The 57671-nt window shown below is 42.6% G+C and carries 42 protein-coding genes and 1 pseudogene (1 of these 43 running past the window's edge); 26 read left to right on the forward strand and 17 right to left on the reverse strand.

Annotation, left to right across the window (positions count from 1 at the left end):
• The first annotated feature begins 205 nt into the window (after positions 1 to 205).
• Positions 206 to 844, forward strand: a complete 639-nt coding sequence (locus ACED29_RS10455) for a Vat family streptogramin A O-acetyltransferase (RefSeq protein ID WP_371697620.1) — start codon at positions 206 to 208, stop codon at positions 842 to 844.
• Positions 845 to 1348: 504 nt separating this feature from the next.
• Here ACED29_RS10455 and ACED29_RS10460 read toward each other — a convergent pair.
• Positions 1349 to 2467, reverse strand: coding sequence for a peptidase C39 family protein (locus ACED29_RS10460; RefSeq protein WP_371697621.1), 1119 nt, complete (start codon positions 2465 to 2467; stop codon positions 1349 to 1351).
• A 50-nt stretch (positions 2468 to 2517) separates the two neighbouring features.
• Here ACED29_RS10460 and ACED29_RS10465 point away from each other — a divergent pair, with 50 nt between their 5' ends.
• Positions 2518 to 3969: a RimK family protein gene (locus ACED29_RS10465; protein ID WP_124016257.1), complete on the forward strand. Its 1452-nt coding sequence runs from the start codon at positions 2518 to 2520 to the stop codon at positions 3967 to 3969.
• A gap of 86 nt (positions 3970 to 4055) precedes the next feature.
• Here the strand turns inward: ACED29_RS10465 and ACED29_RS10470 are convergent, their stop codons facing one another.
• Complete coding sequence (locus tag ACED29_RS10470) at positions 4056 to 4946, reverse strand: GGDEF domain-containing protein (RefSeq protein WP_182698883.1); 891 nt, start codon at positions 4944 to 4946, stop codon at positions 4056 to 4058.
• Positions 4947 to 5108: 162 nt separating this feature from the next.
• On the opposite strand from ACED29_RS10470, the gene ACED29_RS10475 reads away from it, so the two are divergent.
• The 11 genes from ACED29_RS10475 (at position 5109) to mdoH (ending at position 22317) form a co-directional block, all read left to right on the forward strand.
• Positions 5109 to 7061, forward strand: a complete 1953-nt coding sequence (locus ACED29_RS10475) for a monovalent cation:proton antiporter family protein (RefSeq protein ID WP_124016255.1) — start codon at positions 5109 to 5111, stop codon at positions 7059 to 7061.
• 224 nt (positions 7062 to 7285) lie between these two features.
• Positions 7286 to 7822, forward strand: a complete 537-nt coding sequence (locus ACED29_RS10480) for a sigma-70 family RNA polymerase sigma factor (RefSeq protein ID WP_371697622.1) — start codon at positions 7286 to 7288, stop codon at positions 7820 to 7822.
• A complete protein-coding gene (locus ACED29_RS10485) occupies positions 7819 to 8532 on the forward strand; it encodes an anti-sigma factor domain-containing protein (RefSeq protein ID WP_371697623.1) in 714 nt (237 codons plus the stop codon). The genes ACED29_RS10480 and ACED29_RS10485 overlap by 4 nt, the downstream gene beginning before the upstream one ends.
• Before the next feature lie 458 nt (positions 8533 to 8990).
• Positions 8991 to 10577, forward strand: coding sequence for a DUF4331 domain-containing protein (locus tag ACED29_RS10490; RefSeq protein ID WP_182721912.1), 1587 nt, complete (start codon positions 8991 to 8993; stop codon positions 10575 to 10577).
• Between the two features lie 10 nt (positions 10578 to 10587).
• A complete protein-coding gene (locus ACED29_RS10495) occupies positions 10588 to 11130 on the forward strand; it encodes an Ig-like domain-containing protein (protein ID WP_371697624.1) in 543 nt (180 codons plus the stop codon).
• 141 nt (positions 11131 to 11271) lie between these two features.
• Entirely contained in the window at positions 11272 to 12420 is a 1149-nt protein-coding gene (locus ACED29_RS10500) for a tetratricopeptide repeat protein (protein WP_371697625.1), read from the forward strand.
• A gap of 10 nt (positions 12421 to 12430) precedes the next feature.
• Positions 12431 to 13555 (forward strand): HupE/UreJ family protein, encoded by a 1125-nt coding sequence (locus ACED29_RS10505; protein WP_310736371.1) that lies wholly within the window; start codon positions 12431 to 12433, stop codon positions 13553 to 13555.
• Positions 13556 to 14231: 676 nt separating this feature from the next.
• Positions 14232 to 17444, forward strand: a complete 3213-nt coding sequence (locus ACED29_RS10510; RefSeq protein WP_124016250.1) for a DEAD/DEAH box helicase — start codon at positions 14232 to 14234, stop codon at positions 17442 to 17444.
• Positions 17445 to 17471: 27 nt separating this feature from the next.
• Positions 17472 to 17840 carry a hypothetical protein gene (locus tag ACED29_RS10515; RefSeq protein WP_371697626.1) on the forward strand — a complete coding sequence of 123 codons (369 nt, stop codon included), beginning with the start codon at positions 17472 to 17474 and terminating at the stop codon, positions 17838 to 17840.
• A 749-nt stretch (positions 17841 to 18589) separates the two neighbouring features.
• On the forward strand, positions 18590 to 20182 hold the full coding sequence (locus tag ACED29_RS10520; RefSeq protein WP_182721908.1) for a glucan biosynthesis protein G: 1593 nt from the start codon (positions 18590 to 18592) through the stop codon (positions 20180 to 20182).
• Positions 20179 to 22317: a glucans biosynthesis glucosyltransferase MdoH gene (gene mdoH / locus ACED29_RS10525; RefSeq protein ID WP_371697627.1), complete on the forward strand. Its 2139-nt coding sequence runs from the start codon at positions 20179 to 20181 to the stop codon at positions 22315 to 22317. Before ACED29_RS10520 ends, mdoH begins: the two co-directional genes overlap by 4 nt.
• A gap of 132 nt (positions 22318 to 22449) precedes the next feature.
• Here the strand turns inward: mdoH and ACED29_RS10530 are convergent, their stop codons facing one another.
• Both ACED29_RS10530 and ACED29_RS10535 read right to left on the reverse strand, forming a co-directional pair.
• Positions 22450 to 23451 carry an NADH:flavin oxidoreductase gene (locus ACED29_RS10530; protein WP_182698878.1) on the reverse strand — a complete coding sequence of 334 codons (1002 nt, stop codon included), beginning with the start codon at positions 23449 to 23451 and terminating at the stop codon, positions 22450 to 22452.
• Between the two features lie 9 nt (positions 23452 to 23460).
• On the reverse strand, positions 23461 to 24075 hold the full coding sequence (locus ACED29_RS10535) for a LysE family translocator (protein ID WP_124016246.1): 615 nt from the start codon (positions 24073 to 24075) through the stop codon (positions 23461 to 23463).
• Positions 24076 to 24288: 213 nt separating this feature from the next.
• On the opposite strand from ACED29_RS10535, the gene ACED29_RS10540 reads away from it, so the two are divergent.
• Positions 24289 to 24774 carry a DTW domain-containing protein gene (locus ACED29_RS10540; RefSeq protein WP_124016245.1) on the forward strand — a complete coding sequence of 162 codons (486 nt, stop codon included), beginning with the start codon at positions 24289 to 24291 and terminating at the stop codon, positions 24772 to 24774.
• Between the two features lie 96 nt (positions 24775 to 24870).
• Positions 24871 to 26502 carry a methyl-accepting chemotaxis protein gene (locus ACED29_RS10545; protein WP_371697628.1) on the forward strand — a complete coding sequence of 544 codons (1632 nt, stop codon included), beginning with the start codon at positions 24871 to 24873 and terminating at the stop codon, positions 26500 to 26502.
• A 92-nt stretch (positions 26503 to 26594) separates the two neighbouring features.
• On the opposite strand, the gene ACED29_RS10550 is transcribed toward ACED29_RS10545, so the two are convergent.
• From ACED29_RS10550 to ACED29_RS10595, 10 genes are all read right to left on the reverse strand, one after another.
• Positions 26595 to 29255: a glycoside hydrolase family 3 C-terminal domain-containing protein gene (locus ACED29_RS10550; RefSeq protein ID WP_371697629.1), complete on the reverse strand. Its 2661-nt coding sequence runs from the start codon at positions 29253 to 29255 to the stop codon at positions 26595 to 26597.
• Between the two features lie 15 nt (positions 29256 to 29270).
• Positions 29271 to 29996 (reverse strand): DUF6445 family protein, encoded by a 726-nt coding sequence (locus ACED29_RS10555; protein WP_371697630.1) that lies wholly within the window; start codon positions 29994 to 29996, stop codon positions 29271 to 29273.
• A gap of 5 nt (positions 29997 to 30001) precedes the next feature.
• Positions 30002 to 31495 carry a tryptophan halogenase family protein gene (locus ACED29_RS10560; RefSeq protein WP_371697631.1) on the reverse strand — a complete coding sequence of 498 codons (1494 nt, stop codon included), beginning with the start codon at positions 31493 to 31495 and terminating at the stop codon, positions 30002 to 30004.
• A 37-nt stretch (positions 31496 to 31532) separates the two neighbouring features.
• Positions 31533 to 32591, reverse strand: a complete 1059-nt coding sequence (locus ACED29_RS10565; protein WP_371697632.1) for a cupin-like domain-containing protein — start codon at positions 32589 to 32591, stop codon at positions 31533 to 31535.
• Positions 32592 to 32597: 6 nt separating this feature from the next.
• On the reverse strand, positions 32598 to 33320 hold the full coding sequence (locus ACED29_RS10570) for a SapC family protein (protein WP_182741016.1): 723 nt from the start codon (positions 33318 to 33320) through the stop codon (positions 32598 to 32600).
• A gap of 121 nt (positions 33321 to 33441) precedes the next feature.
• Positions 33442 to 35037 carry a tryptophan halogenase family protein gene (locus ACED29_RS10575; protein WP_371697633.1) on the reverse strand — a complete coding sequence of 532 codons (1596 nt, stop codon included), beginning with the start codon at positions 35035 to 35037 and terminating at the stop codon, positions 33442 to 33444.
• Between the two features lie 365 nt (positions 35038 to 35402).
• Positions 35403 to 38342 carry a TonB-dependent receptor gene (locus ACED29_RS10580; RefSeq protein ID WP_371697634.1) on the reverse strand — a complete coding sequence of 980 codons (2940 nt, stop codon included), beginning with the start codon at positions 38340 to 38342 and terminating at the stop codon, positions 35403 to 35405.
• A gap of 925 nt (positions 38343 to 39267) precedes the next feature.
• The gene (locus tag ACED29_RS10585; protein ID WP_124016237.1) at positions 39268 to 40272 is read right to left on the reverse strand and encodes a LacI family DNA-binding transcriptional regulator; all 1005 of its coding nucleotides are present in this window, start codon (positions 40270 to 40272) and stop codon (positions 39268 to 39270) included.
• 55 nt (positions 40273 to 40327) lie between these two features.
• Positions 40328 to 41656: a glycoside-pentoside-hexuronide (GPH):cation symporter gene (locus tag ACED29_RS10590; RefSeq protein ID WP_371697635.1), complete on the reverse strand. Its 1329-nt coding sequence runs from the start codon at positions 41654 to 41656 to the stop codon at positions 40328 to 40330.
• A gap of 94 nt (positions 41657 to 41750) precedes the next feature.
• Positions 41751 to 43082, reverse strand: a complete 1332-nt coding sequence (locus ACED29_RS10595) for a GH1 family beta-glucosidase (RefSeq protein WP_371697636.1) — start codon at positions 43080 to 43082, stop codon at positions 41751 to 41753.
• A 383-nt stretch (positions 43083 to 43465) separates the two neighbouring features.
• Between ACED29_RS10595 and ACED29_RS10600 the strand changes: the two genes are divergently transcribed.
• The 7 genes and pseudogenes from ACED29_RS10600 to ACED29_RS10630 all read left to right on the forward strand — a co-directional run bounded on the left by ACED29_RS10600 (position 43466) and on the right by ACED29_RS10630 (position 51751).
• Positions 43466 to 44773: a sugar MFS transporter gene (locus ACED29_RS10600; RefSeq protein WP_371697637.1), complete on the forward strand. Its 1308-nt coding sequence runs from the start codon at positions 43466 to 43468 to the stop codon at positions 44771 to 44773.
• Between the two features lie 10 nt (positions 44774 to 44783).
• A complete protein-coding gene (locus ACED29_RS10605) occupies positions 44784 to 47405 on the forward strand; it encodes an exo 1,3/1,4-beta-D-glucan glucohydrolase (protein WP_371697638.1) in 2622 nt (873 codons plus the stop codon).
• 372 nt (positions 47406 to 47777) lie between these two features.
• Positions 47778 to 48578, forward strand: coding sequence for a 3'(2'),5'-bisphosphate nucleotidase CysQ (gene cysQ, locus ACED29_RS10610; RefSeq protein ID WP_371697639.1), 801 nt, complete (start codon positions 47778 to 47780; stop codon positions 48576 to 48578).
• Between the two features lie 72 nt (positions 48579 to 48650).
• The gene (mak, locus tag ACED29_RS10615; RefSeq protein WP_124016231.1) at positions 48651 to 49556 is read left to right on the forward strand and encodes a fructokinase; all 906 of its coding nucleotides are present in this window, start codon (positions 48651 to 48653) and stop codon (positions 49554 to 49556) included.
• A 216-nt stretch (positions 49557 to 49772) separates the two neighbouring features.
• Positions 49773 to 50537 carry a YdcF family protein gene (locus ACED29_RS10620; protein ID WP_371697640.1) on the forward strand — a complete coding sequence of 255 codons (765 nt, stop codon included), beginning with the start codon at positions 49773 to 49775 and terminating at the stop codon, positions 50535 to 50537.
• 65 nt (positions 50538 to 50602) lie between these two features.
• On the forward strand, positions 50603 to 51286 hold the full coding sequence (locus tag ACED29_RS10625; RefSeq protein WP_371697672.1) for a DUF2982 domain-containing protein: 684 nt from the start codon (positions 50603 to 50605) through the stop codon (positions 51284 to 51286).
• A gap of 39 nt (positions 51287 to 51325) precedes the next feature.
• A pseudogene (locus ACED29_RS10630) lies at positions 51326 to 51751 on the forward strand (GFA family protein).
• Here ACED29_RS10630 and ACED29_RS10635 read toward each other — a convergent pair.
• From ACED29_RS10635 to galE, 3 genes are all read right to left on the reverse strand, one after another.
• The gene (locus ACED29_RS10635; protein WP_124016228.1) at positions 51748 to 52107 is read right to left on the reverse strand and encodes a polymer-forming cytoskeletal protein; all 360 of its coding nucleotides are present in this window, start codon (positions 52105 to 52107) and stop codon (positions 51748 to 51750) included. The pseudogene ACED29_RS10630 and the gene ACED29_RS10635 sit on opposite strands and share 4 nt — an antisense overlap.
• A gap of 112 nt (positions 52108 to 52219) precedes the next feature.
• Positions 52220 to 52705, reverse strand: a complete 486-nt coding sequence (gene napF, locus ACED29_RS10640) for a ferredoxin-type protein NapF (RefSeq protein WP_273058769.1) — start codon at positions 52703 to 52705, stop codon at positions 52220 to 52222.
• A gap of 273 nt (positions 52706 to 52978) precedes the next feature.
• Complete coding sequence (galE, locus tag ACED29_RS10645) at positions 52979 to 54001, reverse strand: UDP-glucose 4-epimerase GalE (protein ID WP_182698863.1); 1023 nt, start codon at positions 53999 to 54001, stop codon at positions 52979 to 52981.
• Between the two features lie 295 nt (positions 54002 to 54296).
• Between galE and phhA the strand changes: the two genes are divergently transcribed.
• The 4 genes from phhA to ACED29_RS10665 form a co-directional block, all read left to right on the forward strand.
• Positions 54297 to 55094 (forward strand): phenylalanine 4-monooxygenase, encoded by a 798-nt coding sequence (gene phhA, locus ACED29_RS10650; protein WP_124016225.1) that lies wholly within the window; start codon positions 54297 to 54299, stop codon positions 55092 to 55094.
• 83 nt (positions 55095 to 55177) lie between these two features.
• Positions 55178 to 55519, forward strand: a complete 342-nt coding sequence (locus ACED29_RS10655; protein WP_124016224.1) for a 4a-hydroxytetrahydrobiopterin dehydratase — start codon at positions 55178 to 55180, stop codon at positions 55517 to 55519.
• Between the two features lie 161 nt (positions 55520 to 55680).
• Positions 55681 to 57219, forward strand: a complete 1539-nt coding sequence (tyrR, locus tag ACED29_RS10660) for a transcriptional regulator TyrR (protein ID WP_124016223.1) — start codon at positions 55681 to 55683, stop codon at positions 57217 to 57219.
• 236 nt (positions 57220 to 57455) lie between these two features.
• Positions 57456 to 57671 carry the 5' end (the start) of a fumarylacetoacetate hydrolase family protein gene (locus ACED29_RS10665; protein ID WP_124016222.1) on the forward strand. Its footprint extends 771 nt past the window's final position, so the window shows 216 of its 987 coding nt (coding positions 1–216); it begins with the start codon at positions 57456 to 57458; its stop codon lies off the right edge, out of view.

Consider the following 57671-nt stretch of genomic DNA (forward strand, 5'->3'; position numbering starts at 1 on the left):
ACCACAGTAGTATGGATGTGAGTTATTATAAAATCTCATTGAGCTTTCTCCTGTTGGTTTAGTCACCTTAAGCATACCGCTGATGCGGCTTGCTAGGGAGGAGGCTCAATGAGTATCAAGTTGCTGCACTCGGAAAAAATACTCGCTACGCTCCTAATTTTCCGGTGAGCAAGGCGTTAAAAGTCACAGACACAAAGGAGGTATTTTGAGAGGTCCGAGTCCTGAAGATAAGGAACCCATGAAGGGGTTTCCCCAAGTAGGATATTTGAAGAACTTCATTTCTTCTGAAAATATCATTGTTGGTGACTATACCTACTACGATGATCCTGAAGGTCCTGAGCGATTTGAGAGCAATGTGCTTTATCATTTTCCGTTTATTGGAGATAAGCTCTTAATAGGGAAATTTTGCGCCATCGCAAAAGACGTAAAATTCATCATGAATGGCGCTAATCATAAAATTTCTGGCTTTTCGACATACCCATTCCAAATATTTGGTAATGGCTGGGAGAAGGTAATGCCTAAAGAGGGTGAGTTACCCTACAAAGGCGATACAGAAGTTGGAAATGATGTTTGGATCGGCTACGAAGCTACAGTTATGCCGGGAGCCAAAATTGGCAATGGCGCAATAATAGCGAGTAAGTTGGTTGTGATATCCGATGTACCAGCATACAGCGTTGTTGGTGGCAACCCTGCTAAAGTCATTAAATATAGATTTGATGATAGTACAATTAGTGAGCTCTTAGAAATAGCCTGGTGGGATTGGAGCGCTGAAAAGATTACTGAAAATCTCGAAGCAATAGTTGGTTGTGACCTTATTGCACTTCGGAAAGTAAACTGCTTTTAACAAAGCATTGCAGCGGACAAACCGCTGAATGCGGCGTTAATCCATAGAAATTTTAATCCTAAACTTACGAATTAGATTTGGAAACCTAGCTCGTTTCTGTCCAAAAACGAGTTAGTTTTTTATGAAAATGCCTAAATTCAACTCTGAACTTGAGGCCGTTGAAGACTCCTTACAAAAGAATACGTGAGCTAGCCAAGGATGGCGAGCTAGCTTTCGAGGGGAAGGGATGCCCCATCGGAAGCGTTAGCATTTTCACTCTTTATTGTAAGATGGGCCGAAGCAGGCTGCAAACGAAGTCAAAAGCTAGAGCAATTTCCGTCGCAATTTTTTCGCTGCTGTTGTTTGGTTAAAAAGCGAAAATGTTGCCGGAACGGCAGGGGTGATCCAAGAGGGGGATTGCTGTTGATCCCCTTTTGGCCCGTGCAGGGTGGAACCTTGCGATCTCAATTCAAACGAAGTTTGCAAAGCCAGTTGTGGCCGCTTGCCATAAAAAGCTTAACCATCTTAAGCCAAAGATGACTTCACCACTAAACAAGACACCTGTTTCTGCTTCCCATACTGCATCACCTGTGCCAGCTCCGATTGGCTAATCGGTACATAAGCCGCATTAATCGCATCTTTCTGTGCTTCAACAAACGGATCGTGAATAAACATAAACTGTTCGTTGTAACCACTTAATACTACCCAATGTGGGCCTTTCTCGCCGTTAAATCGATAGGTGCTGATCATTAATAACACAGCATAACCGCTGTCAATCCAATGTCGAAGTTGAGTCAGGCTGGGTGATGCATTGCGGATCTGAATTCCTTGTGAGGCTAATTGCTGACAAAAGTCGTCATGCACTATGGTAATGACGGCTTTTTTATTGCTGTCACGAACGCTATCAATAAAGGGGACTGACGTTGACTGGCTGTACATCTCAATCTGTAATCCGCGCTTTATGGCTGCTAAAGCCAAACCATGCACACTGCAACCACCATGACCGCTGGTCATAAAAATAGTGGTGGCTTCGCGCCAAATACTCAACTCATCAACTCGGCTCGGATTATAGTGCGTTTTTACCGCACTCATGGCCATCATTAAGCAAGCGGCGCCACACGTAAAGGGTGTGGTTTGCACATACAAAGGCATCTTGATGACTTTGCTTGGCCCTGGCGGGTCTAAGCGTTTGTGCATGCGCACGCCATCAGCTAAGTCATCGTAATAATGCACTAATGTTTTGAGTACTTTATAACCCATTTTTAAATAAAGATTTTTGGCCGCGATGTTGTCGTTTCGCACTTCTAGGCGTAATGTAATGAAGCCGCGCTCGACCACGGTATGTTCACATTGTGTGACCAGTTCAAAGGCAATGTTGCGACCTCTAAATTCGCTCGCAACAGCAATAGAGTATAGCCTTGCTAGACGTGTGCCACGATGAAATAGCACCAATGCATAACCTGCAAGGGTGCCATCTATGTCGGCGACTAATAAGCTGTCCAGTGGCGAGTTTATAAAGCGTTTCATCTGCCGAGAGCTGATTTTATCACCACTAAAGGCATTGGATTCGATTTGGTTAAGCTGGGATAAATCGCTGGGAATAGCTTGACGAAGCAGCATGAGTTGGCTCGAGTTGGCAAACATGATAGTGACTTAATTTACGCGCTAAACCGCACAAGAGGCAATCGATATTTATGGCTCATTTTTTAATTGTCACCGACGATGTTAATGATTGGCGTCCCTATTTACCCAGTGACCATATGGTCACAGTGCATGATTATTTAGAAATGGGGGCGTTTTCCGAGCAAAGTGCCATGCAAGTGATTAACTTGTGTCGCAGTTATGATTATTTAAGCACAGGTTATTACTGTTCATTAATGGCTGAAGCACGCGGTCACCGGGTGATCCCGCGTGTGATGACCATTAATGATTTATCTCAGGACCGTTTTTTTAGTTTACCTCAAGCTGGTTTAGATAAGCTGCCTGATACTGTGACTGAAATATCCATGAAGCTCTATTTTGGCTATTGTGATAATCCGTCGCTTGACAAGCTTGCTCGCAAAATTTTTGAACGTTTTACCGTGCCGGTATTGCAAGTGAGTTTGTTAAAAATGTCAGGAAAGTGGCAAGTTGGCTCCATTGAGCCTGCGGCTTTTCAAGACTTAACCGAATCAGAACAAGATTTATTCGCTAAGTATTTAGAGGTGTTTTCACAAAAAGTATGGCGTTTACCTAAACCGTCGAAACGCTATCGTTATGAAATTGCCATGCTGGTGAATGAGCATGAGAAAATGCCACCATCAGATAAAGCGGCGCTGAAGTTATTTACTAAGTCGGCTAATCGTATCGGCATGGATTTAGTCCAAATTGGTTCTCACGATCTGGCGCGGTTAAGTGAGTTTGATGGCTTGTTTATTCGCTCTACCACTAATATCAGCAACTTTACTTATCGATTTGCGAAAGCGGCAGAGCAACTTGGCTTAGTGGTAATGGATGACCCTGAATCCATTATGAAGTGCACTAATAAGGTGTTTTTGACCGAGCTATTAAACAAACATAAAGTGCCAGTGCCTAAAAGTGTCATCTTTAAAGCCTCGGATAAAAACTGGGCCGATAATGTGATTAATACCATAGGATTACCGATTGTACTTAAAGTACCCGATGGGGCATTTTCCCTTGGGGTTGTTAAGGTGAACGACCGTGAAACCTTACTTGAACAAGCTGCGATTATCTTTGAGCACAGTGCGTTAATTTTAGCGCAAGCGTTTATGCCTACCGATTATGATTGGCGCATTGGCGTGCTAAATCGCCAACCTATTTATGCCTGTCGTTACTTTATGAGTCGTGGTCACTGGCAGATTTATCAACATCATCAAAGCGGCCGTGTCAGTAGTGGTGATTTTGACTGTATCGATTTAAAAATGGTGCCGCAAAATATTGTTGATGCGGCGGTTAAAGCATCAAACTTAATTGGTGCAGGTTTGTATGGTGTCGATTTAAAAGAAATTGACGGTAAGGCTTATGTCATTGAAGTGAATGACAATCCGAGTATTGATCATGGCGTAGAAGACTTGTTTTTAGGGGATTTAGTTTACGACAGGGTGATGACTGAATTTTTAAGGCGTATTCAGCTTCGCGGAATGTAATCACGATAGCATAGGGCATGGCAAAAAAGACCTGTTAAGGTCTTTTTTGGTTAATTAGTTGTGTACTGTATTACGCATTTGCGGCGTTATATTATGCTGTTTTCACAGACCCGAAAACAATTACGTCCGGCTGCTTTTGCTGCATACATGGCTTTATCCGCTCGCTCATATAAGTTTTCTGCTTGTTGCTGTGGTAATGATTGCGCAATGCCTAAACTGCATTGAATATTATATTCGGTCAGTTCAGAATGTTTTGGCATCATATCAATAATACGTTGGCAAATAATTGCCGCTGCATCTGCATTTCCTTGAGTAATAATCACAAACTCATCACCACCAATTCTGAAAGCTTGGTCCGTATTACGGATCGCTTCACTAATTAATGCTGCAAACCCTACTAAAACGTAATCACCGGCTTTATGGCCGTGTACGTCATTGAGTTGTTTAAACTTATCCAAATCTAATATCACTAATGATACCTGACCTTGTTTGCGATTCGCTCGGGCTAATGCAATATCAAGAGCTTGACGATAATAATATCGATTGCCTAAGTTAGTTAGCGCATCAAACATGGCTTGATTAGACATTGCTTGATATTTTAATGCATTATTAAACGGTTGAATGAGCATGTTTTCAAGCCGTTGTAATAATTTCTTCTGCGCCGAGTTGAGTGGCACAGACAACTGATAAGTGATAGCAAAGCTGTCATTGTTATCGTTAATAGTATGTTTTAATTCAATACCGTAATGACGTCCCCAAACAAATTTTTGTTTATCTAGGGTCAACTGCAGTCCTTTAATCGGCAAATGTTGTCCTAGGACTTTGCCAAAACAGGCAAAAACTGTCCGAGGATCTAAACTTCCATGTAGTTGTTGAATTACTTGAACAAGGTCTAGATCAGACTCCCGATTCAAGTAAGCGTCTGAACGGTACCAGTAATCATCAGGATAGAACTCTGTTGCTAGTGCGAAATCCATAGTATTTACTCCAGTACGTTACAACTAATTGTCAATTTATTAGCAAAAACCGTGCCTATGAAAATTTTTCTATAGTTATTAGTTGCTTGTTGTTTTACTGTAGTATTTAGAAAACGTTTTATTTCCCTTTCGACACTTTTTTGACGAGGAGCCAAAGCCATAATGGAACACAGCATTTTTATCCATATTTTGTCGATGCTTGTGATTGCGATTGTGGCGATTGCATTATTACGCCGTCTCGGCTTACCTGCCATTTTAGCTTATCTACTCACTGGGGTGGTCAGCGGTCCCAGTGGTTTCCATTGGTTTACCCAGTTACAAATGCAGTCTGTGGCTGAGTTAGGTGTCGTGCTATTGATGTTCACTTTAGGGCTGGAGTTTTCTGTGCCTAGATTGTGGGCCATGCGCCGCACAGTGTTTGGCTTGGGCAGCGCCCAAATGTTGATAACGGCTTTTGTGGCTGGCGGCATCGCCATGTTGGTTGGCCAGGATTTAGTGGCCGCAATAGTGATTGGTTCAGCCATTGCCTTGTCGTCAACGGCCATTGTATTAAAGTTGCTAAACGAACAAAACTGGTTAAGGCGCAGGCACGGCGAATTATCCGTCAGTGTGTTGTTATTTCAAGACTTAGCCGTAGTGCCGTTATTGATTTTAATGCCGCTGTTAGCCAAAGGCGATGTGGAAATGAGCTTCAACAGTATTATGTGGGAATTACTCACTGGTATTTTGGCTTTTGTCGGCTTAATGTCATTTGGTAAGTGGATATTGCCACGTATTTTCGATGAAGTGGCTCGCTCACGCTCAAATGAGTTATTTGTATTATCTACCTTAGTTGTGGCCTTAGTGACGGGCGCGTTTACTCAATGGCTTGGACTGTCAATGGCATTAGGGGCGTTTATTGCTGGTATGCTACTGGGCGAAAGTCAGTATCGACGTCAGTTAGAGGCTGATATTAGGCCGTTTCGTGATTTATTAATGGGCCTGTTTTTTATCTCAATCGGCATGCTACTGGATTTTAATCTGGTGATGCAATATTGGTGGCAAGTGCTGTTAATTTTAGTCGCAGTGGTACTGACTAAAATTTTGATCGTGCATGGTTTACTCAAGCTTGTAGGCGAAAATACTAAGGTATCACTCAGTACGGCAATCAGTTTAGGTCAAGTGGGTGAATTTAGTTTTGTGTTATTGGCATTGGCGGTGAATTATCAATTGCTCAATAACGAAGTCAGCACAGTATTAGTTGCTGTGGCAGTGATCTCTATGTCTATGGCACCTTGGTTGATCCGCCATAGCCTTGATATCGCTAAAAAGGTTAGCGGTAACAAGTTAGCAGCTAAATCTGAGCCTATTGAGGTTGTTTTACCTCATTCTGATGAAAGTGACGTGGTGCTTATTTTAGGTTATGGCCGAGTAGGGCAAACAATAGCGCGCTTTTTGAAAAAAGAAGCCGTGCCATACATGGTACTCGATTTAGACCCCACCCGCGTGTCAGAGGCCAGAGCGGCGGGCGAGAACATTCATTTTGGTGATGCTTGCAGAATGGCACTGTTAAAGAAGATGGGCATCCGTGATGCCAGTTTAGTGGTGGTGACATTTTGTGAGCCACGCCAGTCTGAAGAGTGTTTAGCCGTAGCACGCAAGCTTGCTCCTGATGTAAAAATACTCGTGCGTACCCGCGATGATGCTAACTTGCATGAGCTTAAAGAAGCCGGCGCAACCCAAGTGATTCCTGAATCCCTTGAAGGCAGTTTGATGCTGGTTTCGCAAGTCTTGTTTAAATGTGGAGTACCATTAGCGCGTATTATTAAGCGTTTAGAATCAGAGCGACGTAACCATTACCAATATTTACACGGTTTTTTTTCGGGCACCGAAACTGATTTCACTCTGGATTTACTCCATGCAGTATCACTGGCGTCAAGAGCCAGTGCTGTGGGGAAAACCGTTGCTGATATTCCATGGCAAGCATTAGACGTTGAACTTAGAGCTGTGCGTCGTAAAGGGGAGGAGATTAATCCTCCGCCACCAGAGTGGGTGTTAAGGCGTAATGATATTTTAATGCTGGTGGGTAAACCGCGCAGTATCGAAAAAGCTGAAGAGTACTTGCTGCAGGGATAGTGGTTCCCTGTTTGCATCACTTTTCTGGAGTATAACTCTTCTATTTCATCAATTTTCCCAATCATAGGATCAGTATATTAAAGGGCGCTGAGCGTTTTTTTATCAAACTTGCATCCAATTAGCAGGCTGTAACGTATACACTCTGAAGGGCTTTTTTTATTCTATATATGCAGTAACAGCCCGTATTAACGACATCGAATCATTACCGGGAAGCGTGGCATATTATGGATCAAGACACATTACTTAACTTACTGAGTGCCAGTGCGGATGGAGATAAACAAGCTTTTGCTGATTTATACCAGTCGACTAGCAGTCAATTATTTGCGGTTAGTTTGAAAATGCTCGGTCGACGGGAGCTGGCTGAAGAGGTGCTGCAAGAAGCCTACGTAAAAATTTGGCATAACGCGACCGAATATCAACATGGCAAGGGGTCGGTACTCACTTGGATGATCAGCATAGTGCGTTACCGAGCATTAGACATGCTGCGTTATCAAAAAGTCAGAAAAGAAGATCCGCTTGAAGACGGCCAAGAAGCGATTTTTGATGAGCCCAGCAATGACGACGGTCCGCAAGTGCATAAAAATCAACTCGATCAATGTATGAGCGAGCTTGAACCGCAACAAAAACAAGCGATTCATTTAGCGTACTACAATGGTTTATCGCATCATGAAGTGGTTGGGCATCTAGACTTACCTTTGGGCACGATTAAGAGTTGGATCCGCCGTGGTTTACAGCAATTACAGAGGTGTTTATCGTTATGAATTATCATGATCCTCAATTAAAAGATGCCTTGGCTGCAGAATATGTGCTGGGCACATTGCGTGGCCAAGCTAGACGTCGGTTTCAAAAATTAATGATGCAAATACCTAGCCTGCGTGAAAGCACTTGGTTATGGGAGCAACATTTGCATGGTATGAACCAGTTATTACCTCCGGTAAAGCCTGATGATCATGTGTGGCAAAATATTCGTCATACGCTGGGTTTTGTTGACAATTTGAGCCACACTCCAGCACCAGAGACACCCAATGTCGTGCCTTTAACAACTCGCCATCGCGTCTGGAAAGGCCTGGCCTCCATGGCAACAGCCGCAGCCATTATTATGGCGGTTATCCTGGTGAATAACCAACCTGTGCCCGTGGCGGCGCCGCAACAAGTTGCCGTTGTGCAAAGTGCGCAAGCTAAAGCATTATGGCTTATTGAAGTCACGGCCAATACTATTGAAGTTCGCTCTACCAGTAACCTAAAACCTTTGCCGAACAAAGATTATGAGTTGTGGATGGTGGCGAAAGGTGTTGAAAACCCCATCTCATTGGGCTTGTTACCTAAATCGGGTAAGCTGAGTTTAGCGAAAAGTAGTCAGTTTGATGATGTCGATATTGTTGCTTTAGCGGTCAGTTTAGAGCCTTTAAACGGTTCACCGAATGGCATGCCTACTGAAGTGTTGTATACCGCAGAGCTGGCAATTTTATAATCCATTAATGAGTCTGTGAATGCGGGATAACAATGATGTGTAAATGCTTATTCACGCAACAATAAGCTGAAGCATAAATCGAGACGGCCAAAGGAGATATCCTTGGCCGTTTTTTTATGGGGAAAGATTTTATTATCGCGAAATTATCACTAAATTATCACTCTAGCAGGAATTGATCATGACGAACCGTGACGGGGTGAATGTACTCAGGTTTACTGAGTATCAAGCTGCAGTATTGATGCAAAATCGATAAGGTTTCAGATGATTATCAACAAATATTCAAAAATCATCAAAATAATTCAAATTAAGCATAGGTTTATAATCTTTATAATTCAGTATCTTAGTGTTAATTTATTTTTGTTTTAAAATTAATGCAACAATAATGGCTAAATTCTGCATCCAAAATGGAACCTGAGCCGTTTACTTACATGACTCTACTACACAACAAGGAAATGGTCATGAAAGTACTAAAAATATCCCTAATCGCCAGTATGGTATGCAGCACTTTGTTAGGCGCTAATGCATTTGCCTCAAGTCACCGAGAAGCACCGAATATCACGCGTTTTCCGACATTAGATTCTACCGATTTTTATGCATTTAACAGTTATGAAGCAGGACGTGAAGACTACGTCACCCTTATCGCTAACTATATTCCATTGCAAGACGCCTACGGCGGACCTAACTATTATGCGATGGATCCTGCTGCGGTATACAGCATTCATATCGATAACGACGGTGATGCAGTAGAAGATTTAACCTTTCAATTTAACTTTACCAATGAGCTTGCCAATAATAATCAAGGTATTGCGTTAACGGTTGGTCCAGCTGGTAATCAACGCAGTGTGTCAGTCCCGCTAAAAAATATTGGTGGCATTACAGCAGCAGATCAAAGTGCGGCAAACTTTAGCGAGTCGTATCAGTTAACACTTGTTAAAGGACCACAAAATAGCGGTAGTGCAACAGTGTTGAGCAATACTGCTGGCGGGATGTTCCATAAACCTCTGGATTATATTGGTAATAAAAGTTTCGGTGATAGCAGCGCTTATGCAAGCTATGCTGGACAATTCATTTACGAATTTAACCTCGACGGTTGTGCCAGTCCTGGTAAGGTGTTTGTCGGTCAACGTAAAGACCCTTTCGTGGTTAACTTAGGCAAAACTTTTGACTTAGTAAACTATGTACCAGTGGAAGGTGATAGTGCTCCGGGTGCTGGTGATCAAGGCGGTTTTCCAGGTGGTATTACCCAATCAGCCGATAATGATGACTTAATGGATAAAAATGTTACAGCCATTTCAATTGAAGTGCCAAAGACATGTTTAACCACTCAAGGTAACGGCACTATCGGTGCATGGACTACCGCCAGTTTACCGCAAGCGCGTATTTTAAATCCAAATGCAAAAGTAGGTAAAACTGAAGTTAACGGTGGGGCATTAACTCAAGTCTCTCGTCTAGGTAATCCGCTGGTGAACGAGTTAGTGATTGGCCTAAAAGACAAAGACACCTTTTCGACTTCACAGCCAAAAGATGATACTCAGTTTGCTGATTATGTCACCCACCCAAGCTTACCTGAATTGCTCAATATTTTGTTTAAAGATGCAGTTAATCAAACTTTAGGCACAAATATTGAGACATTAGCACCAACCAATTTCCCTCGTAATGATCTCGTTACTGCATTTCTAACAGGCTTTGCCGGTGTTAACCAACTTGAAACGGTGACGCCATCAGAAATGTTGCGTCTTAATACTGGTATTCCAGCAAAACCTCGCGATATGCAGTCCGCTTTTGGTGTTGCAGGCGATGATTTAGCTGGTTTCCCTAATGGTCGTCGTCCTGGTGATGATGTCGTTGATATTGCCCTGCGCGTGGTCATGGGACGTTTATGTTACCCGATCCCAGTTAATGGAACAGATACTGATTTAGGCCTTTGTACTAGTGATGATGCCAGTGTTGGTACTGTGCCATTTACAGATGGCGCACCGGTTGATGCGACTATGATGATGGATCACTTCCCCTATTTAGCGACGCCACTTTCTGGCTCAAAATAAGGAACACAAGATGAATACTTCAATTCGATATGCGACTCGCCAGCTTATTAACGCTATGGCTAAGCCAGTGGTATTAGTCAGTGTGATCAGCGCAGGATTATTAGCTGGGTGTAACTCAGATGATGATCCAATGGCAATGGTTAAAAACAGTGCGCCTATGGTAAGTGGTTTGATGTTGTCTACTGTGACTGAAACTGCGGTAACCGATCAAGTAGCTGCCACCGACAAGGACGGCGATACCCTGACGTTTACGCTAGTGAATCAACCCACGCTGGGATCGCTGAGCTTAATGGCAAATGGTGAGTTTACCTATACTCCGGCAAATGAAGTCACTGGCATGGACAGTTTTACCTTGGCTGTGAGCGATGGCGTAAATGATCCTGTTACTGCGCTGGTAAGCATTACTATTGATGCTGAGCAAGTGATGTTTTCAAGTTTAAGTCGTCAGGCATTTTCACAACCAAGCCAAGCAGCACCTTTGCGTGTTAATGGCCGTGTGGTTGACAACGATGTATCAACGACTGATTTTTACGATGACTTATTACTCGAATAATAGTGCGTTTGTTATTAGCTCAGGTAACAATATAAATAGGACAATATACCCTGCTATTGCAGCGATTAATCATCTTATTAACAGGGGGTTAGTGGTGTATTACAGGGTATAAATGACCAAGGATGGCATTTTGGAGGCGTTATGCAAGTGACAACAGGGCGGTTAACACAAATGATAAAGTACCGACACTCTATGGTTAATATGGGCATGTTTGCCAGCCTATGCTTATTGTTCATCGGTAATAGCCTTGCGGCGCCCTATACACCTAAGGATAACAACGAAGTTGTTGCAACTTGGAAGGTGTTTAATGATACCGATCAACAGATGAGTTTAGATGACATCAGTGATTTTATTGAACAAGGACAATATCCAGGTGAGGCGGATTACCGTTATGGCCGCGCAAAAGCTTGGTTACAAACCAAGATGGCTAATGCCAGTCCCAATGCGCAAACCTATTACTTATATGCTCGGGTATTACAACATCAGCATCAATTCGATCGGGCATTAAAAGCGTTAGATCGCGCTATTGAATTAAAGCCAACCGCGGTTAACAGTTGGTTATTAAAAGCCAATATTCATCTGGTACAGGGGGATATTGTTGCAGCAAGACAAGCGTGTTTAACGTTAATCGGTAAAGCCGATATTTTATTGATTTCTACCTGTGCTCTAGAGGTCGCTAGCCAAAATGGCAAACTGGCCGAAAGCTATCAAGAATTGGCTCGTTTGTATCGCTTGTATCAGCCGGCGAATGAACCAGAAAAAACTTGGCTTGTGCAAATTCTTGCAGATATGGCATTAAAGCAAGATTTAGCAGAAGCAGCATTAGGCTATTTAGATCAGGCGAACATGGATAATGCGCCAGTCAGTTTATTAGCCTTATGGTCAGATGTGCAGTTGTCACTTAATCAGCATCAAGTCGTGTACGACAAACTGTCTAACGTCATTGAGCAACATCCTGTGCAGGATGATGCATTACTGTTGCGCCTTGCCATAGCGGAAAAACACCTTGGCAATACTGTAAAATGGCAATGGGCTTTTGCTCAACGCGTGACACTGCGCGAGCAAAGACATGACAGCTTGCATGCATCCGATTTAGCACAATATTACTTAAAGGTTGATGTACAGCCCAAAAAAGCACTTTACTGGGCTAAAATAAACTGGCAGGTAGCACGTCAAACTAATGACAGAATGCTATTAGAGCAAGCTAAGGCATTGTTCAGTCAGGCTAAAAATGATAAAAAGTCAGTACAAGCTAGTGGCAATCTTACTGTCGACAATTTAGCAGGCTAAGGATAAATCAGTGAAAGCATTAACAGGATTTTTTTCGATGATAAAAGGCGGTTTATTATTGCTACTGTTGCTGTTCAGTCATGTCAGTTTTGGCCATCAAATGAGCACCAGTTATTTGGCTGTTAACTTGGATAAGCAAGGGCAAGTTGACGGGACTTGGCAAGTGCGCCTTTTCGATATCAACCAAATCGTTTCTATTGATGACAATCAAGATGGCCAACTTACTTGGGCAGAGTTACAAGCTCATCAAGTGGCGGTGATGGATTATTTACGCGCATCATTAATGATCAGTAGGCAACAAGATTGTCCGCTCAGTTTTAATCCAATCCAGCAAATTGATCAGCATTTTAGTGAAGGGTATTTGGTTAGTTCATTTAACGCTGCCTGCGATAGCTCTGGCCCGTTATCGATAAATTATAATGCTTTTTTTAATATCGACTCCGATCATAAAGCTATCACGACAATTATCACGTCCGATCATCAATATGCTCGTGTGATCAGCAATGATAACCGCATAATATTGATTAACTTAGGTGAAAGTCAGGTGAGTGACACATTTACTGAATATGTGTATCAAGGGATTATTCATATTTGGAAGGGCACTGACCATGTTCTATTTCTGCTGGCGTTATTATTAACCTGCGTATTAGTGCGTGAGCAGAGAAAATGGAATCCGATAGACAATCCTAAGCAAATATTTAAAGACACTGCATGGATTATTACCGCGTTTACACTAGCGCATTCTGTGACATTAACGGCCACAGCATTAGGGATACTCAATTTTAGTAGCCATTGGGTTGAGCTGGGTATTGCATTATCGGTATTGTTTGCCGCACTAAATAATGTTTGGCCGATTGTGTTGCGATTAGGCTGGATTACCTTTGCATTTGGTTTATTGCACGGTATGGGGTTCGCGGGAGTATTAGGTGAACTTGGACTGCCAGAGAATCAAAAACTATTAGCGATTTTAGCTTTTAATGTTGGCGTTGAAATTGGCCAACTGGCGATTCTAGCTCTAGTGCTGCCGTTGTTAATCTTTTTACGCCACACAAACTGGTATCGAAACTGGGGCATGCAGCTTGGATCTATCGCGATTGGCTTGATGGCGATTCAGTGGTCGGTAGAACGTTTCTAATATTGCTTTAATAACAAGTCGCCAGCGCTTATCTGTGGCGACTTGTTATTAAGATTACACTCTCGGCAATGGATTAAACTGCGTGGCGTTAGCGCTTACTGGTATTGGTTATACAGAAATGCGCCAACATGACTGTCGGTCACTAGCCTTTAGCCGACATACTTAAGCAGCAGTGTTAACCCAGTAGCATTGGACTAAGCCCAATGTCTTTCAACCATATCTCTAAGTACTATCCCTTAGCAACAATAGGCACACTCTATGGCTATCTTTTAATCGCCACAACCTTATAGCCAATACTGATGGTTCATATTGATTGGCGATACGTTACCCGTTAAAAAACCTCTAGGTTATTGCTCGTCTCAATTGCCGTTTAATGGCACAGTATTATAACAATGGTCGCATAAAACCAGTTTGCCACTGGTTTTGCTCATTTGTCGCAAACATAAGTAAAACTTTTTTACGGGTTAATTCGTATGATGATTCGGTTTGCTGCTGTATCTGTGTATTGATAGCAACGCTGAGTGCGTAATCTCAATAATATAGTGTGTTTGAACGAGTTTTTTGTCCGAAACACCAGCTAAGCCTAGATATTGCCCGCTTTCTTCCATAGAATGGCAAGTTAACTTTTTTATCAGCAGCCAGTGTTTATTTTGCTGCGGTTTTATTAGGTATATTGATGTCGGCGAAACTGTTTAATCTTCCCATTAAGCTTTCATTAGAGATGATTGCGAAACTGTTTTCGGCCACGCAAATTCAAAAAGCGCAAAACTATTTGATCCAAGGCCGGGTACTCGAAGTTACTGCCAGCAGTAACAACCATGATATTGAGGCCTATGTAGAGGGATCTGCTGCCGAGCCTTATCGTCAAGAAATTACCCTAGTCAACGTTAATCACAAAATTGTGATGCGATCTCATTGTACTTGTCCGGTCAGAACCAATTGTAAACACGTTGCTGCAGCTATGCTGGCACTGGTGGATAAAAAACCGGTTGAAGAACAGCGCATTCATCAATGGTTACGCCAACTTGATGAACAAAAAACGGTAGCAGAATTTGAAGATGAAGAGGAAGAAAAAGACCGCATTATCTATGTGTTATCTAATGATCCTCACGGCATATTTGTCGAATTCAAACGCAGTAAATTAAATAAAAAAGATCAATATAATAAAGGCAGTAAGCTGGCATTAGCCGATATTCGTTATAGCATGCCTTGGTGGATAGATCCTGAAGATAAACAAATTATTAGCTTGCTATTATCATCTAATAATCAAGGCTCAAAAATTTATATCGATGGCGAAATTTCATTTTTAGCCCTGACAAAAATGCTTGCCGCCGAAGTGTGTTTTTGGGAAGAAAATCGCACTCCATTGACCTGGGCCAAAGCCATTACCCCAGAGTTTATCTGGTGTGAGATAGATAAAAAACATACTCAAATGCAAATGCGCATGCCTGGGCTTGAAAATTGGGAGTTTATTGCCACCGAGCCCCCTTTGTATGTGGAACTAGACTATTTGCATTTAGGCCGAATAGACACAGATTTACCTGTGAAAAAACTCAGTTTGTTACAGCATATGCCGCCGGTGCCATTGGCTCAAGTTGATGCGATTAGCCATAAAATGCTGCAACATTTTTCACCTAAAACCGTGCCTGTTCCAAGCGAGATTGATTTTTGCGAGATAACCGCGGAACTGGTTACACGTTTAACCTTTACGCGTGAGTTTTTCAGCAGCAGTCAGATCATGCAACCGGTTATTCGAGTCGATCATTGTTATGGTGAAATTACTTTCAATGCCTCGACTAAGCCAGAACGGATTAGCTTAGTTAAAAAGGATCAGGTGCAATATCAAGTGCATCGACAGGTAGATCATGAATTAGCTGCGCTGCAATCATTAACCGATATTGGCTTAGTGACGCTTGAGCCCGATCCAGTCTTAGTTAGTTCACATAAACCCTATTATGTCAGTGTCGGTTTATTACCTGAGTCTATTTTTGAATGGTCTGAGTTGACCAGTGATGGTCTTGATGCGTTAAGTGCATTGGGCATGGACATTCACTTTGATGATGATTTTGACTTACAAATTACTGATGCACAACTTGATGTCGACTTGGTTGACGATGATGAGTCGGGTTGGTTTTCGTTATCACTCAGTGCCGACATTGATGGGCAGAGTGTACCGTTATTGGCTTTAGTTGCTCGTTGGTTACAACAAAATGGTGAACCAGCAGATGACGATGAATTGCTGTTACCTGGTCCTAATGGCGGCTTTATTAAAATTAAAGCCAAAACCATTAAGCCACTGATCAGCATTATCCAAGAGTTATTTAACCGCCATTCTGGTGATGTAATTGCAATACCTCGTAACCGTGCACATATTTTAAATGATTTGTCTGCTAGCGATGTGCGTTTGCTTAATGGCGAGCGAGTGCGCAACTTAGCCACGAAACTGGCTGAGTTTAAAGGGGTTGTTCCGGTTGAATTACCCAATGGTTTACATGCGACATTACGTGATTACCAAAAACAGGGTTTTGATTGGTTGTGTTTCCTCAAGGAATATCAACTGGGCGGCATTTTAGCCGATGACATGGGCCTTGGTAAAACAGTTCAAGCTTTGGCATTTCTACTCAAAGCTAAACAAGAAGCGACTGAACATCGCACCAGTTTAATTGTCTGCCCGACCAGTTTAGTTGGTAACTGGTTAAAAGAAGCCAACAAGTTTGCACCATCGCTTAATGTCGTGGTGATCCACGGTAATAAACGCCAACCATTATTAGACCAAATTAACCAGTTTGATGTGGTCGTGACCACTTATCCTTTAATGTTGCGTGATGAAGCGATTTACTGTGAATATGTGTTTGAACACATTATTTTGGATGAAGCACAACAGATTAAAAATGCCCAAGCCAAAGTTACTCAAGTCATTAAAACCCTCAAAGGCAAGTTCCGCTTGTGCTTATCAGGTACGCCACTTGAAAATCATTTAGGCGAATTAAAATCGTTGATGGATTTTTGTTTACCAGGTCTATTAGGTCAGCATACTTACTTTAATAAACAGTTTCGAGGTCCGATTGAAAAGCAGGCTGATGTCGAAAAATCCTTGTTACTGAGCCAGCGTATTGCGCCCTTTATGCTGCGACGCACTAAACAGGAAGTGGTATCTGAGTTACCTGAAAAAACGGTGATTATCCAAACCTTGGAGCTTGAAAAAGACCAACGTAATTTATATGAATCTATCCGCTTAGTGATGGAGAAAAAATTGCGTGAGTTGTTTGCTAAAAAAGGCGTATCGAGCAGCCATATTGAGTTTTTAGATGCGTTACTCAAGCTTCGCCAAGCCTGTTGCGACCCTCGTTTAGTTAAGCTTGAACAAGCTCAGCAAGTAAAAGATAACGCTAAAATGACTTGGCTTATCCAAAACCTGCCTGACATGATTGAAGATGGCCGTAAAATTCTTATCTTTAGCCAATTTACTGGCATGTTAGCGCTGATTGAAGATGAGTTAAAACGCTTGGCGATTACTTACAGTAAGCTGACAGGGCAAACACGCGACCGTCAAACCCAGATTGATGCGTTTCAAGAAGGCGGCAACTCAGTGTTTTTGATCAGTTTAAAAGCTGGTGGCACCGGGCTTAATTTAACCACTGCGGATACCGTTATTCACTTTGATCCTTGGTGGAACCCAGCCGCAGAAAGGCAAGCAACTGATCGTGCCCATCGTATTGGTCAGTTAAATCCGGTCTTTGTGTATAAGCTGATTGCCCAAGGGACTGTTGAAGAGAAAATTCAAGAAATGCAGCAGCATAAGCAAGGTTTAGCGGACAGTATTTTATCGGATGGCACTCAAGGTCCATGGCAGGGCAGTGCCAATGATTTATTGGCTCTATTGAGTTAACTCACGGTGAAGTTAATTGAATAACATATGGTTAATGAGGTAACGTCATTGCCAGCAGTGTACTTTAAACGAGGTTCGTCGCAGCCAAGACAACGGCGCTCAAATCGGGCGACACCTGTTCAACATATGGCGTATTTTGAGCAAGTGTTTGCCGAGCTTCGGCTTCATCCTGAAAAAATAGCGATTGTGAGACACAATATTGCTGAGTTTCAGGCTCAGCCATACTTGAAGAAAGGTCTGCATACGGCAATCGACAGATTGTTGTTAGTGTTTGAAGATGATGACGACATTGAACGTTTGTATCGACAAGTGATGAGTGATGATATTGGTCAGAGGGTAAGGCGTTATCCGCTTATTTTTAAAGGTATTATCTCAATATCGTCAGACCTGATTTAAGTGCATTTTGCCTATGTCCATATCATGTTTGCTCTAATCGATATGGGCGTTAACTCATGCTTAAAAGTAGCCTTAGATTAACGCCCTGATCAGCACGCTGTGATCCAATGACCGTTTATTTTGTCACTCCTTTTGGCTTTATTGAGCCATGATCCCAAAGCCATCACTTCAACTCTGTTCCTCTCAGCTTACTCATTTTATTAGGTCAATTTATTTACCTGGAACACTTATAGCATAGTCGATTGCATTTGCCTGATGGCATATTACAGATAATCGCGATTGCTGGTGGAAAGACGGGCTTTATCGTTAAGCCAAATACCGTTGGAGTATTAAAGATGATTCATATTGTAGGGGAAATACATAAAACGATTAAGTTTTTCTGCTATTAATAACTAGAAGCTCTACTATTAATAAATAGAAGTTTATGTTCAAACGACTTGGTTTCACTCTCTTGCAAAGCTGAGCCCATGTTGTCGTGATAAACCCAGTACAAACAAGGAACCTTAAATCGGGATAATATCGGATATCAAGTCGTCCTTTGTCCTGACATTGTGATGAGTAAAACCCATATTCAAATTTGGCTCGTTTATCCCATTGCTTAACCCAATCTGAGGTTAAGCCGATATCAATGATCTTCGATTAACGCCTACCTCGATCAACATTATTTCCGATTAATAGCAGAGGGTCAGTTCAGTTACTAGTGCGATATTGTGATGTTATTTTGTGAATGCTCAATTAAGGAGTTTTATATGTTAAGGACTTTGAATCTGTTTTGCGATTCACCGGTTAAACAAAGGATTTATGACCAATTGTCTGTCAAAGGTTTTCTTAACCTTGTCGTATTTGTGTTACTCGTCTCATGGACAAACCTTGTTAACGCTCAGACAACAATACCCAAAACGGATGGTAAGGCCTTCTCCCATGACACAGTCGTCGAGATTGCACGTAAATTGTCGCAGAAACCTTTTATTGAACCTAAACAAGCCCCTGAAGCGCTGACTAAAATAGATTATTCCACCTATCGCCAAATTAATTTCCAGCAAGATGCCGCTATTTGGGGCAATGCACCCACACCTTTTTCTATACAACTATTTGCGCCTGGCTATATCTATAAACAGTTAGTCGACATTGATGTGGTCGAAAACGGTAAATCATTTCCGGTTGCCGTGTCTGAATCATCATTTAGAGTGCCAGATGAGTCAATTGGTCAGTTACTGCAACAAGTCGGCAAATATGCCGGCTTTCGTCTGCATTACCCCATTAATCGCGATGATTATAAAGATGAGTTCTTAGTGTTTCAGGGGGCCAGTTATTTTCGGGGAGTATCTAAAGGGCAAGCTTATGGTTTGTCGACCCGTGGACTAGCCATTAATGTTGCCGATCCTAAAGGCGAAGAATATCCGCTGTTTAAAAAATTCTGGATCGAACGTCCATCAAGCCACCAAAAGGCGATAGTGGTTCATGCGTTGCTAGACAGTGTTAGTGTAACCGGCGCCTATCGTTTTGCGATTTACCCTGGCGATCCAACTCGAATGGGGGTCGATGTAATGCTTTTCCCAAGGCGAGATGTGCAAAATGTGGGTCTGGCGCCGTTAACATCAATGTTTATGCATGGCGGTATAGACCGTGCTGACACAGCAGATTACCGTCCAGCGGTGCATGACTCTGAAGGCTTGCTGATGGAGAAAGGTAATCGTGAGAAAATTTGGCGACCACTGAATAATCCACGGGGATTGCAGGTGAGTTCTTTCATGGACGAAAATCCTAAGGGCTTTGGTCTGATGCAGCCACATCGACAAGTTGATTACTATCAAGATCTTGAAGCCAAATATCATCAACGTCCATCTGCCTGGGTTGAACCAACAGGTGATTGGGGTAAAGGCAGAGTAGAACTGGTTGAGATCCCATCGGATTCGGAGGCCAATGACAATATTGTTGCTTATTGGAAACCAGAAAATGGATTGAAAAAAGATCAGCCATTTGCATATTCATACCAACTCACTTGGGTAGATAATATTCCCAAAACTGAGGGCAAAGTTAAAGTCGTTCGAACGGCTGGTGGTCGTAAGTTATTTACCGATAAAAACGAGATCGTTATCGATTATAGCCATCTTAGTGCAAATGATGTTAGCAACATTAGCGTTGATGCGAGTATCAGTAGTGGCGCGATTTTAGAGGCCCGTATTGAGCCCAATCCTAATGTTGATGGTGCAAGAGTGTTTGTTACTTTTGATCCAGAAGATGCCGATGTAGCTGAATTGCGTGTACAGCTGAGGAATAACGATAAACCGCTTGGCATGACGTGGTTGTATCGATTTACGTCGGAGGACTGGCCATTATGATACAACAAGATAATGCTTTGTCGGCGGCAATGACCGAAAAAAATCATCGTAAACGAGCCTTGCCTGACGAATCGCCATTGGTTATGAATCGTCATGAAGTTTCTGAGGCTGGTCATCGATTGAATTCCAGTCAACAGACTATGTTGTTTAGACTTCGCACGTTTGTTGCCCAATTATTTGTGTTTATGGTCACTGCGGGCTTATCTACTTACGGTATAAGGGAAATGTATTTGGTGCTAAACACCAATAACATTACCAATTTACAGATAGTCTTTTTAGTGTTGTTTAGTATTAACTTTCTTTGGGTTGCTTTTGCTTTCTCGCAGGCCTTATTGGGTTTTCTATTGCATCTCAAGCCGCGGTTAGTAAAAGAGAGCGAAATAGACCCCAGCTTTAAAACGGCTATTTTACTGCCGATTTATAATGAAGATCCGCTGCGCATTAGGGCTACAATTGAAGCCATGAGTGCAGATCTCATTGCTACAGCGCCAGGCAAGTATGCTTTCTTCATTCTCAGTGATACTAATCGAGCTAATGCTTGGATTGCTGAAGAGGCTACCTTTTTAGCACTTATCAATAAATATCAACCAGAGTGTCCAGTGTATTATCGTCGTCGTCACCAAAACAGTGAACGTAAAGCCGGTAACATCGGTGACTGGGTGCAACGTTGGGGCGGTGATTATGAAGCCATGATAGTGCTTGATGCTGACAGCATCATGAGCGCAAAGTCGATGGTGACACTGTCACGTCGTTTGGCCGCTGCGCCTGGTGTCGGCCTTATTCAAACCTTGCCGACACTTGTTTTCGCCAATACCCTATACAGCAGGCTACAACAGTTTGCTAATCAATGTTTTGGTCCCATCTATGCTGCGGGCTTGTCAGCCTGGCATGGTTTGTCTTCAAATTTTTGGGGACACAATGCCATCATTCGCACTAGAGCCTTTGCTGAAGCCTGTCATTTGCCTATTCTGCCCGGTAAAGCACCTTTTGGCGGCCATGTATTAAGTCATGATTTTATTGAAGCGGCGCTGCTGCGCCGTGCGGGGTGGGGGGTACGTTTTGATACCGATATTGAGGCTTCATTTGAAGAAGCCCCTCCTTCGTTACTTGATGTGATGATCCGCGATCGACGCTGGTGTCAGGGCAACTTACAGCATTCGGCATTTATGTTCGCCCGAGGGTTTTCCTTGCCAACCCGGTTGCATCTTTTGTCTGGGGTCATGTCTTACCTAAGTGCCATTTTTTGGTTAGCGTTAATTATGGTGGGGCTGGCGATTGCCGTTCAGGCGGCTTTTATTCGCCCTGAGTATTTTGCTAATCCATCGCTGTTTCCAACCTGGCCAGTGTTTGACTCTGAGCGCGCGTTAAGTCTGTTTGTGGTTTCAATGGCAATTGTATTGGCCCCCAAAGCCTTTGGCTGGTTTGCTGCGATGATTAATATTCCTCGGTGCTTAAGATTTGGTGGCCCAATCTTGTTAACCTTGAGTACCTTATTCGAAATGGTAATGTCTGCTCTGTATGCGCCAATTCTGATGGTGTCGCAGTTTGGCGTGGTGTTATCTATATTTCGAGGTAAAGACAGCGGCTGGATGCCCCAATCAAGAGATGACGGCGCATTGAGCTGGATACCAGTGATGCGTGCACATCTTGGCCATACTGTGTTTGGTGTTGTACTTGCTTTGACTGCAATGTTGCTAAGTAAGGAATTGTTTTACTGGTTATTACCGATCACCATAGGGTTAATGTTATCGATCCCACTTTCATGGTTGAGCGGCGGCGCGCGGCGCACGAAATGGATTAAAACCATTGGGTTACTGCGAGCGCCAGAAGAAAAGAAGCCAGTTCACATTCTGGTTGAATTGAAAGCCAACCTAGCTAAAATGCCACATCTACAACACATGCATCCGTTCAGTCGACTGGTGAATAATCCACAGTTATTTACATGGCACCTTGCTCAGTTACCTGACTTAGATGAGCAAAAACCGTTGTTTTATGCTCCGAGGATCATTGCCGAGTGGAAATTGGAGCATGCTGAAAGCTTATCGCAATTGGAATCATGGTTAGAACCGGCAGAAGTCATCGCCTTACTCAGCAAAGCGGATTATCTACAAAAGCTGCAAACAATCGGCAAGTAATGTCTGTCCTAGAATTAAAAAGGCCCGAATAACGCGTTATTCGGGCCTTTTTTACTACTCAAGCTTAGACTATAGATGATGATTTCATATCGGCTACTATGACGTTGAGCCATGATGGACTTTACATCATGATTAATTGTTAACCATCACACGTGTTGCAAAATCAGTTGGCCCTGCCAAAATGGCGCGGCCAACTGCCACCAGATCTACTTGCTTGTTCGTTAAAATGGTCTCAATGTAATCAAGGGTTTCAATGCCGCCAACACCAATGACCGCAGCAGCAGTTTTACCTGTTAATGGCGCAGCATCGGCAACTAAAAAGCCTTCGCCGCGGATATCTTTAGGTCTGTTCCAACCGCCAATGCCTGACGACACATTGAGTATTTCCACGCCCGCATCAACTAACCACTGGCTCACTTGGCCCATATCGCTGTGGGATAGGCCTCCTGGGTAACCATCTTGACCGGGAATACGGGTCATTATGGCTAATCTAGGCGCGGCTTGTTTTATCTGACTGACCATCTCTAGCAAGATTCTGGCACGATTTTTAACACTGCCACCGTATTGGTCTGTACGTTGATTGGTTAGCGGCGATAACCACTGATTGATACCATAACCATGAGCACAATGGATTTCGACTAAATCAAATCCCGCTTTGTCGGCACGAATAGCGCTATTGACGAAGTCTTGCTGCCATATTGCGATATCATCCTGTGTCATGGCGCGCGGTGTGGGTAATACACGATCGTATGCTGGCACTACAATGCCAGAAGGACCCATAATATCGGTGCTAATAGCAGCACTGTCTTTGCCGCCGCAATGGGTAATCTGTAAGCCTGTTTTAACATCCATTTGGTGTAATAGCTTGGCAATTTGACTCAGTCCAGGTAAACAGGCGTCATCATGGGCGCCAAGCTGATTTGCTTCGCTGCGACCAGCTAGATTGACATGGCTATACTCTACCATCACTAAGCCCGCACCAGATTGTGCTAAGCCTTGATAATGGCTAAAGGTTTTCTCGGTGGCTAAACCATTATTGTCTGCCGTTTGGGATGCCATTGGAGGTACCACAACACGATTTTTTAAGGTTAATCCATTGACTAATGTAAGGGGAGTAAAGCGTACTGCGCTCATTGCAACATCCTAAATATTTAACACGATCAATATGCCAGCAATCAACATAATACTGCCTGCGGTTCGATTGATTATGGTGACCGCATTGGGTGAGGTAAATACATGCTTTGCACTAGAGGCTAAATAAGCATAAGTCAGATTAACAGAACCAAAAGCCAGGGTTGCAGTAGCCAGTATGATAATAACATCGGTCACATCTACTTGGTTCATCGGCACAAAGGCAGGGAAGAAACTGACGTAAAATATTAAGGCTTTAGGATTGCCTAGCGCAATTGCTGTGCCGGTGATGATATTTTTAAGCTGACTGACCTTGGGCGTGGTGGCTAACTGAACACCCTTTGCTGTGTTTCGCAGCATACTGATGCCAAGCCAGCATAAATACAGCGCACTAGCGTATTTTATTAGCTCAAATGTTGGCCCCATGGCGTTAGCTATTGCCGATAACCCAAACAGTGCTAATAGGATATAAATAAAATCCCCCAGCAATACACCAAAGGTAATGGCAGTACCATGATTAAATCCATTCGAAAATGATCGCGATACCACCGCAAATACAGCCGGACCTGGCACTATGGCTAAAATGAGCATAGTGAAAAACAGCGCGATAACTTGTTGTAATAGCATTATCTCAGTTCAACTCATATTAAGGGACAGGATAACTTAGCAAAATATTTTTGCGATTATAGCGTAAAGTGATGCAGGTAATGAACAGGTTAACGCTAAAGTATCCATCTAATTTTTATTGATTTTTTTATCTCACTTAGGTTTATTCTATCGTTTTTGCATCTGTGTTACATTGCGAAATTAAATTAATCATTTGTTCAGTTGAGTATTGTTGTGAATATTATTTTGTTAACTCATCCTCGCGAAATGTTGCGAGCCAATAATACGGGCAAGTTAGTGTCTCAGGTGTTAGGCGAGCGCGCTCGTGTGGTTGAGTGGCACCGTAAACAGCCTGATGCTGAATTATTACGTTTGATTGCAGCTGGTAAGGTGGGGTTGGTTTTCCCCAGTGATGATAAAAATATTTCGCAAAAAGTATGCGAGATATCTCAAAGACTATTATATTTAGTGCTTATCGATGCAACTTGGCAAGAAGCTCGCAAGATGTTTAATCAAAGTCCATATCTCAAAGCACTACCTAAAGTGTTATTAATTAATTCGCCCAAGTCGATATACCCACTGAGGCGAAACCAAATAGAAGGAGGATTATGTACGGCAGAATGTGTTATACATTTATTGACCGAGTCGGAAAACATAATCGAAGCACAGCAGTTAAGTGAGTTATTGATGACATTTATTGACACTAAGGCCGGTGTTTGAATGGGGAATAAGCGTTAGCCATTATAGATTGATAAATTTGTTGTTTAATCACAAATAATAAAAATACCTAAATTACAACATTCATCGGAGGTTGCTATGTTTAGCACTATTCGCGCTAAATTCTCATTGATATTCATTATATTTGCAGTAGCTTTAGCCATTATGGCCATTACTAATGCCACTCAGAGTCAAAATCAACTAGAGCAGATCCATGAGCTCAGTCGTCAATTTAATCCTGCTATTTCAAGCATTATCAATGGTGATCGCGATTTATATCAAGCTCATTTAAGTGAAGTTCTTTTGATTAGTAGTGAACTAAGTGCGCAGCAAAGAGATGATCAAATCAGTAATTGGCAAGAGAATGCCGATCAAGCTAAGCAGCGAGTTGCCGAATTTAGCCGTCTGTTAACACTTTACCCAGATGTGGTAAGTGGGCTCAACGGCTTTGATACTCAATATGACAAATGGTTTACGGCCTCGTCGTCGGTAATCAGTGCAGTTAAAGCGGGAGACTATTCCACTGCAAAACAACGTTATAAGGACGTGTCTTTATCTGAGTTTTCAAGATTGCGTGATATTTATAATACGGCCGGCGAGCGTGCCGATGAGCAAGTTAAATTAATCGACCAAAATAATACTCAAACAGCAAAAAATCAGCTAACAATATTATTTACAGTGTCTGGCATTCTGATTATTTTGACTATCTTCTTGGCTTATTACGGCCCTAAAGTGGTGGTGGATAGAATTAATGATGTGAACGATCGTATCACTGATATTAGTCGAGGTGATGGTGATTTAACCCGTCGATTAATCATTAGGCAACATGATGAAATTGGCGAGCTGGCCACAACATTTAATCATTTTATTGATCATTTACAGCAAATGATTATCGCTATCGATAAACAGTCTAATGAGGTTAATACCAGTATTGGACAGCTAGCGGGCAATGCTGCAACTGCCAGCCAAATTAGCCAAGAACAGCATTATTCAGTGGATAGTATTGTTACCGCCGTCAATCAAATGAGCTCAGCGGTTCGTGAAGTGGCTAAAAATGCATTGGATACCGCATCTGAAATTAATAATGTGAATGATCAGACGGTTGAAGGTAAACGCATTCTGTCGTTGTCTATCGATAATATTCAACAACTGTCGACGTCTGTTCAAAATGCTGTGGTGGTTATTCAAGCCTTGTCGACTAATTCGTCACAAATTGCGTCGGTTCTTGATGTGATCCGCGGTATTGCAGAGCAAACTAACTTGCTGGCGTTAAATGCGGCAATTGAAGCGGCTCGCGCTGGTGAGCAAGGCCGTGGATTTGCGGTGGTTGCTGATGAGGTACGAACCTTGGCCAGCCGAACAGAACGGTCAATTCAAGATATTCAGAATATGATTGAGCAGCTGCAACGTGGTGTTAACGATGCCGTTCATACCATTGAAGCGGGTGCGAGTTTAACCGCGACTACGGTCGAGTTATCTTCACAAACACGAATTTCCCTTGATTTAATTTTGCAAGCCACAGCCAAAGTGACCGATATGTCGACACATACCGCCGCGGCCACTGAACAACAAACCCATGTAACCGAGGAGATTAATCGTAATCTAACTGAGTTATCTGATAAAACCCGTCATTGCAATGATGTGATTGCTGAAAACCAACAAATTGCGCTAAAAACAGCTTCAGTGTGTCAATCATTACGCTCAGAAGTGGCTCGATTTAAGGTTGTTTAACACGAGATTGAATTGAGAATGTAACGTTATAAAAATGGCTTAATGTTGATTACATTAAGCCATTTTTCGTTAGATCTTTTGAACATAATGATTTATTTTACTTGCTGATACTCAAAGGTTTTACGTAAGCGTATGTCTGCAACCGATGCGCCAATCATCACTTCAAATGTGCCAAATTCTGCTAGCCAATCATTGGTGTTAACGTCCCAAAATGATAAATCACGTTGAGTTAAGGTAAAGCTAGCTGTTTTAGTTTCGCCAGCTTTTAACCACAGTTTATCAAAACCTTTTAGCTCTTTAATGGGGCGTGGGACGCTGGCTTTGACATCGTGTAAATACAGTTGAGCCACTTCTGCACCATCGACTTTACTGGTGTTAGTAATATCGACTTTGACTGTGATGGTGTCGTCGCCTGCAATACTCGCACTTGATAGGCTAATGTTTTGGTAACTAAATTTGCTGTAAGACAAACCATGACCAAAAGCAAACAAAGGCTTAATTTTTTGTTGCTCAAACCAGCGATAACCAATAAACACACCTTCGGAATATAATGACTCAGTTGCATTGTAATCATTTAACGCAATAGGTGCGGTATCGATGAGTTTTTTAGGCAAGGTTATCGGCATTTTACCGCTAGGATTAGTATCCCCAAATAACATGTCGGCATAGGCGTTGCCTGCTTCCATACCACCATACCAGCCCCACACAAGCGTACTTGCGCTATCGGCCCATGGCATTTCAACCGCCGAACCGCCAATCATAAACACGATTGTGTTGGGATTCGCTTTCAGCAGCTTGGCAATAACCTCATCTTGCTGACCGGGTAAGATCATGTCTGGACGATCAATTGATTCTCGGTCATCGGCATGGCTTAAGCCTGCAAAATAAAATACTGCATCAGCCTTCTTCGCCGCGGCTAAATATTCTTTTTCGCTATTGTACAAGCTGTTGGGTGTTTCCCAGCCCAAGGTGGCTTGTTGGTCGCCCTGATAGCGTAAGCTAACTGCATAGGTTTCGCCTGCTGTTAACTTTATTGCTTTAGTGATGATGCTATCTGACTGTGCCGTGGTTGAGGTTAATAAAGGTTTATCATTGATAAATAGAGCAATGTTTCCGTCTGCTTTGATATTAAAGCTATGGCTGCCGCTTTCGATTGGTTTAAGGTTGGCTTTTATCTCCACAAATTGACGTTGGCCTTTTGCATCAAACTGCGGATCGGCAATCCAAGATTCACTGGCAAGCTTGGTCATTGCTTTATCACTATAATAGTTAATTTGCCAAGACGGGGTGCCAGTCCAATGACGAGTAGTGAGATAGTCATTAGGAATAGGCATAAACTTGCTGCTGGCAGCTCGCATTAGGGTAATATCAACCTTGTTACCTAGTTTGGCTTTTAATCCCTCTAGCGGGCTAATTTCATATAAGGTTTTAACCTCGGATGAACCTCCACCAAAGCCATGACGCTTGTCGGCATTGGGGCCTAAGACTAATACTCGTTTAAGTTTGTTGGCGTTCAATGGCAGGATATTGCTGTCATTTTTGAGTAGCACTATACCATTGGCTGCAATAGTGCGAGCATCATCACGATGTGCCTGAGTATTACGCTCGCCCGATAGGCGCTGCTTATCCATCATGCCGATACTGAGTTCTAATCGTAAAATACGACGAACTTTGTCATCTAACACCGCTACTGGGATTTTGCCTGCATTAATCATTTCCAGTAATGGCTTGGCAAAAAAGTAGTCGTCAAAATCAGCGACATCGGTGCCCATCTCAATATCAAGACCGTTCATTGCAGCATCATAAGTGTTTATGTCGACATTCCAGTCAGTTAATAACACCCCTTGAAAACCCCATTCGCCTTTTAATATTGTATTAACTAAATGTGCGCTTTGGTTGGCATTCGTGCCGCGAAACTCGTTATATGAGCCCATAATAGAATGGACATTGGCTTGTTTTACTGCCGCTTCAAATGCAGGTAAATACACTTCACGAAGTGTGCGTTCATCAGGTTTGGCATTCACTCCAGTGCGGTTGAGCTCTTGAGTATTTAACGCATAATGTTTTACGGTTGCACCGACATCATTAGCTTGAATCGCAAGCACTTCAGGTACCACTAGACTGGCAACTAAAAATGGGTCTTCTCCCATGTATTCAAAGTTACGCCCATACAATGGCAATCTTGCTAGGTTAACACCAGGACCGAGAATAAGGTCTTTATTACGATGACGCGCCTCTGCACCTAAAATATTGCCGTGCAGGCTGGCCATGTTTGGGTCCCAGCTGGCGGCTACTGCGGTTAATGGGGGTAAATAAGTGGAATAATCGTTAGTCCAGCCAGCAGGTGCCCATGAATTTCGGTCAATTTCATAACGCACGCCGTGTGGGCCGTCAGACATCCACATTTCATGTATTCCTAAACGTTCAATGGCTGGGATGTGAAACTTGCCCGCAGCATGTACTAATGACACTTTTTCAGCCAATGTAAGCTGCGGTAATAAGCGGTTAACCTCGTCTTCGACTTGGCTGATACGATCGCCAATACGCAACTTCTCGCTATCGGACAATACTGTTAATGCATGCAGTGTTTCAGGCGTAATATTAGGGTGTTCGGCAAGCGCTGCTGGACTGATGGTGACAAAACTGCACATCAACAGGGCGCTATAAAGAGGGCTTAAGGTGGTGCTAGACGCACTGTTTTGTGGCTTATTTTTATGGCGAATAGGCATTATTATCCCAAGAGGATTAACCATAACGTGTTCCTTATGTTATTGAAAATTTATAAAAATATTAGTGGTGAGCCGACCTGAACTAGGATTTGCATCAATGTCAGTTTGTGGGTTTACTATGGTTGAATGTAATAAGTTACCGGGGTAAATCACTAGGCGATTTGGGCGATATTCAATTTGATGATACAAGCTGTAATGCTCGTCGCTGGCAACAAAGTAACTGGCTGGTGTTTGGGTTTTTCTGTCGAGAAACGGCTGCGCTTTGGTAAAATAGTCTTCGATATTTTCCGCCGTTATCCGCTCCAGATCGGTGAGGTTATGCCTAAAAAAGCCTGTGTTGCCATGTGGACCATCGTTAAGATAATGCAAAATGGCAAAGTAATGCGGGTTTGTCGCATCGAAGTGAGGCAAACATTGCAGTGGAGCCAAGGTTTCTGGCTGTTTGTCGATTAATGAATAGACATATTGCTGCGGCTTTAATCGTAATGATGCTGGAATGCGATAAACGTCGTAGATCAGTTTGTACAGCGCATTGAGAACCTCGATAACATATTGCTTGGGCAATGATGTACGACATCCTGGGTAGTATGAGCCTTTATCTTGACGGAATGTGCTGTCATTGACCGCAATAGCGATCAACTGAGCGATATCTTCAGCAAAATTATCAATCACAATCACAGGTGTTTGTTGTTGGCCAATCAATTGCACCTGCGGTGCAATATGATTGACCTTGATAATGGGCTTGGTTGTTGCTGATACAGACATCAGGATTAGCCCTGCATCGCCGTTGATTTACAATAATGCTGCACAAAATCATGGTGTACAGGCAAGGTATCAACTTTGCGTTTTACGGTGGCTTTAATACTGTTTAAAAAGCTCTGTAATTCAGCATCGTCCATCATGTCGACAATTGGATGGTACTCTCTAGGTTGTAGACCTTGGCCCATCATAACTTGGATCCATGAGCTCTCACCAAACAGCTCACTGCCGTATTTGTAGACTTTGCCTGATTGGCTAAACATGTCGATACGATGTTGTAATGACGTTGGGATCGGCATGTTTTTGCAATAACGCCAAAAGCGGCTGTCTTCACGGTCAGTGACTTTGTAATGCAAAATAATAAAGTCGCGAATGTTGTCTAATTCAATCTTGGTTTGTTGATTAAATTCATCAATGTCGGCTTGAATTATCCCTTGAGATGGGAACAATTGCAGCAAGCGGACAATGCTTCGTTGGATCATATGAATGCTGGTTGACTCTAACGGCTCTAAAAATCCCGCCGATAAGCCAATGGCAATACAGTTTTTATTCCAATGTTGACGACGCGTACCGGTTTTGAACTTAATGACTCTAGGCTTATTGATTGGTTGGCCTTCAATATTGTTGAGTAACAGTTCGGTGGCATCGGCATCAGAGAGGTACTTGCTGCAAAATACTAAGCCATTACCAGTACGAGTTTGCAACGGAATGCGCCATTGCCAGCCAGATTCACGGGCAATTGAACGTGTGTAAGGTATGGGGTTTTGCACTGCTTCGGTTTGTACGGCAATAGCACTGTCGCACGGTAACCAATGACTCCAGTCTTCAAAACCAGAGTTTAAGGTTTGCTCAATGAGTAAGGCTTTAAAACCAGTACAATCGATAAATAAATCACCTTCGATGAACTCACCATTTTCAAGTTGTAATGCGCGAATATTGCCCGTGTCTTCATGTTGCAAAACATCGGCTATCTTGCCTTCAATGCGCCTCATTCCATGTTGCTCAGCAAATTTTCGCAGAAACTTGGCGTAAAGACTGGAGTCCATGTGGTAAGCATGGTTGTAATCTTGATTTGGCAGCACAGCAAAACGGCCTTGGCGAGCGGCTAAATGTTCGGTGCAGTAATCACCAATTTCGCTGACCATGTTTTTTTGTTGGCCTTTAAGCCAAAAGTGCTGAAAACCACAGGCCCAGCAGTCTTTGCCTAAAAAGCCAAATGAATGCAAATAGTCTTTATTAACATCATGCCAGTTTTCAAATTGGATGCCGAGTTTAAAGGTGGCATTGGTAGCAGCCATCACATCTTGCTCTTTTAACCCCAGTAAACGATGAAAGATATGCAGGGTAGGGATGGTAGCTTCACCGACACCAATAGTGCCGATTTCATCTGATTCGACTAAGACAATATCAAGATTTTTGCCCAATAGTTTGCTGAAGGCGGCAGCGGCCATCCAGCCAGCGGTACCACCACCGGCAATCACTACTTTTTTGACTGTTTTATTCATCTTGAGCGTCCTGTTTGATGTCTTGCTGTTCGCAGCATTATCGTTTTAATTTGTTGATTAAATCTGCGCGTAACTTACGGGCATTGAGTTCATCTAATGGCTTAGTTAACATGCCTTTAGCTTGATCTGGTATATGGCTGTCATCAATATCGTCGTGGTTAAAAATGTAATGTTCAAAAAGCGCTTTCCACGCTTGGCGTTGTGCTTTAGGTAATGATCGAAGGCTTAGCATGCTGTGAAGCAGGGCATTGTTGGGTCTGCCTAAATAGCCTGGTGTGTCGCGCCACCAATGGGTGATGAGTACGTTAAAGTCGTCAACTCCGCGCACGTGATGCCACCACATGCTGGGAATAAACAACACATCACCCGGATTCAGTTGTGCGGTCAATGATGCCGCAAGTGCTTGCTTAAACTTAGGAAAACGCTCGAAGTCCGGTTCTGCAAAATCGACCATGCTGATGTCTTGTCCACCTGGAGCGAATTCCATTGGGCCGACATATAAATTGCTGATTTGCTCAGGCGGAAATAAGGTGAAAGTGCGTTTCCCCACAGCGTTACACGCGAGGTTGAGTGGAAAATCAAAATGCGCTGCTACCTTGGTTTGGTTACCAAGCCAAATACTCGTCAATGGTTGCGTTGGCGATAAATCTAAACTGTTTTGTTCATCCAGCCCCGGCAGACATTGGTGTATGTCTGTTGAGCCCATGTAGATCCCCGCAGGTGCTTGGCTGGCATTTTCTTGTTTTAAGCGGCTTAATAATTGGTTGAAATCCAGGCGACCTGCTTGGTAATTAAAGCCATTAACCTCTTGATTGTAAAATACCCGTCCATGTTGCTCGTGGGGTAGATAATATGCGGTCACCGCCGAGCCTTGATAAAATTGACACAGATAATCCATTGCCTTGTCTGCTGACTCAAGACCCGCTTGGACTAAAGGCCAGTGATGGCATAGGCCTTTAAATACCATAGGCTTATCTGCATGCTCAATATGAGCGAGCACTTGCTCTAAGGTCCAACCGCTTACGCTGTCGACAGCTTGTGTCGAGTGAGCTTGTATCGGCTCTGATAGGTTTGGATTTGTATTGTGGCTCACCATTATCGATTAACCTTGAGCATTTTTAAGGTTAAGTAGCTCGCGAACTTTGCTTTGCGATGCCAGAGCCATATAAATGGCTTGTAAATAACCTTGCTGATGCAAAGTGCCTAGCACTTCTGCAGGTAACGCGGCTAGGGTGTTTTCATTAATGGTATAAAAACCAATCATTTGATGTTTTTGGCCATTGTCTAGTTCGAGGTCTAAGGTAAACGATTCCAGTAACTCATGCTCAATTAATACGTCGATAAAACGATTACTGTCACTGAGCCCATGATGAATCGCTTCAAGCATTTCACCGACTTCATCTAATAAAGGCGTGTTACCACCATAAGGAAAAAACAGCGCTTCACCGTCATTATGGCTTACTCTTGGGTGGTCTAAATCGATGTGAATAACCCGTTGCTGACGCTCAATGCCATCTTCTTGAACGGTTTGTTGTCCTATCAAAAACGGCTGGCGACGCACACTCAGAGGAATATAAGATGCATTCCAACCAGCGTCAGATAAAAACAGATTCTCATTTTGCTTAAAACCAAATAATGCCACCGCATAAAACTGGCCAGTGGTAGCGTCTTTATGAAAGAAAATAGGGTAATGAGCTTGAATGCTACGAAATTCTTGCGGAAAGGTTAAGCCGAACCAAAGGTTATCGCCTAACGCACTAGAACGGGTAGTGATAACCTTGAGGTCTTTATGATCGATGCTATTTAGTAATACATGTTGGCTCATTTTGATGTCCTATCTTGTTCGTTCAAATACGTTATGTAGTTATGATTATTGTAGGTGATCTTAGTTAGTCGTTTGATATTAGCTGTCTGCCATCCTAGCAACCCATCTGAGTTAATCTAGATTACAGCTTAGCAAATCCATACTGCACGACTTTGGCTAGCAAATCGCGATTGCTCAGTAAGCTTTTACTTAATACTTGAGTGCGCTGCTGATTATCATTAAACAGTTGCTGTGCCTGTTGTTGCATTGATGGTTTTACATGGCTGGGTAATTGAGTATTAAAACCCATGCCATAGAGCACATATTGAAAACTGGCAGCCGGAAATAAGGCTTCTTTATAGCTAATATCGTGTTGGTTTGGCACTTGATAGCGCCATAATTCAAGTTGCGCTTGCAGACTATCGGGTATTGATTGCTTATCGCGATGATCGCGCCAATAGCTGTCAACTTCACGTTGACTTATTACATAGTGCAGCTTTAAAAAGTCGATAATTTGTTGCCAGTGCAGTTGATAGCGCTGGTTAACCCTTGCCGCAATCGTATCCATCACTTGGCGATTGGAGGGGAGTTGTTGGGCTAGGGTAGCTGCTGTCCATTCAATTAACGCTAATGCTGAGGCTTCTAGCGGTTCGATAAATCCTGCAGCCATGCCAATGGCAATACAGTTATTTTGCCAGCATTTGGCTCTATAGCCTGGATTGAACGATAATTTTCGTGGCGTTAGTTTGTTGGCCGTGGCGCTATCAAGCCCTAAATAAGTTAATAGGCTTTGCTCGGCGTCAGCATCATTAGTATGGCTTGATGAATACACATACCCCACGCCCTTGCGAGTCGGCAAGCCTATGTCCCAAATCCAGCCATTTTGCTGAGCCGTTGAATGAGTACAAGATGCGATAGGGCTGTCTGCTTGTTCATAAGGTACCTGTACAGCAAGGGCGCTATCATTAAATAACACTGACTTTTGAGATAAAAATGGTACTTGTAAATGCTCACCTAATAACAGTGATTTAGTGCCAGTACAGTCGATAAATAATTGTCCGTGGATTTCACCATGTGCTGCAGTGATCACTTTGGCTATATCACCATTATCATGATTAATAATATGACTGACATGATCACGAATATGAGTAACGCCAAGCTTTTGGGTGCAATGTTCGCTTAACATCTGGCTAAATTTGCCAGCATTAAGGTGGTAGCCGTAATTATTTTGAAAATGATATTGCGCTGATGCAATGGTTTTGGGCGCTAATCCAAGTTGAGTCAACACTGCTTGACTACTGACCGCCTCAGCAAAGCTGACTTGATCTGCATGGGGCAACCAAAATGGGCATAAGTCGAGTTCTTGGTGACCGTGAGGTAGGCTAAAAGGGTGTAAATAGCTGTTTGACTGAGTCGGCGCTTTGCTGTCGGCATCTTTGCTTGGGTCATTGCGCCAATCAATAAATCTTGAACCTTGCTTAAAGCTTGCGTCACAGCAGCGAATAAACTGGTTTTCATCAATGCCGATTTTGCTTAAAGTTGAACGCATCGAAGGCCAAGTGCCTTCTCCTACGCCAATGGTGGCAACATCTGGTGATTCAATAAGGGTAATGTTGAGCTTAGGAGAGTGGGCCAGGACACCTTTGTCGACATTATGCTCTGCAGCCAGTAATCCAGCGGTTATCCAACCGGCTGTACCGCCACCAACAATGACTATTTGGGTGATTGGTTTATGCATTATCTCTACCTACGCCTTTGGCACTATTGTTATTATTAAGTTGTTATCAATATTTTTATTGAAGATTTTATTATGTTGAAGTCTCATCATAAGTAGAATTTAGAAAAATGTAACCACTTAATACGTATTGGTTATTCATCTTCTCTTAGCAATGTTTTTAGTTCTTATAAGCAGCATAAAAATAGTAACGTCCTTGTTACTCAATATGTTGCAATAAAAAGAGGTGACAAATTACGTGCACCTCAACGACCTAAAAGGGAAACTTATATGGATAACACCTAACACTGAGCGTGTTAGGCACCATAGTATAAGGTTAAATCATTGAGCTAAGTGGTGCTTAGCTCAATATTGCTAACGTTATTCACTTAGAAGGTATAACGAGCACCTAAGCTATAACGTGCGCCGGTTTCAGTCAGGTTTAACACTTGCTCTTCAGCACGGCCGTGAACACGGACGTACTCTTCTGTAATGTTAAGTCCTTCGAAAAACACGGTTAAGCCTTCAACTGATTCGATATCATAACTAACAGACAAATCGATTTGTGAGTAGGCTTCAGTATACTTAGGGTTTGGCCCAGTATCCTGACCACGTGAGTTTAAGAACTCATCACGCCAGTTATAAGCAACACGAGCTTGGAAACCATAGTTTTCATAAACTAAGACTGCGTTAGCGGTATCACTAATGCCGATAAGTGCTGATTGGTCTGCTAATGAGTAGTTGTTGTAGGCTTCATCACTATTAACCAAGGTATAATTGGCTATGACACCAAAACCCGTTTCACCGAAGAAATGTTGCGCAGCAAATTCCCAGCCATCGATCACCGACTTACGTGGGCTGTTTGACGGGGTATCGATATTGAAGGTCAATAGCTCATCATTATTTGCAGCACTACCGGCGATAGTTTGTTTAGCAACATCTACCGCAGCATTGTCAGCATAGTTTGCGAAAATATAATCACGAACAGCCCCAGCTTCGGTTGTACCCTTTACTGCCACTGCAGCTTTATATAAATCGCCAGATGCTGGGTTATAAATACCGTTAGTCGTTTTAACAATACCATTGCTAATGAAGTTTGCAGTATCCTTGCGGAAATAACCTACAGACACATAGCTTGACGGTGCGTAATACCACTCTGCCGAGAAGTCGATATTTTCCGATTCTAATGGTAATAGTGTCGGGTTACCTGCAGATCCACCACCATTAGTTCGGTTTGCGAGAGTTGCTAATACCGTACCGCCTTGGATATCTGTGTAGTTAGGGCGCCCAATGGTTTCGCTATAAGCTGCACGTAAGATCACATCTTCAACCACTTCAATATTGAAGTTGAAACTAGGAAGTAAGTAGTCGTAATCACCCGATTTAGTTTCAAATACTTGTTCACCTGTGGCAGCAAGTGCTATTTCAGTTTCTGCAATCCAAAGTGCACCATCATAGCCCGCAACTGCAGCTGTTGATGTCACGTCAGTTTTTTCATAACGCAAACCAAAGTGAACATCATATGGCATGCCGGCAATTTCGTTGTCGTAGTTGTACTGGACGTAAACAGCTTGTGACTCTTCTTCAGTATAACGGTCTGTTTGAGCCGCATAATTAGTAGAAGGACAGAAACCATTACCACAATCACCACTAACAGAAGAGGTGTAATTAGCTGCTGAGAAGTCACGAACAGCAGCAAAGTCCCACATGAAGATGGTATTTAAAATGTCAAAGTTGCCATCAGCGAGTGAGAAGTCACCACCATTGGCATCAAATTTGTCAGTAATCGTATCGGCTGGGAACCATGATTCGTCGAAATCACCAGCAGAACCTACACCACCCCAATCGTTACGTTGTACGTCAACTTGCTGAGAGTGATTGTTGACCTTAGTAAGCTCAACACCAAAGTCGATACTACCTGCGTCTTCAAACAAGTACTCGCCATCAAACTGATACTGATCAATTTCAGATTTGTTGCGTGCATTAGAGAAGTTGGAGCCAGTAAGTAACATGTCTGCAGGAGTCACAGCATTACCACCACCAACCGCAAGCACTGGTAAATCACCGCTAAAGTCAGTAGCCGCGCTGGTACGTATAAATGCAGCGGTACTTAAATTGTTGCTAGAACCATAAATGTTATTGGGTTTAAATTCGGCCGTTGAGTTATGTGCATCGAAAGTCAGTTTTAAATTATCTGTCGCTTGCCATTCAATGTTAAAGCCTAATGAGCCACTCTCGTTACGAACACCAAAATCGCCAGCTGCCATCGACAAGTCTACAGGTGAGCCGTAAGTTTCAGAATAAATGAGCGGTGATGCGACTGGGCCGTCACTCCACACGTTTTCAGATGGTACAAAGTTAAACCAAGCTGATACATCATGAGATTGAGTGTCGATATCGTTACGCATGTAGGTATAGTCTAGGCTGGTGACTATGCTATCTACTGGGCTGTACTGTAAAACTAACTGGCCATTGGTACGAGTACGTTGTTGCTCTTCAAAACGATAAACGGTTGTCTGCGGCACTGAGTAAATATCATCATCACCAGGACGGTTTACTTGAGTGTCGTCTTTAGCGACACCGCCCCATTGACTATTGTTGTCATCTGTACCAGCAAAACTACGCCAGCCTGTACCAACTTGCGCTTGTTGGTTACCGCTTTCGCGTTCTTGATAACTGGCCGATAGCGAAATACCAAATTTGTCGTCAGCAAAAGTATTTGAATATAAACCGGACAATTCTGGTGTCATTGAGCCTTTATCTGTTGATTTATCATCAACAGCTTTTACCCCAAATGTAGCTTTCAATCCAGGAGAGCTAAATGGTTTGTGAGTCAAAATATTGATAGTAGAACCGATACCACCAGTGGAGTTTGACGCTGAGCTCGTTTTATATACTTCAACACCGCTAATACTTTCAGATGCGATATTGGCAAAATCAAATGAGCGCGAGCCAGTCGTTACTGGCATTTGACGACCATTGAGGGTGATCAAGTTGTAGTCTGGGCCAAAACCACGCACGGACACTTTACTGCCTTCACCGTTAGAACGGTCAATTGATACACCAGTAATACGTTGTAATGATTCTGCTAGGTTTGTATCTGGAAACTTACCAATGTCTTCAGCAGAAATAGAGTCGACGACACCACTTGATGAACGTTTAACGTCCATTGATTTAATTAAACTGCCACGAATACCTGTAACTTGTAGTACTTCAATATTCTCATCACCAGCTTCATCAGCTGCGTAGGCAGGTAACATACTGCTTACACCAAGCACTAGCGATAAACTGGTCGCTAGCTTGGTTTTTGTAAATTTTGTTGTTTTCATCTAGGAAATCCCCATTGACTAGATTTTGCTTCTCTCAATATTGCGGGTTAGGCGCAAATCGTTTTTTTAATTCTCCATCAACGCTGTAGTCATTATTTATAATGGTTATGTTATAAAACAGCTAATGTAAGCGCTTACATAAAACTAGTGTAAATTGTGACCGCCGTCAACAAAAACAAGTTTTAAATATTACATTTCATTAACCATAATAAGAAGCTATTCAAGGTTTGTTTTATTAGTTATTGTTTAGTAAGCTTTTTATTTTTTATGAACATTTCAAATAAAAATGTAAGCGCTTTCTTTTGTTGGTTGAATTGTTACCACTTAGGTTGGGTTTTATCCGTTGTTGAGAACAAGTAAGGTTATTCTAGACTAACTTTCTAGCGAGTTAATATTTTGTTGCATGTTGCGACAGTGAATTGATGTGGTTGTTGCTTATGGTGTTAGGGTTTATTTCAGTGTTATCGATAACCAAAGTATGAGTCATTAAGATGCATGTGAATGTCCCACGGGGCTGGAGACAAAATATTATCCAAAGGTAAACTGATTAATCATTGCTCGGCTGATAGCTTGGATAGGTCGATTGAAATCTCACTATTGCGGTATTTTATGGCCATGCTTATTATCTCGTTACTCATAAGGTGCGTTTATGCGTGGTTAAGTTGTTAGTCTATAGCGCATATTGCATTATTTTTTTGCGAGCAGATGGTTGATGGCACGTCACCGTGAGATAGTCAGTATCAGTACTTTTTAATCGCTACGAGATACTATCACCTCTGCATAAGGTAGTGTTGACTCACTCGTGACCGATTACTGACTTGGGGCAGCCGCTTATGGGAAGAGGGACTTACCATCTGGCTTTTTTGGATGTCTGTTATCGACATTGCAGCAGGATAGGTTAACCGCTAAATGGTTCGGTTGGCTCTTACTGATTGATTGCTCTAGCTGATTCACGCACAAATAGCTCTGGTGTAAACGAGCTTTCAACTAAGACGGCTTTATCGTTATAAACTTGTTGTAATACCCAGAGGGCTGCCATTTTACCCATTTCGTGAATAGGGTTGTTAACGGTTGATAATTTCGGTGAGATGTACTGTGGAAATGGAATATTATCGTAACCAATAAATGAAATATCATCGGGTACGCGGATTCCGTGTTCTAAACACACCGCAATTGCCCCAGAGGCCATTTGATCATTCGCACACACGACTGCAGTGATGGTTTTATTCATCGACAGTAAATGCTCCATCGCTTCACAACCGCCAGCTTCTTTAAAGTCACTTTCAATGCAAAGGGTGTCATCAAAATCGATATTGTATTGTTGCAATGCTCGTTTATGTCCTTTTAGACGATCTCGTACGTCGAGCTTAAACAGTGGCCCTGAAATGTAAGCGATGTCTTTATGACCAAGTGATAATATGTGCTCGGTAGCCATGAAACCACCTTGTTCATTTTCAAGATAAACACAGCGTTCTTTAATGGCGTCGATATAGCGGTTAATAAATACCACTGGTGTTGGGCCTTTACTCAATTCAATCAAGTAATCGTCTGATACCGCCTCAATGTCCAAAATAAGAGCATCACAACCGCGACTCATCAAAAACTCAACCCCTTCTTTTTCTTGCTTCTCATCGCTATGACCAGCAGCAATAATCACGTGCTTGTTAGCTGTTCGAAGGGCGGTTTCGATTTCTGTCATCATGGGACCATAAAAAGGACCGTCAAGCTGAGACACTAAAACCCCAACACTGTTGGAGCAATTTGAGGCTAATGATTGGGCAATAGTATTAGGGCGATAGCCTAAAGAGGCCATCGCATCGAGAACCTTTTGTTTGGTTTTATCGCTGACTTTGGTGTTGTTATTCATCACTCTAGACACGGTCGCTAGAGACACACCAGCCATTACGGATACATCGTAAATTGTTGCCATATAATTAGTTTTTAAAAGCCGTCTTGGAGCACATGACTCCAAGACTATCATGCTTTTATTTTACTTCTCTATTTAATTCTAAGTGTATTTGGTCCACTTTTTCATTGTCCAAGGTGTACCAACGCATAACAAAGGCCACTACCAATGAACCGATAGCAGGGTATACAGTGAATGAAAGTAATATTCCTTGTTGAGTCTGTTCAGTTTGGATGATATCTGGTTGATAACCATAACCTGCCAGTAACCAACCAGCTGCCGCACCACCAATAGCAACCCCAAGTTTGATAAAGAATATGACCGATGAGTAAATCATTCCGGTAATGCGTACACCGTTTTTATGTTGACCATAGTCGACCACATCAGCCATTTTTGCCCAAAGCAGTGGTGTAGCCATATTGAAAGTAAAGCCCCATATGACAAACATCCCAAAGGCCAGTATCACTTGATCGCTTGGCACAAAGTAGCTTACGACACACATGGCCGCCGCCAGCAGTTGCAAGGTAATATAGGCTTTTACTTTACAAAAACGTTTTGCTAAAGGTTGAGCTAAAATACAACCGAATATATTACCAACCATGCCAAGAGTGATGAAAAGGGTAATAGAATCAGGCATGTTTAAGAAATATTTCACATAGTAAATCGCTAAGCTGGTGCGCAATACCATGCCTGATAATAGACAGACTGCTGCAATGGCCAATACTCGCCACTGATCATTTTTTAACATGTCGGTGAAGTCTTTTTTAAAGCTTGTTTGTTGGTCTATAGGTGGATGTAGACGCTCTTTGGTGCCCCAAAAGCAGGCTAAAAACATCGCAACACCCAAAATGCTCATCGCGGCAATCGTCAGTTGATAGCCTTTAGCCTGATCGCCTTTACCTAAAAACTCCACCAAAGGTAAGGTTAGGCCTGACACCAATAATCCGCCCAGCATCGCAAACACAAAACGGTACGATTGCACTGACACGCGTTCTTTAGGATCCGCCGTTAATACCCCGCCTAATGCACAATAAGGAATATTAATCGCGGTATACACCATCATCAATGCGGTATAGGTGACGAAGGCATAAATCATTTTACCGTCTTCAGACAAATCCGGCGTAGTAAAGGCTAATACGCTAATAAAGCCAAAGGGAAGGGCAAACCATAATAGATAAGGTCTAAACTTACCCCAACGAGTGTTGGTTCTGTCTGCTAGCGCGCCCATTAGTGGGTCGGTTATCGCATCAATTAAGCGAACAGCTAAAAACATTGTGCCCACAAATGCAGGCGAAATACCGAAAATGTCGGTATAGAAAAAAGTTAGAAATAGCATCACGGTTTGAAACACAATATTACTGGCGGTGTCCCCAAGTCCGTAAGCTATTTTTTCTCTAGTGCTAATCATACATGCCTCAATTATTGTTGTTATTGCTTAAAATGATGCAACTATTTGAATAGAATAAAGCCGTTTATATAACGGCTTTATTCTGGTTAACATATTATGTTCTTGCGTTAATAAAGTCTCTATACACGTACGCACTGGCTTTTAAGGTACGCTCTTGGGTTGCATAATCAACATAGACAATACCGAAGCGTTTTAAATAACCTTCTGCCCACTCAAAGTTATCCATCAAACTCCAAGCAAAATAACCCACAACATTAACACCTTGTTCAATGGCATTATTTACCGCATTTAAGTGAGCGTTATAGTATTCGAGTCTGTTTTGGTCATCCACTTTACCGTTTAACAATTTATCATCCATTGCCGCACCGTTTTCGGTAATGTAGATCGGTGGTAAAGGATAAAGTGCATCTAAAGAGGTTAATAAATCACTAAAGGCTTGTGGATAAATTTCCCATCCCATGTCTGTTTTAGGTTTGCCGACCATGTCTACTTGGCTAAAGCCATTAACTGGGTCGGCTTTATAGACTGCACGGGTATAAAAGTTGATGCCTAGAAAGTCGATAGGTTGAGCAATAATATCAAAGTCGCCTGCTTCAATAACCGGCACATCTTCTGCGGCAAAGTCATTGATAATGTCTGGGTAGCTGCGGTCAAACAAGGGTTTGATGTACCACTGATTGAAATATTGGTCGGCTTTACTTGCAGCGTCAACATCCGCGGCAGAATCTGTGGCGCTATAGCAAGGCGTAAAGTTAAGCACGATACCATTTTGGCTGTTAGGGCTGTTTTTTTGCAGCACTTTCATGGCTAAACCATGAGCCAATAATAAGTGGTGTGCAGATTGACGGCCATAAGCTTTTTTCGCTAATCCAGGAGCATGAATGCCAATTTCATAACCTAAGTATGAACTGCAAAAAGGTTCGTTGAATGTGGCATATGAGTAAACTCTGTCACCTAATGCATGGGTTATTTTGTCGGCATAGTCAGCAAATAAATAGGCTGTTTCGCGATTTAACCAACCACCATTATCTTCAATATGTTGTGGTAAATCCCAATGGTACAAGGTCACAAAGGTTTTAATGCCACGACGGTTTAGTTCATCGAGTAAGTCGGTATAAAACTGCACACCTTGTGGATTCAGGCTGCCATCTTTGTGCATAACGCGAGGCCATGAGATCGATAAACGGTAGGCGTCGACACCTAGCGATTCTATTAGATCGACATCTTCACGCCATAACTTAACGTGTTCGCATGCTTGCGAGCCATCAGACCCATCACGAATTTTGCCAGGCGTCGCACAAAATGTGTCCCAAATACAGGGCAGGCGAGTTGCCACAGCACCTTCAATTTGAAATGAAGCTGTCGCCACACCAAAGGTGAACGCTTTTGAATGCATTTTTGAATCGGCTGGTAACATAATTTTCATATTTTAATTCACTTAGTATTGATTAATTTTGTCTTTTTTTATTACTAACTTATTAGCTTAAAACACACTGATAAAAGGCCTAGTGTCGCATTGTCCTAACCGTAAATATTATGCTCTCGCGTTTAAAAACCGTTGACATCAGTTATCGATATGTTAAAAATGAAAGCGCTTACATTGAGATTAGTGATTAATTATCCAAAGGTCAATAATTGATTTGGTTAAATATTGAATCCTCATCTGCTTGCACAAGTGTGGGAATAGCGATATGGAAAATGCCTAGCGTTTACGGGGAGTTAACTCTTAGGTAATGACAAAGAGCATCCAGTTCACTGGCGTTATGTACTGCAACCCAAGATAACTATTAACAACAATAAGGGAATGTCATGACGACTTCGCAGCTTCAACTCGAATCGACTCCGGTTAATTCAACTCATCAGCAAGGAAACTTTCGCTTTGCGTTAGTGGCGTTAACATCATTATTTTTTATGTGGGGTTTTTTAACCTGTTTAAATGATATTTTAATCCCTTATCTAAAAAACATGTTCGACCTTAATTACACTCAAGCGATGCTGGTGCAATTTTGCTTTTTTGGTGCGTATTTTGTTGTGTCGATCCCTGCCGGTGCGCTAGTCGGTAAAATTGGTTATCAAAAAGGCATTATTACCGGACTGGTTATTGCCTGTATTGGATGTTTATTATTTTATCCGTCAGCAAGTTATGCTTCTTATAATATGTTTTTGTTTGCCTTTTTTGTATTGGCATCAGGCATTACTATTTTACAAGTATCTGCCAACCCTTATGTCAGTGTTTTAGGCCCTGCAGAAACGGCATCGTCTCGTTTAACCTTAACCCAAGCATTTAATTCATTAGGTACAACAGTTGCGCCATTTTTTGGCAGTTGGTTAATTTTATCAACGGTTGAGCATGATGAGAGCATCACTGAGGTAGGTGAAGTTATTGGCCGATTATCAGTAGAGCAACAAGCCAGTGCCGTTCAAACCCCTTACTTAATTTTAGCCTTGTCATTGTTTGCATTGGCATTGATTTTTATGATGCTAAAACTACCGCTATTGGGCAAAAAAGATGCGGCATCGACCACCTCTGCAACGGGAAGTGCTTGGCAGTATCCGCATTTGGTGATGGGCGCGGTAGGGATTTTTGTATACGTCGGTGCAGAGGTTGGTATTGGCAGTTTTCTGATTAGCTTTTTAACTCAAGATCATATTGGTGGTGTGTCTGAATCGCAGGCAGCCCATTATATTGCTTATTACTTTGGTGGCGCTATGGTCGGCCGTTTTATTGGCGCCGCTGTGATGCAGAAAATTAATGCAGGTAAGGTGTTAGCATTTAACGCACTGTGCGCGTGTATTTTAGTGGCTGCAGCCATGATGAGTGTTGGCACGGTAGCCATGTGGGCCTTGTTGTTGGTCGGTCTGTGTAACTCAATTATGTTCCCAACGATTTTCAGTTTGGCACTACAAGATTTAAAACAACACACTAGCCAAGGCTCAGGTATTTTGTGTTTAGCCATTGTTGGCGGTGCGATTTTGCCCTTATTTCAGGGCATGTTAGCTGACATCCTGGGGATTCAATTAGCCTTTATTGTCCCCTTGCTATGTTACTGTTTTATCGGGTACTACGGGTTAATTGGCTGCAATGCAAAACGTCCAGTATCAACAGACAATGCGTAAGGGAAATACAATGAAACTGACTCAAATACAGCGTACAACGAAATTAAAAATGCCGATGAAAACCACTGTAATCACTTTGGGGCTTTTTCTTGGGGTTAGTGGGTGTGGTGATAATCAAAGCACTCAGCAGCAAACAACAGAAGCCGCTGTAACTTCGGAGCAAACGGCATCAACAATATGGCCTGCATTACCCCCAGCTATCGCTAAAGATGAAGCATTAGAGGCCAAGATAGATGCATTAGTTGCCAAGATGACGCTAGAGCAAAAAATTGCCCAAATGATCCAGCCAGAAATTCGCGATATTACGGTTGAAGATATGCGTAAATACGGTTTTGGTTCTTATCTCAATGGCGGTGGTGCTTATCCTAACAACGACAAGCATGCCACGCCTGCAGATTGGGTTGCCTTAGCGGAATCATTTTATCAAGCATCTGTCGATGACAGTATCGATGGGATTAATATTCCTACCATGTGGGGCACAGATGCGGTACACGGTCATAACAATGTTATTGGCGCAACCTTATTTCCGCATAACATTGGTTTAGGCGCTGCCAACAACCCAAAATTGATTGAAAAAATAGCCGCCATTACGGCTCAAGAAGTCATGGTGACTGGGATTGATTGGGTATTTGCTCCTACCGTTGCCGTGGTGCGAGATGACCGTTGGGGCAGAACCTATGAAGGGTATTCTGAAGATCCACGCATAGTAAAAGAGTATGCTTATGCCATTGTTGAAGGCTTGCAAGGTTCTGTCAGTGGTGACTTTTTATCAGACCAACATGTTATTTCAACGGTAAAACACTTTATCGGTGATGGTGGAACTGAAAACGGAATCGATCAGGGCGAAAACCTTGCTAGCGAACAAGATTTATATGACATTCATGCCCAAGGCTATGTCGGCGGACTTAATGCTGGGGCACAAAGTGTTATGGCCTCATTTAATAGTTGGCATGGGGAAAAAAATCATGGCAATCAATACCTATTAACCGATGTACTTAAAGATAGATTAGGCTTTGATGGCTTTGTGGTCGGCGATTGGAATGGTCACGGACAAGTCGCTGGTTGTACTAATGAGTCTTGTGCCAAGTCAGTTAATGCTGGATTAGATATTTTTATGGTACCGACTGATGCATGGAAACCATTGTATGAAAATACTATTGCCCAAGTTAAAAGTGGTGAGATCAGCCAAGCGCGTATAGACGATGCGGTTAGCCGTATTTTACGAGTGAAATTTCGTGCCGGCTTGTTTGATAAACCTAGCCCAGCCAATCGTCCGTTATCAGGTAAAACTGAGTTAATCGGTCAAGCGAGTCATCGCGAGGTTGCTCGCGAAGCGGTGCGTGAGTCATTAGTGTTGCTTAAAAATAATCAATCTATATTGCCGCTTAAGCCTAATATGAAGGTGCTTGTTGCCGGCGATGCAGCAGATAATATTGGTAAACAATCAGGTGGTTGGTCAATTACTTGGCAAGGTACTGACAATAAAAATAGCGACTTTCCTGGTGCAACCTCCATTTACTCAGGTATCGAGCAGGTCGTCACCCAAGGTGGCGGCAAGACAACCTTAAGCGTAAACGGTGACTTTAACCCTGAACAACTACCTGATGTTGCTATTGTTGTGTTTGGCGAAGAACCTTATGCCGAGGGCAATGGTGATATTGATAATCTTGAATATCAGCGTGGCGATAAGCGTGATTTAGCATTATTGAAAAAACTTAAAGCGCAAGGTATCCCAGTTGTATCAGTATTTATCAGCGGCCGCCCTATGTGGGTTAATGCTGAATTTAACCAGTCAGATGCGTTTGTTGCAGCTTGGCTTCCTGGCACAGAAGGCCAGGGCATTGCAGATGTATTATTTACTAAGCCAGATGGAACGGTTGCATATGATTTTGTGGGTAAATTGTCATTCTCATGGCCAGCTACACCACAACAAACTCAGGTCAATGTGCCATTAGTGCAAGATAAACGTGTGCAAGCACAAGCTGACTATCAACCACTGATCCCTTACGGATATGGATTAACCTATCAGTCTGTTGCAACCGATGCGATAAGCTTAGATGCGTTATCAGAAGATAATTTAGCCGCCAGTCAAACACTCGAAGACTTAGCCCTATTTGAACGTGCAGTGAAATCTCCTTGGTCAATGTACATTGCCACTGATAATGAACAGCAAGCCTTAACCAGCAGCGTGGCGAGCAACAGTGCGCTTAATATCCGCACCATGGATCGCGCCGTGCAAGAAGATGCCCGCTTGGTGTCGTTTAATGGCACCGAGCAAGGTATCGTCGGCTTAATAAGTAGTTTTCCACGTGACTTAAGAGCTTACAGTAATAGTGATTCAGCATTGTCTCTTAGTATCAAAGTTGAACAATCAGTGTCAAAACCTCTGTGGCTAGGTCTCGCATGTCAAGGTGATTGTCGCCAACAAGTGGATATCGCCAAGCTGGTTAATACTAAATTAGCTGAATGGCAAAACGTAAGCATTTCCCTGGCTTGTTTTGCTGGAGAACCGATGGACTTTGGTAAAATTGCCATGCCGTTTTATCTTAGTACTGACGCTAAAGTCGAGATTAGTTTTAGTGATGTCGTCATTAAAGCGACTGCAAACGACAATACTATCCAATGTCACTAGAACCCTAATCCAGCTCGACCTCATTTAGGTCGAGCTGGATTTAGTTTGATTATCTTCAGGGCGTCAGTCGATAATCGTCGGCCGTTTGACTGCAATCACGTCAGATTTGAGCGGTCTCATAGACTGCTGAATACGAATGCAAAAACGCACTGTTTGCTTTGAGCAAAGCGGCGCTTAGCTTAGTATCGAGCAGCCTTTGAGGTATTGCAGCTATCTTGTGTCCCCGCGGTGGTTTTTTTCGGTCAGTTTTTTGAGTCGATTTTGAATCAAGTGCAATCAAAAAGTTATCAATCTATGATGTTAACAATGGCATAATAACGTATCGATAGTGTACTGATCGCTAAAGCGATATGAATTTGATAAGGAATTGATTTGTCTAATATTGTATTTTCTAAAGCAGACTTACAACAGATAGTGCTCCTCGCCAAGCAAGCCGGCGAAGCAATTATGCAAGTTTATGCGCAAACTGATTTACAGATTGAAGTGAAACAAGATGATAGTCCAGTTACTGCAGCTGATATTGCCAGTCACAATGTGATTATCGCTGGGCTTAAGCAGCATTTTGCTGATATTGCTGTCATGAGCGAAGAAGACGCTGATATTAGTTGGGCTGAACGCCAGACTTGGCAAACCTATTGGTTGATCGATCCACTCGATGGTACTAAAGAATTTATTAAACGTAATGGTGAATTTACGGTTAATATTGCCCTGATCCATCAAGGACAAGCTATCGCAGGCGTGGTGTATGCGCCCGTATTAGACAAATGTTATAGCGGTATTGTTGGCCAAGGTGCATGGCTAGATCACAACGGAGCGACATCAATATTAGATATTCGTCAGCGGCCATTACAGACACCTCCAGTTGTCGTTGGCAGTCGTTCTCATATTAGTCCTGATGTTGCCGCCTATTTACAGACCATTGGCGAACATCAAATGCTTAGCGTTGGTAGCTCATTAAAGTTTTGTATGGTGGCCGAAGGTCAAGCCGATGTGTACCCAAGATTAGGCCTCACCAGTGAATGGGATACTGCAGCAGCGCAGGCTGTATTGGAAAGTGCTGGTGGTAAAGTGGTTGAGTATCCAGCACTCACAGCGCTGCAATATAACCAGAAAGAAAATATTTTAAATCCGTATTTTATTGCCGCGTCCTTGGCGTGGTTTGAACGTAAATAATTGTGTTTTAGAGCAATTTGCGTTAATCGAACATTGAATCTAATTAATAATAAGTAAATGGAGTAATAAGTTATGATGCGTATGGGCGTCGATCTCGGTGGTACCAAAATAGAATTAGTGGCGTTGGCCGATGATGGCGCTGAGATATTTAGAAAGCGCATTCCTACTCCAAGAGACTATCCAGCGACATTAGCGGCGATTGTGGGCTTAGTCGCCGATGCTGAAACCGCAACAGGCCAAACGGGGTCTGTGGGTGTTGGTATTCCTGGTGTGGTGTCACCGTTTACTGGCTTGGTTAAAAACTCTAATTCAACCTGGATTAACGGCCATCCGCTTGATAAAGATTTAAGCGAAGTGTTGCACCGTGAAGTGCGTGTAGCCAATGATGCCAATTGTTTTGCTGTATCTGAAGCCGTCGACGGTGCCGCTGCCGGAAAAGGTGTTGTTTTTGGCGGTATCATTGGTACAGGTTGTGGTGCTGGTATCGCTATTAATGGTCGTGTTCATGGCGGTGGTAATGGTATTGGCGGTGAATGGGGCCATAATCCTCTTCCGTGGATGACGGCTGATGAGTTTAATTCAACTAGTTGTTTTTGTGGTAATCGTGACTGTATCGAGACCTTTATATCGGGTACTGGCTTTGTGCGTGATTTTCGTGAAGCAGGCGGCGATGCAATCAGTGGTATCCAAATTTCTGAGATGATGCAACAAGGAGATCCGTTGGCGACCGCAGCATTTGAGCGTTATATCGATCGATTAGCGCGCTCACTTGCGCACGTGATCAATATGATGGATCCAGACATGATTGTATTAGGTGGCGGTGTATCAAATATTGATGCTATCTACACTGAATTACCAAAAGTGTTACCCAAATACGTAGTTGGTCGCGAATGCGGCACTCAAGTGGTTAAAAATAAGTTTGGTGCATCTTCTGGCGTTCGCGGTGCTGCTTGGCTTTGGGGCAAAGACGAAAAGTAGGCTTAACTTGTATAGTAGAGCCTTGTTCAGGATAGAAATTTGTGAGAATGAAGCCAAAGGTCATTTCGATTCACTTGGCTGAGCGCTCATCTGGCAATATGGTTAATTCATCAAACGGCACTTAAATAGTGCCGTTTTTGTTTGCTTGATAGGGTTTGTATTCAGACTTTATAACGATAAACTAGCGACAGTTTTCATTGTTCAAGTGATATACCGATGTTTTGGCTTAAAAAAATCTTATCGCAATTAGTCATGCCTATTCCGCTTAGCATTATGCTATTAGTTATAGCCGCCGTGTTATGGCGCACAAAAAGAACACGCTTGCTGCAATTTGGGCGTATTGCCTTGGTGGCTGCGATAGCGCTACTGGTATTAACCAGCCAAGCGCAAGTAAGCTATTATTTAGCGGATTCGTTAGAGTCACAGTATCAAGTTAACCATCAGCCAATAACAGGGGCTTGTGTTGTGATGGTATTGGGATCGGGTAACCGTGAGCAGCAAGGCCATACTGCAGTGCAGCAATTATCATCTACAGCACTGGCTCGATTAACTGAAGGCGTGCGTCAGTTTAGCCTTGGCCAACACTGCACCTTAGTGGTCAGTGGTTGGAGCGGCGGTAATCAGCCAACTGCTCATGCCACTATTATGGCTCAAGCGGCCCAAGAATTAGGCATCCCCAAAAAGAGTATTACGGTCTTCAATCAACCTAAAGACACCATTGAAGAAGCCAATGCACTTAAGCAATTTTTGGGCACTCAGCCTTTTAGATTGGTGACGTCGGCGACACATATGCCAAGGTCTATGCGCATATTTAACGCTTTAGGGATGCAACCCCAAGCGGCGCCAACTGACTTTATTGCTAATAGTAGCGATTGGTGGCGTTTAACTGCGGATAATTTGTTAGATTCACAGCGAGCCATTCATGAGTATGTCGGTATATTATGGTTGTGGGTTAAAGATCTATTAGTGAATAATCACTAGCGTTGTTTACTAAATAGTTGGGTAGCAGTATTTTGAATAATTTATCAATCAATTCCAAGGACACTATTGTGAGTGATGAGCACATGTTAATTAGTCCTTATGCTAAGCGAAATGGCATCACGCTTACAGTTGTTGGCGCGTTAAGTTTAGTGACTAGCTTGATTATTTTTATTGGGTTTAAAGGCTTTTTTGTGCCCGGTATGTTGTGTTTTGCCTTAGGCTCAGTCGCACTGGTGTTAGGTGTCGCTAAAGTGTATCAGCCAGCGGTCAGCTTCAAACTAATGCCTACAGGAGTGGTATTTTTTCATCGTCGTGGTCAGGTATTTATTGAATGGCATAATATTCAGCGGCTTGATAGCGTGCGGGTAAATCAAAATATGGAGATGATTGAACTGCCTTATATTGGCGTCAAACTTAAAAAGATTAATCCCATATTAGATTGTATTTCACCGCGTTTGGCTACCGGATTACTAACCGAACAGCGGCCACTTTTGATGACCGCTGCCACTCAAGATGAGGATTTACAAAGTTTAGAAGGTTACTTAGGTGCAGAATTTACCCCGCTAGTGGTTAACGGTGAACGTTATCGTGGTGTTCTGGCGATGTTCGGTCATCGTTGCCAAACCTTGAATGAGCAGCTTGGTTACCATGTGTACCTATCCATTGACAGTTTAGATCGAGAGCCCAAAGAGTTTGTCGCTTTGTTGCGTCAATGGCAGCGACAAGCACTAATCAATAGTGATGAATAAGCCATTATTAAAGGATGTGGTGATCTTCTAGGAGGTAACATGGCACAGCTTGAGCTATTACAAGGAGGGTGTTTATGTGGCGCCATCCGTTATCAAGTTAATGGTTTGCCATTTGATGTCGATCACTGCCACTGCTGTCAATGTCGAAAAAGTGCCGGTGCGGTGATGATGAGCTGGATGGATTTTTGTTATGAACAAGTTGAATGGCTACAAGGGCAAGTCACAGAGTTTGCTTCATCAAAGGATATTCGTCGGGTTTTTTGTCAACACTGTGGTTGCTCACTGACTTACCGACATCTGGATTATCCGTAGTACATAACATTATCGATTGCATCGCTTGATCTACCACAAAAAGTGCAGCCAACTTACCATATACACACTGATGAGCAGGTTAGCTGGTTAAATATCGATGACAATTGTCCGCGTTATAAGGCAGGAAAAACGCTGACAAAAAGCTCAAATTAGCTTTTTGATGAAATCAGAGTCAATGGTTCTACGTGGCGATAACCTAAAAACTGGCCACCGTCTAAAATTTCGATGTTTTCACAATACGCATCCCCTTCAAAAATACCTTGCTCATGCAGGGTCATTTTTTTACAGTGTGCCTTACCTGTTAGTTGGCCTGCAATCATTAAGTTTCGGCACAAAATATCACCATCAACTGTGCCATTGGGTTCAATCGTCACATTGCCTTGTGCTTTAATATCGCCGTTGATATGCCCTGCAATGAGTACATCACCGCTGAAAATAAGTTTGCCGGTTAAGTGACATTCTGGGGCGATAAAACTCAGCGGATTTGCAGCTTGTTTTTGACCAAACATCTCAGTGCTCTTATGGCTATATTTTGGCTGATAATATAGCGTTAAAGGCAAATAAATAACACCAAAATCGCTCGCTATATTGCTAACTGATTAACATACCGTATTTGATAAATTAGCTCGGTTTGCCAATCTGTATGGCATTAGAAGGGCAGGGAGATACACAAGCACCACAACCCGTACAGGCATCAGTATCTATCAAGGGTTTAGGCACTTGTCCTACTGCCATGATAAAGCTAATTGCGCGTGGATCGCAGGCATCTTTACAACTCTGGCACCAAACACCTTCATAGGTTAAGCAGCTGTCTTTTATGCTGGCGCGAATTGACCAGGGTAAGGACTGGGCGAGATCGAACACCGGCTCTGGGCACACATCAACGCAAAGATGGCAAAAAGTACATTCACCAAGATTAAAATCTATTTCAGGAAACCCACCTTCACCGCGTTTAATTATTTGGGTTTCGCAGGCGGTAATACACTTGTCACAGCGGGTGCAATTGTCAGTAAATTCTTGATCTGTTTTGCTCCATGGCGGGCGGGTGACATTGGATTTTCTGCGACTAAATAGATTACGCCGACTTTGATTAATACTTTGGCTCATGGCTATCCTAATTGGACGTAAACGCATTAGCTGGCGCTAGGGGTTGTCGCTCTATCAGGCTGAAAATTGCTTCGAGCTAAAACCTGTGCTAACAAGGGCGTTTAATCGCAAGTTTTGGGCGGATTGTGGCTTGTTTCTACTGGGTTATCGCTAATTCATGTTAAGTCGCTACATGAATTAGCTCCGCCTAGTATAACATCACCACACAGCCGCAAAATTTACTTTGAAGGATTAACACACCCTGATATTAGCATTCGCTGCAGCTAAAAATTGTTAAGCGCTAGGCATTTTATAACCATCAGGGTTATGTGATTGCCATTTCCAACTGCTATTGGCCATATCTTCAACGGTATGAGTCGCACGCCAGTTAAGTTCTGTTGCTGCAAAACTCGGATCGGCATAACAAGCGGCAATGTCACCAGGACGGCGTGGACTGATTTGATAAGCAATGGTTTTACCACAAGCTGTTTCAAATGCTTTGACCATGTCTAACACACTGTAACCGATACCCGTGCCGAGATTATAAGTCACCAATCCAGGTTTTGTTTGCAGCTTTTTAAGCGCTTGTAAGTGACCCACAGCTAAATCAACAACGTGAATATAATCGCGAACACCTGTGCCATCTGGTGTGTCGTAATCATCGCCAAACACGCTTAATTTTTCGCGTTTACCGACAGCAACTTGGGCAATAAACGGCATCAAGTTATTCGGAATGTCGTTAGGATCTTCACCAATTAAGCCACTTTCGTGAGCTCCAACAGGATTGAAGTAACGTAGTCGAGCAATATTCCAGCTGTTATCTGAGTTGTACAAGTCGGCTAAAATATATTCAACCATCAATTTTGACTGACCATATGGATTGGTCGCGCCCGTTGGGAAATCTTCTTTAATGGGCAGACTCGCTGGATCGCCATAAACCGTGGCGGATGAACTAAAGACTAAGTTTTTAACGTTATTTTCGGCCATAACTTGGCATAAAATAATCGTGCCAGTCACGTTGTTTTCATAATACTTTAATGGTTCGGCGACTGACTCACCGACGGCTTTTAAGCCTGCAAAATGAATAACAGACTCAATGCTATGGTCTACAAATACTTTTTGTAGCAAAGCCTTATTTAAAATATCGCCTTGATAAAAAGTGACATCCTTACCAGTAATAGTATGAACACGGGCTAGGGCTTCAACACTTGAATTTGATAAATTATCAACAATGATCACTTCCTGTCCGGCATTTAATAGCTCAACGACTGTGTGGGTACCAATATAGCCGGCGCCACCGGTTACTAAAATTGCCATAAATAAATCATCCTATGAATTAATGAATCATGTGTGAATGATATTGTAAATTATCCCAGCTCTATCGTCAGTTAAATTATCGATGGCGCGCTAAATTAACTTGGGTTAAGTCTTGCTGTAATGTGTTCATTTATGGTGATAAAACCTGAGCCTACTCATGGGGCTTACAGCTCGTTTGTATTTATTTGTTTACGATTAAAGCAACATAACCGCATGAAATAAACTGTGAGGGAGTTAACAAAACGTCAACGTTAGCACACTATGTAGGGAGTGAAGTTGACGTAAAGTGGAACTTATGAGTACAGCAACAAAGTATATTGCCCATCAACCTGATGCCCAGGGTTACATTGATTATTCTGAGCATGAGAATCAATTATGGCAACAATTGTATCAGCGCCAAGTGACGAATATGCCGGGGAAAGCTTGTAATGCTTATCTGCAAGGACTCGATGCCTTAGGCATGTCGAGTGACCGTATTCCGCAGTTACCCGAAATCGATAAAGTGTTATTAGATGCTACGGGTTGGAAAACCGCAGCGGTACCAGCATTAATTTCATTTGGGCGTTTTTTTGAGTTACTGGCCAATAAAGAGTTTCCAGTAGCGACGTTTATACGTAGCAAAGAAGAGTTTGATTACCTGCAAGAGCCTGATATATTTCATGAAATATTTGGTCATTGTCCATTGTTGACTAATCCATCATTTGCACATTTTTCGCATATGTATGGCCAGTTAGGACTTGCGGCATCCAAAGAAGAGCGAGTGTTTCTTGCGCGGCTATATTGGTTCACTATTGAATTTGGTTTGGTACAAGCGAAAAATGAGCCATTAGCCATTTACGGTGGTGGTATTTTGAGCTCTCCTGGTGAAACGCTTTATTCGTTAAGTGATGAGCCAGAACGCAAACCTTTTGACTTACTTGATGTACTGCGTACTCCTTATCGTATCGATATTATGCAGCCTATCTATTACGTGATTAACCATATTGATTATTTAGATGAAATTGCCCGTATGGACATTATGAGTATGGTAACCAAGGCCCGCCAATTAGGCATGTTTGAGCCTAAGTTCGCCCCTAAAACCAAAGCAATTTAATCGATTTACTGCTACTGAATAGAGGGTTGTTTTCTCATCAGTATGCAAGTTAGACATTATTATAATTAAGCCTAGGAGTAAAAATGAACGCATTAACCGAGATGAAGTGTGAAGCATGCCAAGCCGATGCCCCGAAAGTGAGTGATGCTGAGTTGGCTGAACTTGTCGGTATGATCCCCGATTGGGGCGTTGAAGTTCGTGACGGTATTATGCAGCTTGAGCGGGTTTATAAATTTAAAAACTTTAAGCTGGCCATGGTGTTTACCAATAAGTTAGCTGATTTAGCCGAATCTGAAGGTCATCATCCTGGAATATTAACCGAATGGGGCAAGGTCACGGTCACTTGGTGGTCACACTCAATTAAAGGTTTACACAAAAACGATTTTATCATGGCTGCCAAGACAGACCAGTTGTTAGACGCGTAATTATCGTCATCGATTTCAGCACATTACGTTAACGTAATGTGCTGAAATAATCGCTCTGTTACAATTCTACTGTAAACTTCACTTGCCACCGAAGCAATATCCCTCTAACGTTATGCCAAATTTCCGCAATAAAACTTCAATAAATAGGGAATCGTTACATTATGCGTTTGGAAGTCAGCTGTATTGATCGCGTGGGTTTAGCGAAAGACATCCTCGTCGTGCTCGAAAAACATGGAATTAACTTAATCGCAATTGATGCCAGTAATAAGGGGTTCTTATTCCTGCAATTTGCTGAGATCAGTTTTGAAACATTACGAGAGTTAATGCCGCAAATTCGTAAGGTTGAAAGTGTACATGACGTCCGTACCGTGTCTTTTATGCCGTCAGAACAAGAGCATTATGCCCTTAAAACCTTACTTAAAACCTTACCCGACTCAGTGTTTTCAACTGACGCTAAAGGGCGAGTGCGCATCGCTAATGAATCGGCCTTATTGACGCTAGGTATGGCTGAACATGAAGTGGTAGGGGAGTCACTTAACCATTGGGTTCAGGGGTTTAACTTTGCCCGTTGGATGAGTGAAATACCTGTATTGGCTCAAGCTACTCGAGTGCAAATTAACTCGAACGAGTATTTGGCCGAAATGCTACCCATTTATTTACCTGACGATGATGACAAAACCATTTTAGCGGGTGCCGTTATTTCGCTCAAATCACCTGCTAGAGTCGGTAAACAATTTAACGCGCTGCAAAATCAAACCACAGGTTTTGATAATGTATTAGCGGTTAGCGATAAAATGAAAGACATACTCAAGCAAGCTAAGCGCATGGCACAGCTCGATGCGCCTTTGTTAATAACCGGTGAAACGGGGACGGGTAAAGAGCTCATGGCGCGTGCTAGTCATGATGCCAGTATGCGCCGCGAGCATCCGTTTATTGCGATTAATTGTGCTGCACTGCCAGACAGCGTCGCAGAAGAAGAATTATTTGGTTTTGTCAACAATGGCACCGTTGTAAAACGCGGGTTATTTGAAGAAGCCAAAGGCGGGACAGTTTTTCTGGATGAAATTGCCGAAATGTCCAAAGCGGCGCAAGTTAAATTACTGCGTTTACTACAAGATGGTACTTTTAGACGCATTGGTGGTGATGAAGAAGTTCGCGCAGATGTGCGTATTATTTGCTCAACCCAAAAACATTTAGCTGAGCTCTGCCAAGCGGGTGAGTTTAGAGAAGATTTATATTACCGTATTCATGTATTAAGTTACCACATGCCATCCCTGCGTGAGCGCCGAGTCGATGTGCTGCCATTAACCGAAATGTTCTTAGAACATTATAGTCAGCAGTTATCGAGTCCATTAAGACGGATCTCGGCAACTTGCCGCGACTATCTGTTTACTTATGCGTGGCCAGGTAATGTGCGTCAATTGAAAAATGCCATTTTTAGGGCGGTATCCATGTGGGATGGTTCGACAGAGCTGACCGTTGAACAACTCAAATTACCATCCTATGCCGAAGGTTTTGGTTACTTCGACGAAGAGTTTGAAGGCACCTTGGATGAAGCCATGAAAGAATACGAGGCGGGTTTATTGCGTCGATTGTATCCTGCGTACCCAAGTACACGACAGTTGGCTAAGAAACTTGGGGTGTCACATACCGCAATTGCTAATAAATTACGCGATTATAATATTAGTAAGAAAAAGTGATGTAACGATTTAATGCCAGTATTTTGCTGGCATTTTAGTCACATAAACGCTGTAAATCAGTATTTGCGGTGCGTTTATATTAATGTAACGAATAATTTACAAATAGCCGTGAGCACCAACAAAATGTGATTGAGCTCACGCTATAGGTTTTTCTGCCGTGATCGGTTATTTGTATCGTCAAATTGAGCGTGTAGTGTGGATAATCCGCTGCGCTCACCCAGTATTTAGGAGCAATAATGAAACTTGCAAGTTATCACAACGGACGTCGCGACGGCCAGTTGATGTTAGTCAGTAAAGATTTGAGCAAAACCGTCGCCGTACCTGCTATTGCACATACTATGCAGCAATTATTAGATGCTTGGGATCTGCTTTACCCACAATTGAATGAGTTATATGAAGCGTTAAACGCTGGGCATATGGATAATGCGGCAGATTTTGATGAAAGTCGTTGC

Origin of the sequence: Shewanella sp. 5S214 (assembly GCF_041439795.1) — a bacterium.
Classification (GTDB): domain Bacteria; phylum Pseudomonadota; class Gammaproteobacteria; order Enterobacterales; family Shewanellaceae; genus Shewanella; species Shewanella vesiculosa.

Bases quoted from the DNA above. Each gene is read 5' to 3' on its own strand.
- ACED29_RS10460 (WP_371697621.1), bottom strand. From the start codon at position 2,467: ATGTTTGCCAACTCGAGCCAACTCATGCTGCTTCGTCAAGCTATTCCC.
- ACED29_RS10465 (WP_124016257.1), top strand. From the start codon at position 2,518: ATGGCTCATTTTTTAATTGTCACCGACGATGTTAATGATTGGCGTCCC.
- ACED29_RS10470 (WP_182698883.1), bottom strand. From the start codon at position 4,946: ATGGATTTCGCACTAGCAACAGAGTTCTATCCTGATGATTACTGGTAC.
- ACED29_RS10475 (WP_124016255.1), top strand. From the start codon at position 5,109: ATGGAACACAGCATTTTTATCCATATTTTGTCGATGCTTGTGATTGCG.
- ACED29_RS10480 (WP_371697622.1), top strand. From the start codon at position 7,286: ATGGATCAAGACACATTACTTAACTTACTGAGTGCCAGTGCGGATGGA.
- ACED29_RS10485 (WP_371697623.1), top strand. From the start codon at position 7,819: ATGAATTATCATGATCCTCAATTAAAAGATGCCTTGGCTGCAGAATAT.
- ACED29_RS10490 (WP_182721912.1), top strand. From the start codon at position 8,991: ATGAAAGTACTAAAAATATCCCTAATCGCCAGTATGGTATGCAGCACT.
- ACED29_RS10495 (WP_371697624.1), top strand. From the start codon at position 10,588: ATGAATACTTCAATTCGATATGCGACTCGCCAGCTTATTAACGCTATG.
- ACED29_RS10500 (WP_371697625.1), top strand. From the start codon at position 11,272: ATGCAAGTGACAACAGGGCGGTTAACACAAATGATAAAGTACCGACAC.
- ACED29_RS10510 (WP_124016250.1), top strand. From the start codon at position 14,232: ATGTCGGCGAAACTGTTTAATCTTCCCATTAAGCTTTCATTAGAGATG.
- ACED29_RS10515 (WP_371697626.1), top strand. From the start codon at position 17,472: ATGGTTAATGAGGTAACGTCATTGCCAGCAGTGTACTTTAAACGAGGT.
- ACED29_RS10520 (WP_182721908.1), top strand. From the start codon at position 18,590: ATGTTAAGGACTTTGAATCTGTTTTGCGATTCACCGGTTAAACAAAGG.
- mdoH (WP_371697627.1), top strand. From the start codon at position 20,179: ATGATACAACAAGATAATGCTTTGTCGGCGGCAATGACCGAAAAAAAT.
- ACED29_RS10530 (WP_182698878.1), bottom strand. From the start codon at position 23,451: ATGAGCGCAGTACGCTTTACTCCCCTTACATTAGTCAATGGATTAACC.
- ACED29_RS10535 (WP_124016246.1), bottom strand. From the start codon at position 24,075: ATGCTATTACAACAAGTTATCGCGCTGTTTTTCACTATGCTCATTTTA.
- ACED29_RS10545 (WP_371697628.1), top strand. From the start codon at position 24,871: ATGTTTAGCACTATTCGCGCTAAATTCTCATTGATATTCATTATATTT.
- ACED29_RS10550 (WP_371697629.1), bottom strand. From the start codon at position 29,255: ATGGTTAATCCTCTTGGGATAATAATGCCTATTCGCCATAAAAATAAG.
- ACED29_RS10555 (WP_371697630.1), bottom strand. From the start codon at position 29,996: ATGTCTGTATCAGCAACAACCAAGCCCATTATCAAGGTCAATCATATT.
- ACED29_RS10560 (WP_371697631.1), bottom strand. From the start codon at position 31,495: ATGAATAAAACAGTCAAAAAAGTAGTGATTGCCGGTGGTGGTACCGCT.
- ACED29_RS10565 (WP_371697632.1), bottom strand. From the start codon at position 32,591: ATGGTGAGCCACAATACAAATCCAAACCTATCAGAGCCGATACAAGCT.
- ACED29_RS10570 (WP_182741016.1), bottom strand. From the start codon at position 33,320: ATGAGCCAACATGTATTACTAAATAGCATCGATCATAAAGACCTCAAG.
- ACED29_RS10575 (WP_371697633.1), bottom strand. From the start codon at position 35,037: ATGCATAAACCAATCACCCAAATAGTCATTGTTGGTGGCGGTACAGCC.
- ACED29_RS10580 (WP_371697634.1), bottom strand. From the start codon at position 38,342: ATGAAAACAACAAAATTTACAAAAACCAAGCTAGCGACCAGTTTATCG.
- ACED29_RS10585 (WP_124016237.1), bottom strand. From the start codon at position 40,272: ATGGCAACAATTTACGATGTATCCGTAATGGCTGGTGTGTCTCTAGCG.
- ACED29_RS10590 (WP_371697635.1), bottom strand. From the start codon at position 41,656: ATGATTAGCACTAGAGAAAAAATAGCTTACGGACTTGGGGACACCGCC.
- ACED29_RS10595 (WP_371697636.1), bottom strand. From the start codon at position 43,082: ATGAAAATTATGTTACCAGCCGATTCAAAAATGCATTCAAAAGCGTTC.
- ACED29_RS10600 (WP_371697637.1), top strand. From the start codon at position 43,466: ATGACGACTTCGCAGCTTCAACTCGAATCGACTCCGGTTAATTCAACT.
- ACED29_RS10605 (WP_371697638.1), top strand. From the start codon at position 44,784: ATGAAACTGACTCAAATACAGCGTACAACGAAATTAAAAATGCCGATG.
- mak (WP_124016231.1), top strand. From the start codon at position 48,651: ATGATGCGTATGGGCGTCGATCTCGGTGGTACCAAAATAGAATTAGTG.
- ACED29_RS10620 (WP_371697640.1), top strand. From the start codon at position 49,773: ATGTTTTGGCTTAAAAAAATCTTATCGCAATTAGTCATGCCTATTCCG.
- ACED29_RS10635 (WP_124016228.1), bottom strand. From the start codon at position 52,107: ATGTTTGGTCAAAAACAAGCTGCAAATCCGCTGAGTTTTATCGCCCCA.
- napF (WP_273058769.1), bottom strand. From the start codon at position 52,705: ATGAGCCAAAGTATTAATCAAAGTCGGCGTAATCTATTTAGTCGCAGA.
- galE (WP_182698863.1), bottom strand. From the start codon at position 54,001: ATGGCAATTTTAGTAACCGGTGGCGCCGGCTATATTGGTACCCACACA.
- phhA (WP_124016225.1), top strand. From the start codon at position 54,297: ATGAGTACAGCAACAAAGTATATTGCCCATCAACCTGATGCCCAGGGT.
- ACED29_RS10655 (WP_124016224.1), top strand. From the start codon at position 55,178: ATGAACGCATTAACCGAGATGAAGTGTGAAGCATGCCAAGCCGATGCC.
- tyrR (WP_124016223.1), top strand. From the start codon at position 55,681: ATGCGTTTGGAAGTCAGCTGTATTGATCGCGTGGGTTTAGCGAAAGAC.